Below are 56,469 nucleotides of genomic sequence, written 5' to 3'. Positions count from 1 at the left end.
CACGCCGGCCTCGGTTGCCCCGACTGGCCGGGTTGCTATGGCTTTATCAGTGTGCCCAAGAGCGAAGCGCAACTGGCCCATGCCGAGCTGCATTTCCCTGAGCACCCGGTGGAAGTAGCCAAGGGCTGGGCCGAGATGGTTCATCGCTACTTCGCCGGCACCCTGGCCTTGGTGATCGCGCTGCTCGCTTTCCAGGCTGTGCGCCGGCATGCCCGCGATGGCCAGCCTTATCGCCTGCCCGTGCTGTTGCTGGGCGTGGTATTGGCCCAGGCAGCTTTCGGCATGTGGACAGTTACCCTGAAGCTGTGGCCGCAAGTGGTCACGGCGCATTTGCTGGGAGGCTTCACGACGTTGAGCTTGCTGTTCCTGCTATCCCTGCGTTTATCCCGGGCGTTTGCGCCGTTACCCAAACTGCCGCTCAGTCTGCGTCGGATCGCTGCGTTGGCCCTGTTGGTGGTGATCGGCCAGATCGCATTGGGCGGTTGGGTCAGCGCCAACTACGCAGCGGTCGCCTGTATCGACCTACCGACCTGCCATGGCCAGTGGTGGCCGGCAGCGGACTTCAGTAATGGCTTTCACCTGACCCAGCACGTCGGCCCTAATTACCTGGGCGGCCAACTGGACAGTGATGCACGTACGGCCATCCACATCAGCCACCGGCTGGGCGCGTTACTGGTGACCTGCGTGCTGCTGATGCTCAGCTGGAAGCTGCACCGCTGCAGCCTCCCCGGCCTGGCACGGCTGGTGCTGCTGGCGCTGGCCCTGCAAGTGGGCCTGGGCATCAGCAACGTGGTGTTCCACCTGCCGCTGGCGGTGGCTGTTGCGCACAATGCCGGCGGGGCGATGTTGCTGCTGAGCATGGTGCTGGTGAACTACCGCATTCGCGTGGTCGACAAGGTTCGCGTGGGTGTCGGCCAGGGCTGGCGGCTGCGGCCAGTGGCCGGCGTGGGCATTTCCCATCACATGAGGAACGACTCGTGGCGACGCTTCTGAGCGCACGGCGGGCCAGCTGGCGCGATTACCTGGAGCTGACCAAGCCCAAGGTGGTGGTACTGATGCTGATCACTTCGCTGGCAGGCATGTTCCTGGCCACACGGGCGGGTGTCGGCTGGAGTGTGCTGCTGTTCGGCAACCTGGGGATCGCCCTGTGCGCTGGCGCTGCGGCGGTGGTCAACCATGTTGTGGACCGGCGGATCGATGCGCTGATGGCCCGCACCCAAAAACGGCCCCTGGCCCAGGGCCGGGTCGAGCCACTGCCGGCGCTGTTGTTCGCCCTGGCCCTGGCGCTGTTGGGCATGGCCATGCTGCTGGTGTTCACCAATGCCCTCACCGCCTGGCTGACGCTGGCCTCCCTGCTCGGTTATGCGGTGCTCTACACTGGCTTTCTCAAGCGCGCCACGCCACAGAACATCGTTATAGGGGGCTTGGCCGGCGCGGCCCCGCCGCTGCTCGGCTGGGTGGCGGTCAGCGGCCATGTCAGCGCCGAGCCCTTGCTGCTGGTGCTGATCATCTTCGCCTGGACCCCGCCGCATTTCTGGGCCCTGGCCATCCACCGCAAGGAAGAATATGCCAAGGCCGATATCCCGATGCTGCCGGTGACCCACGGCGAGCGCTACACCAAGCTGCATATCCTGCTGTACACCCTGATTCTGCTGGCGGTGAGCCTGCTGCCGTATGCCATCCACATGAGCGGCCCGCTGTACCTGGCCTGCGCCCTGGCGTTGGGCCTGCGCTTCCTGCATTGGGCTTGGGTGTTGTACCGTGGCAGCCGGCCGCACGCGGCGATCGGCACCTTCAAGTACTCTATCGGCTACCTGTTTGCGCTGTTCATCGCGTTGCTAATTGACCACTACCTGTTGCTGAACCTATGACCCGAACCCAGAAAACCGTCTTCATCCTCGTTGCCCTGGTCGCGCTGATCATGGGCCTGACCGTCAACAAGGTGCTCAATGGCCGCGACCAGCCCAACCCTACCGAGCTGATTGATGCGGGCATCATCCTGCTGCCGCAAAGCCGCACCGTGGCCGATGTGACCATGACCAACCAGGACGGCCAGCCCGTGCAGCTGGATGACCTGAAAGGCAAGTGGTCGCTGTTGTTCTTCGGCTACACCTATTGCCCGGACATCTGCCCGACCACCCTGGCCCAGCTGCGTCAGGTCAAGAGCGAGTTGCCCAAGGAAGCCGTCGACCGGCTGCAGGTGGTGCTGGTGAGCGTGGACCCGAACCGCGACACGCCGAACCAGCTGAAGCAGTACCTGGGCTATTTCGACAAGGATTTTGTGGGGGTGGCGGGGTCGATCGAAGATACCCAGAAGCTGGCCAATGCCTTGAGCATTCCGTTCATTCCGGCGGATACCAGCAAGCCGGGGTATACCGTGGATCACAGCGGCAACCTGGCGGTTGTGGGGCCGGACGGGCGTCAGCGCGGGTTTATTCGTGCGCCGTTCAATAACCAGAAGCTGGTGGCGCAGTTGCCCGGGCTTGTGAAGCGGGATTGATGGGGCTTTAAAAGCTTCGCGGGGCAAGCCCGCTCCCACAGGATTACCGTTAGCCTCGGGCTTGGCGATATCCCTGTGGGAGCGGGCTTGCCCCGCGAAGAATCCAGCGCGATATTCGGCTTAGAACGCCGGAACTACAGCGCCTTTGTACTTCTCGATGATGAACTGCTTCACCTCTGGCGAGTGCAGTGCAGCCGCCAGTTTTTTCATGTCTTCCGAGTCCTTGTTGTCCGGGCGGGCAACCAGGATGTTCACGTAAGGCGAGTCGCTGCCTTCGATCGCCAGCGCGTCTTTCTCAGGGTTCAGCTTGGCTTCCAGCGCGTAGTTGGTGTTGATCAGGGCAGCATCGACCTGGGTCAGCACGCGCGGGATGGTGGCTGCTTCCAGCTCACGGAACTTCAGGCTTTTCGGGTTTTCGGCAACATCCTTCACGGTGGACAGGATGTTCTTGTTGTCCTTGAGCTTGATCACGCCTGCCTTGTCCAGCAGCAACAGGGCACGGCCGCCGTTGGTGGCGTCGTTGGGGATAACCACGGTGGCGCCGGAGGACAGCTCGTCGAGCTTCTTGATCTTGGTCGAGTACACGCCCAGCGGCTCGATGTGCACGCCGGCTACGCTCACCAGGTGGGTGCCCTTGGCCTTGTTGAACTCATCCAGGTACGGCTGGTGCTGGAAGAAGTTGGCGTCCAGGCGCTTTTCGGCGACCTGTACGTTTGGCTGGATGTAGTCGGTGAATTCCTTGACCTTCAGCTCCACGCCCTCTTTCGCCAGTTGCGGTTTGACGAAGTTGAGGATTTCGGCGTGCGGCACCGGGGTGGCGGCAACGGTCAGGGTATCGGCGTGGGCCGAGAAGGCCGCGACAGCGGCAGCAACAGCAAGCAGCTTCTTCATCAATCACTCCTTGTGAGGGCCGCGACGGCCCCCGAACGGGTCGGCCGGGCCGACCCCATTGGGGTTACTTACGGGAAAAATGCACGACCAGTTTGTCGCCCACGCTCTGCAGTACTTGAACCAGTACCAGCAGTAGCACCACGGTCACTACCATCACATCGGTCTGGAACCGCTGGTAGCCGAAGCGGATCGCCAGGTCGCCCAGGCCCCCGGCGCCGACCACACCGGCCATGGCGGTGTACGACACCAGGGTGATGGCGGTGACGGTAATGGCCGCGAAGATACCCGGGCGGGCCTCCGGCAGCAGGGCGCTGGTGATGATCTGGCGAGTGGTGGCGCCCATCGACTGGGTGGCTTCGATGATGCCGCGGTCCACCTCACGCAGGGCGGTTTCCACCAGGCGAGCGAAGAACGGCGTGGCACCCACGACCAGCGGCGGGATGGCACCGGCAACGCCCAGCGAGGTGCCGGTGATCAGCACGGTGAACGGGATCATCACGATCAACAGGATGATGAACGGCAGCGAGCGCAGAATGTTCACCACCAGCGACAGCAGCGCATACACGCCCTTCTGTTCGAACATCTGCTTAGGCCCGCAGAGGAACAGCAGCACGCCCAGCGGCAGGCCCAGCAGCACGGTGAAGAACAGCGAGCCGAACAGCATGATCATGGTGTCGATGGTGGCCAGCCAGATTTCGGCCCAGTCGACGTTGGCAAAGAAATTCAGGGCGTCCATCAACGCAGTACCTCCATATGAACATCAGCTGCCTTGAAGCGGGCGAACGCCGCTTCCATGTCCCCGCCGATCAGGGCGAGTGTGAGCTGGCCATAGGGGACATCCTTGATGCGGTCGATACGCCCGGCGAGGATGCTGTAGTCCACGCCGGTTTCGCGGGCCACGGTGCCCAGCAGCGGCGCGTAGGTAGCGTCGCCCTGGAAAGTCAGGCGCACGATGCGGCCCGGCACGTGGGCAAAGTCGTCGCGCTGCTCGCCTTCGTCGACTTGCTCGTCTTCCTGGACGAAGCGTTTGGTGGTGGGGTGCTGCGGATGCAGGAACACATCGGCCACCGAGCCTTGCTCGACGATCACGCCGGCGTCCATCACTGCCACGCGGTCGCAGACACGGCGGATCACATCCATTTCATGGGTGATCAGCACGATGGTCAGCTTCAGCTCACGGTTGATCTCGGCCAGCAGTTGCAGGACCGAGGCCGTGGTTTGCGGGTCGAGGGCACTGGTGGCCTCGTCGCACAGCAGGATCTTCGGGTTGGTAGACAGCGCACGGGCGATGCCGACGCGCTGCTTCTGGCCACCGGACAGCTGCGCCGGGTACTTCTTGGCGTGGTCCGAAAGGCCCACGCGGGCCAGCAGCTCGGTGACACGCTTGTCGATCTGGCTGCGCGACAGCTCGCCGGCCAGGGTCAGTGGCAGGGCAACGTTGTCGGCGACGGTCTTGGAGGCCAGCAGGTTGAAGTGCTGGAAAATCATCCCGACCTGCTGGCGGAAGCCGCGCAGCTGGCTGGCGTTGAACGCGGTGACGTCTTCGCCGTCGACGATGATCTTGCCACCGGAAGGCTCTTCCAGGCGGTTGATCAGGCGCAGCATGGTGCTTTTTCCGGCGCCGGAATGGCCGATCAGGCCGAACACCTGGCCATCTTCGATGGTCAGGCTGGTCGGATTCAGTGCGGGGATTTCCCTACCGGCAACGCGGTAGGTTTTATGTACCTGTTGGAACTCGATCACGTAGCGAACCTTGTGGGGCGCATGAAATTTGGGTCAGCGGTTAGCTGGGGTCGCGCATTTTAGCCTTTTCCCTTAGCTGTTCTTAGCATTTATTTCGTAATGCACCAATCCATAGGGCATATCGCGACAACCGGTAATTCTGATTGAACGCTCGCCAAAGGCCTCCAGTCACTAGTTGAACAAGCCCGAAACGGGCACGCCTGAAGACTGATGAGGAGAGCCGACCATGCCCAGCAAGAAAACGGACGCGCCCAAGCACAGCGAGGCCGCCGGCACCCAGACCCCCGACAGGGCCAATACCAATGCCAAGTTGCAGAGCCTGGAGACCTTCCGCAGCGATGCCACGGGCCAGGCCCTGCGCACCAACCAGGGTGTGAAGGTGGCCGACAACCAGAACAGCCTCAAGGCCGGTGCACGGGGGCCATCGCTGCTCGAAGACTTCATCATGCGCGAGAAGATCACCCACTTCGACCATGAGCGCATCCCCGAGCGCATCGTGCATGCCCGCGGGACCGGCGCGCACGGTTACTTCCAGAGCTACGGTTGCCATGCCGAATTGACCAAGGCCGGCTTCCTGCAGGACCCGGAAAAGATCACCCCGGTGTTTGTGCGCTTTTCCACCGTACAGGGGCCTCGCGGGTCGGGTGACACCGTGCGTGATGTGCGTGGTTTTGCCGTCAAGTTCTATACCGATGAAGGTAATTTCGACCTGGTTGGCAACAACATGCCGGTGTTCTTCATCCAGGATGCCATCAAGTTTCCGGACTTTGTGCATGCCGTGAAGCCCGAGCCACAGAATGAAATGCCCACCGGTGGTTCGGCCCACGATACTTTCTGGGACTTCGTGTCGCTGGTGCCAGAGTCGGCACACATGGTCATCTGGGCCATGTCCGACCGCGCCATTCCGCGCAGCCTGCGCATGATGGAAGGCTTTGGCGTGCACACTTTCCGCCTGATCAATGCACAGGGTGTGGCCAGTTTCGTCAAGTTCCACTGGAAGCCGCGCCAAGGCGTGCATTCGGTGCTGTGGGACGAAGCGCAGAAGCTGGCGGGCAAGGACGCTGACTACCACCGGCGTGACCTGTGGGGTGCCATCGAGACCGGTGACTACCCGGAATGGGAGCTGGGCGTGCAAATCGTGCCCGAGGCCGATGAACACAAGTTCGACTTCGACCTGCTTGACCCGACCAAGCTGATCCCCGAGGAACTGGTGCCGGTGACGCTGCTGGGCAAGATGGTGCTCAACCGCAACCCGGACAACTTTTTCGCCGAAACCGAACAGGTGGCCTTCTGCCCTGGGCATATCGTGCCGGGTATCGACTTCACCAACGACCCGCTGTTGCAGGGGCGGTTGTTCTCGTACACCGATACCCAGATCAGCCGGCTGGGCGGGCCGAACTTCCATGAAATCCCGATCAACCGGCCGGTAGCGCCCAACCACAGCAGCCAGCGCGATGCCATGCACCGCATGACCATCGACAAGGGCCGCGCTGCCTACGAACCCAACTCCATCGACGGCGGCTGGCCGAAGGAAACACCGCCTGCGGCGCAGGATGGCGGCTTTGAGAGTTATCAGGAGCGCATCGATGCGCACAAGATTCGCCAGCGCAGCGAGTCGTTCGGCGATCATTTCTCGCAGGCGCGGCTGTTCTTCCAGAGCATGAGCCCGACCGAGCAGCAGCACATCATCAAGGCCTACAGCTTTGAACTGGGCAAGGTGGAGCGGGAGAGCATCCGCCAGCGGGAGGTGAACGAGATTCTCGCCAACATCGACCTGAAGCTGGCCGCAGCTGTAGCCGGGAATCTGGGGCTGCCTGCCCCCAAACAGGCAACGATCAAGGTTAAAGGCAGCAAACCTGCGCAATCCAAGGCGTTGAGCCAGATGAACCACCCCGGCGATGTGGGCATCAAGGGGCGCAAGATTGCGCTGCTGGTGGCCGATGGCGTGGATGCTGCAAGTGTCGACCGACTGGTGAAAGCGCTGGAGGCGCACAGCGCTCGGCCGATGCTGTTGGGGCCAACTTCGGCGCCGGTGAAGGCGGCGGATGGCAAGCAGTTACCGGTGGATGCGTCGATGGAGGGGATGCCATCGATCATGTTCGACGGGATTGTCGTGCCTGGTGGCAAGGCTTCAACGGATGCCCTTGCGGCCAGCGGGTTGGCCAAGCATTTCTTGCTGGAAGGCTACAAGCACCTGAAGGCGCTGGTGTTGACCAAGGACTTGGTCAAAGCGCTGGGGCTCAAGGAGGACAAGGGGTTGTTGCTGGGGGATGAGCAGAAGACTGTGGATGCTTTTGTCAAAGCGGTAGAGGGGCATCGGGTGTGGGAGCGGGAGGCTGCCGCGGAATCAATTCCCGCCTGATAAGGCCCTTTCGCGGGTAAACCCGCCCCCACAAGAGTCAGCCAGAATGCGGTCATTGTGGGAGCGGGCGTGCCCGCGAACACGGGCGAAGCCCGTGCCATCCACCGCGTTGCCTTCTTCGCGGGCACGCCCGCTCCCACAGGTACTGCGCAGGTTTCGGGTCAGCGCTGATGCGGTACCAGAACCACCTGCGCCGGCAGCGAGCGCTGGATTTCGTGCTTCTGCTTCAAATCGAACCCGCTGTCGATCTTGCGCACGCGCTTTTCCAGCAAGGTCTTGAGCCAAGGCGCATCCTCGGTGCGTGGCACCTGGAACACCACTTCGCAGTCATAGCTCACCACATCGGCAGCAATGTCATCGAGCTGGCGACGCATGGCGCGGCTGTCAGTGGTCTTCAAGGCCACTACAGTGCTTGGTGCGGTCGGGTCGATGATGCGTGCCTTGGGCTTGGCTTCGGCGGCTTTCAAGGCAGCTTCTGCCTTTTCGAGCTCGGCCTTGCGTGCCTGGGACAGGGGATCGCCACCGGTCACTGCCGGGGCTTGCGGCATCAGTGCGCGGGCACGGGCCAGGGCCGTCGCTGCAGCATTCACATCACCCTTTTGCAGGACGATCTGGCTGCGTTGCAGGTAGGCCTCGGCCAACTGACGCTGGTATTGCTCCAGGCGCGCGTCATCCGGCGACTGGGCCTGCAGGGCTGCCAGCTGGTCTTCAGCGGTAGCCAGCTCGTTGCTGGCAATGTTTTGTTGCAACTGCTGCCAGGCATCAGCTTGGACAGGCGCGGTGGCCTGTTCGACCGGCGCGCTTGAGCAGGCAGCCAGGAACAGGGAAAACACGGCAACAAGCAGATAACGGGAGGCGAACGGCTTCATTCCTGCGACTCTCTATTTGCGCAAAAAGCGAGCAAGTCTACACCCAGGTGCGCACGCTCGAAAACAGGTCTTACAGACCCTTTACCCGGCAAAAGGTTGCAAGGCGTGCCAGCACACGCCCTGTTTATCAGCGTTTTGGCAGGGCCAGGCTCAGCAAGAATAGCACCGCGGCGCAGACCACGATCGACGGCCCGGCGGGCGTATCCTTGAACCACGACATGGCCAGGCCGCCGCACACGGCGGTCACACCCAGCAGGCTGGCGCCCAAGGCCATCTGCTCGGGTGAGCGGGCGTGACGCTGCGCCGCAGCGGCGGGGATGATCAGCAGCGAGGTGATCAGCAGCACGCCGACAATCTTCATCGCCACGGCAATCACTACGGCAATCAGCAACATCAGCGCCATGCGCAGGCCCGCCACCGGCAGGCCTTCGACTGTGGCCAGTTCTTCATGCACGGTCACCGCCAGCAACGGCCGCCACAGCGCGGCCAGCAGCAGCAGGACCAACGCGCTGCCACCGAGGATCCAGGCCAGGTCGGTGGTGCTGATGGCCAGCAGGTCACCGAACAGGTAGGCCATCAGGTCGATGCGCACGTCGTGCATGAAACTCAGCACCACCAGGCCCAGCGACAGGGTGCTGGGGGCGAGGATGCCGAGCAGGGTGTCGGAGGCCAGTGGCTGGCGTTGCTGCAAGGTCACCAGCAAGATTGCCAGCAACAGGCAGCCCACGGTAACCGCCAAGGCCGGGCTCACATCGAGCACGAAACCCATTGCCACGCCCAGCAGCGCGGCATGGGACAGGGTGTCGCCGAAGTACGCCATGCGCCGCCACACCACGAACGAGCCGAGCGGGCCCGCTACCACTGCCAGGGAAAGACCCGCAAGCAAGGCGTAAAGAAGAAAATCAGCCATGCTTGCAGTGCTCTCCGTGAACATGTGCGTCGGGGGCGACGACCGAGCCGTGCAGGTCGTGGCTGTGGTCGTGATGGTGGTGGTAAACGGCCAGGCTTGGTGCGTTCTGGCCGAACAGCTCGACGAAAGCCGGGTCGTTGCTGACTTGCTCCGGGTGGCCCGAGCAGCAGACGTGGCGGTTCAGGCACACCACCTGGTCAGTGGCGCTCATGACCAGGTGCAGGTCGTGGGACACCATCAGCACCCCGCAACCGTGGCGGTCGCGCAGGCGGGTGATGAGGTTGTACAGCTCGGTCTGGCCGACCACATCCACGCCTTGTACCGGCTCGTCGAGCACCAGCAACTGGGGCTCGCGCAGCAATGCGCGGGCCAGCAGCACACGCTGCATCTCCCCACCGGAAATGGTCTGGATCGGGCTGTCGATGACCTGCTCCGCGCCCACTTCTTGCAGCGCCGACACGGCTGCCGCACGGTCTACGCCGGGTACCAGGCGCAGGAAACGCAGCACCGAGAGCGGCAGCGTGGCATCTACCTGGATCTTTTGCGGCATGTAGCCAATGCGCAGCTTCGGCTTGCGCCATACCTTGCCGCGGTGCGGCTTGAGCAGCCCGAGCACGGCGCGCACCAAGGTAGTCTTGCCCGCCCCGTTGGGGCCGATCAGGGTGACGATCTGGCCGGGTGCGACCGACAGGTCGATGCTGTCGAGCACTGCCTCACCGCCAAAGGTGACGCCGACCTGCTCCAGGCGGATCAGCGCGTCGCTCATGCTGCGCTCCGGCAGCTGCCGCACAGGCCGACCACTTCCACGGTCTGGGTTTCGACGGTGAAGCCTACGCCTTTGGCGCTGTTGATGATGGCTTCGCTGATGCTGCTCTGTTCCAGTTCGATGGCCACGTGGCATTCGCGGCAGATCAGGAACTGGCCCTGGTGCACGTGCTCGGGATGGCTGCAGCCGATGAAGGCGTTGAGCGACGCGATACGGTGCACCAGGCCGTTTTCCAGCAAGAAGTCGAGCGCACGGTACACCGTAGGGGGCGCGGCGCGGCGGCCATCCTGCTCGCTGAGCACGGCGAGGATGTCGTAGGCGCCCAGCGGCTTGTGGCTTTGCCATACCAGCTCCAGCACCCTGCGGCGCAGCGCAGTAAGGCGCAGACCCTGGCGGGTGCACAAGGCGTCGGCTTCAGCCAGTGCGCTGTGTACGCAATGGGAATGATCGTGAGGACGGTTGGCCAGCGGCGTGATGGACATGGGCAGCGACGGTTCTGGATGGAGACGTTATTATGTTACCTGTTTCTGACGACTCGAGTATCCACCGTGTCCCGATTCCTAGCTCTGTTTGTCGCTTTCATCGCATTTTCCGCCCAGGCCGATGTGCATGTGCTTACCAGTATCAAGCCCCTGCAGCAGATTGCCGCCGCCGTGCAGGATGGCGTTGGTAGCCCTGACGTGTTGCTGCCGCCAGGCGCCTCGCCGCACCACTATGCATTGCGCCCCTCCGATGTGCGCCGGGTAGGTGATGCCGACCTGCTGTACTGGATCGGCCCGGACATGGAGAACTTCCTGCCGCGGGTACTGGGCAGCCGCAGCAAGCCCACGGTGGCCGTGCAGTCGCTGACTGGCATGAAGCTGCGTCATTTTGGCGAGGACAGCCATTCCCATGAGGAAGCAGACCACGACGATCATGACCACGATCACCGTCCAGGCAGCCTGGATGCTCATTTGTGGTTATCGTCGGTCAACGCACGGGTAATCGCGGCAAAAATGGCGGCTGACCTGGCTCAGGTCGACCCGGCCAATGCGGCCCGCTACCAGAGCAACCTGAAGGCCTTCGACGAGCGCCTGGACGCACTGGATGCGCGGATCAAGGCACGGGTGGCTGGTATTGCCGACAAACCGTACTTCGTGTTCCACGAGGCGTTCGACTACTTCGAGGCGGAGTATGGCCTGAAGCACACGGGTGTGTTCAGCGTGGCATCCGAGGTACAGCCGGGGGCGCAGCATGTGGCGGCCATGCGTAAGCGCCTGCAGGAAGTTGGGAAGACCTGCGTATTCAGCGAACCGCCACTGCGACCGCGCCTGGCCGAGACCCTGACGGCCGGCCTGCCAGTGACCCTGGCTGAGCTGGATGCCCTGGGCGGTACCGACCCGGTGGATGGCAAGGGCTATGAGCGCTTGCTGGAGAAGCTGGGTGGTGATCTGGCTGGGTGCCTGGAGCAGTTGTAAGCCTGTACCGGCCTCTTCGCGGGCACGCCCGCTCCCACAGGTACATCGACAACCTTGAGGTTTGTGTGATCCCTGTGGGAGCGGGCGTGCCCGCGAAGAAGCAGACGCGGTCTAGAGAGCGAACGGCAAGTGCAAAGCCACCTGCTGGCGCTGCGCCAGGCGCACTTCGAACTCGCCCGGGTCATGGATCATCACATCCATGCCGGCAAACGATTCCGCCGCAATCAGGCGCGACAGCCAGAAGCGCACACACCCTACCCGCAGCATTTCCGGCCATAGCTCGGCCTCGGCCGCAGTGAACGGCCGCAGTGCCGCATAGGCTGCCAGAAGTGCCTGGGCACGCGGTACATCCACTGCGCCCTGCTCATCCAGGCACCAGTCGTTCACGGTGATGGCGATGTCATACAGCATCGGCCCCGAGCAGGCGTTGTAGAAGTCGATCACACCGGTCAGGTGGGTGCCTTCGAACATCACGTTGTCGCGGAACAGGTCGGCATGCAGGTTGGCCCGCGGCAATGCCAGGATCTGCGCTTTGTGTGCGCCGATTTCGTCCAGCGCCGGCTGCAGCAGCGCTGCTTGCTCGGCGCTCAGGCGCGGCAGCAGATCTGCACCCGAGGCCAGCATCCAGTCCAGACCTCGGTCGGTCTTGCGCTCGATAATGTGCTCGCGGGTGGCCAGGTGAATGTGGGCCAGCAGCTCGCCAACCTGGGCGCAGTGCTGGTTGTTCGGCGCCTTGATGTGCTTGCCCGACAACCGCGGCTGCAGCAGCGCCGGCTTGCCGCACAACTCGCGCAGGCCGTTGCCGTCGCGGTCACGAATGGCATAGGGCACCGGCATGTCGGCCGCGTGCAGGGTGTCGAGCAGTTCGATGAAGAACGGCATGTCCTCGCTGGGCCCACGCTCGATCAGCGTCAGGACGAACTCCCCCTGTTCGAGGCTGACGAAAAAGTTGCTGTTCTCGGTGCCGGCGGCAATGCCCTGGAAGTCGAGCAGACGGCCCAGCTCGTACGGCGCCAGAAAGGTTTCCAGCTCAGGCCGGGTCACGGGGGTGAAGACTGACATGATGAAAAATTGCCCATACGGGCACTTCCGCCGGGAAGTGCCGGGTTGATGTGAACGGTGCGCGTCAGATTACCACTCAAAGATCTTCCAGGACGGAATCAGCATGTCCGGCTGGTCGGATCGAATGAAATTGGCATCAGTACCATCGGCGCGTACCAGGAAATAAGGCTTGCCGTTTTTCGGCGTGATCTTGATCGCATACAGGAACCCGTTCTGCCGGTACTCCTGGATGGTTTTGTCGCCTTCCGTGCGAATGGTCACCTCGGGATCGGCCGAGGGGGCGTCGTCCGCCGCCAGGGTGACGACTGGCGTGGTTGCCAACAGGCCGAGCAGTAACAGGCGATTGAGTGTACGCATGATAACCTAGTCCCTTTGTCGTCAATGATTCTGGCTATTCTAGCGCCGGACCCGTCGAAAAGGTTGATTCTGCTCATGAGCCAAGCCCCCCTCGTCCTGGTGGACGGTTCCTCCTACCTGTACCGCGCCTTCCACGCGCTGCCGCCGCTGACCACGTCCAAGGGCATGCCGACCGGTGCGGTGAAGGGTGTGTTGAACATGCTCAAGAGCTTGCGCAAGCAGTACCCCGACAGCCTGTTCGCGGTGGTGTTCGACGCCAAGGGCGGTACCTTCCGCGATGCCATGTTCGCCGAGTACAAGGCCAACCGCCCGAGCATGCCTGACGACCTGCGGGTGCAGGTCGAGCCGTTGCATGCCAGCGTGAGGGCACTGGGCTACCCGCTGCTGTGCGTCGAGGGTGTCGAGGCCGACGACGTCATCGGTACCCTGGCGCGCAGCGCCGCCGCCAAAGGCCGCCCGGTGATCATCTCGACCGGTGACAAGGACATGGCGCAGCTGGTAGACGGGCACATTACCTTGGTCAATACCATGACCGGAAGCGTACTGGACGTGGCTGGCGTGCATGAGAAATTTGGCGTCGGCCCGGAGCACATCATCGATTTCCTGGCCCTGATGGGCGACAAGGTCGACAACATCCCCGGCGTGCCGGGCGTGGGCGAAAAAACCGCCGTGGGCCTGCTGACCGGTATTGGCGGCGGCCTTAGCGACCTGTATGAAAACCTGGACAAGGTCCCGGCACTGGCCATCCGTGGCGCCAAGACCTTGCCAGCCAAGCTTGAGGAGCACCGGGACGCGGCGTTCCTGTCCTACGAGCTGGCCACCATCAAGGTCGATGTACCGCTGGATGTCGAAGTGGATGCGCTGGTGTGTGGTGAACCAGACCGCGAAGCGCTGCAGGCGCTGTACACCGAGATGGAGTTCAAGAGCTGGGTTGCCGATGTGCAGCGTGATGCCGCCAGGGCGGGTCATGAGGTTGCGCCCGTCGAGGAGCCCGCGGCCAAGGTCGAGCCGAAGTACGAAACCATCCTCGACCAGGCCCGTTTCGATGCCTGGCTGGAAAAGCTGCGCCAGGCGCCGCTGTTCGCCTTCGATACCGAGACCACCGGCCTGGACGCCCAGAAGGCGCAGCTGGTGGGCCTGTCTTTCGCGGTCGCGGCCCATGAGGCAGCCTATGTGCCGTTGGCCCACGACTACGAAGGTGCACCGGACCAGCTGGACCGCGAGGCCGTATTGCTGGCACTGAAGCCGCTGCTGGAAGACCCGGCCAAGGCCAAGGTCGGGCAGAACGCCAAGTACGACATCAACATCCTCGCCAATGGCTCGCCCGCCATCGAAATGCGCGGCGTGGCCTACGACACGATGCTTGAATCGTACGTGTTGAACTCCACCGCCACCCGTCACGACATGGATAGCCTGGCGCAGAAGTACCTCGACCACACCACCGTCACGTTCGAGCAGATTGCCGGAAAGGGCACGAAACAGCTGACCTTCAACCAGATCAACCTGGACAAGGCCGGCCCTTACGCAGCTGAAGACGCCGACATCACCCTGCGCCTGCACCAGGCGCTGCAGGCCCGCCTGGCGCAAACGCCGAGCCTGCAGCCGGTGCTGATGGACATCGAGATGCCGCTGGTGCCGGTGCTGGCCAAGATCGAACGCCAGGGCGCACTGGTCGATGCCGCACTGCTGCACGTACAGAGCGGTGAACTGGGCGTGAAGATGGCTGAACTGGAGCAGCGTGCCTACGCGCTGGCCGGTGAGGAATTCAACCTTGGCTCGCCCAAGCAGCTGGGTTCGATCCTTTACGACAAGCTGGGTATGCCGGTGCTGAGCAAGACCGCCAAGGGCCAGCCATCCACCGCCGAGGCTGTGCTCGACGAACTGGCCGAGCAAGGTTACCCGCTGCCTGAGGTACTGATGCAGTACCGTAGCCTGAGCAAGCTAAAGAGCACCTACACCGACAAGTTGCCGGGGCAGATCAATCCACGCACCGGGCGTATCCACACGTCGTACCAGCAGGCTGTAGCCGCCACTGGACGGCTGTCGTCGAGCGACCCGAACCTGCAGAACATTCCGATCCGTACCGCCGAAGGCCGGCGTATCCGCCAGGCGTTCATCGCCAGCCCAGGCTATAAGCTGCTGGCGGCGGACTACTCGCAGATCGAGCTGCGCATCATGGCCCACCTGGCCAAGGACGAAGGCCTGCTGCACGCCTTCCGTAACGACCTCGACGTGCACCGGGCCACGGCAGCGGAAGTGTTCAGTGTTGCCCTGGAGAACGTCACCACCGACCAGCGCCGTAAGGCCAAGGCCATCAACTTCGGCCTGATCTACGGCATGAGCGCCTTTGGCCTGGCCAAGCAGATCGGCGTTGATCGCAAGCAGTCGCAGGACTACATCGACCGCTACTTCGCCCGCTACCCGGGCGTGCTGGCCTACATGGAGCGCACCCGCGCCCAGGCCGCCGAGCAGGGCTTTGTCGAAACCCTGTTTGGCCGCCGGCTGTATCTGCCAGACATCAACGCCAAGAACCCGGCCTTGCGCAAGGGCGCCGAGCGTACTGCGATCAACGCGCCGATGCAGGGCACGGCCGCCGACATCATCAAGCGGGCCATGGTCAATGTGGATAACTGGCTGAGCGAGAGCGGGCTGGATGCCCGGGTGATCCTGCAGGTACACGACGAACTGGTACTTGAGGTGCGCGAGGACCTGGTGCAGCAGGTGAAAGATGAAATTCGCCAGCACATGAGCCGAGCTGCGGAACTGGATGTGCCGCTGTTGGTGGAAGCAGGAATTGGTGCGAATTGGGACGAAGCTCACTGATTGAGCCGGGAAAGCTGTGTAGGATCGGCGGCGTAGTGACGCGGATCCTGGCACCGCTCAGTGCCATTGGTGCTGAAGTTTCATGAAACTATCGCAAATAGTTTTCAGGGCTTCGGAACTAAACCGGTGAAGCGGAACTCAGAGTTACTGAATGGCTGGTGAAGCCCTTCGATGCTCCTATGTTGTGTTAAGTGTTGGCAGATATCTGGACCCCGCCCTAGCGGTCCGGACTTGGACCCCGAACTTCCCCCTCCCCATACGAAGTCCGGGGTTTTTTTTGCCCGGAATTTGACCCGCAGGCGTTGTAGTTCCTCTTGTGGGAGCGGGCTTGTCCCGCGAACACCGGCAACGCCGGTGCCATCCACCGCGTCGCCTGCTTCGCGGGACAAGCCCGCTCCCACAAAAGCGGGGTGTGGCAGGCATTAGGCCACTGGCTTGTCTTCCAGCTCCATCCAGCCCGCCAGCACCCGGTAGGCATCTTCCACGCCCTGGCGCTTGGGTGCCGAGAACAGCTGGATGGTCGCAGCATCGCCCCAGCCTTTGCGGATTTCGGCCTGTACTTTAAGCAAGGTGTTCTTGCCCGCGCCGTGGGTGAGCTTGTCGGCTTTGGTCAGCAGGATGTGCATCGGCATGCGGCTGGCCTTGGCCCAGTCGAGCATCATCTTGTCAAAGTCGGTCATCGGGTGGCGCACGTCCATCATCAGGATGATGCCGCGCAGGCACTCACGGCTACCCAGGTAGGCTTCCAGGTGTTTCTGCCAGTGCTGTTTGAGCGGAATCGGCACTTTTGCATAACCGTAGCCCGGCAGGTCGACCAAACGCCGTTCATCGTCCAGACTGAAGAAATTCAACAGCTGGGTGCGCCCCGGAGTTTTCGAGGTACGCGCCAGGCTGGCATGAGTCAGGGTGTTGAGGGCGCTGGATTTGCCGGCGTTTGAGCGGCCGGCAAAAGCCACCTCGTAACCCTGGTCGTCCGGGCATTGTTCGACCTTGGCTGCGCTGAGGGCGAATGTGGCTTTCTGGCAGAGGCCGAGGATGGGGTTCTTGACTTGCATGGGATATCCGATGTGGGTGTTGCCAAAGCCTAGGCTGGCAAGCGGTGTCGTTTCCGTTTGGCTGACAGAAGTATATAATGCCCCAGTTTTTGTGTGCCCATTCTCCCAGCGAAGGAGAGCGGGCATGGGGTGCCGAACTATAGCTTGCGCATTAGAACGCAGCGCGTCCCCCAACCCTGTCAGGTCGTTTCGCTGGGCGAAATGGCTGCTAGCTGTCGGTATGTTCCTGCCGTATTTCAGCGCACAGGCTACACAGGATCCCAAGGCGTTGTACAACCGCACGTGTGCGGCCTGTCACGCCGGGCAGTTGCCACAGGCGCCCAGACAGGGTGACCGGGCAACGTGGGAGCCAAGGCTGGCGCAAGGCATGGACGTACTGGTGAAGCACGTGACCCAGGGTTTCAAGGCTATGCCGCCGCGTGGATTGTGCATGGACTGCAGTGCCGAGGACTACCGTTTGGTCATCCTTTGGATGAGCGGCAGTCCCGATACATAACATTTCACCCTTAGCCGTGTTGGATTAGCTGATGAACAAACTAGTCGTGAGTCTGCTGTTGACCCTGGGTGTCGCAGGTGCGGCCACTGCTGCGCAACCTGTCAAAGGCGATGCCGCCGCCGGTCAGGCCAAGACAGCCGTCTGTGGTGCCTGTCACAACCCCGACGGCAATAGCCTGGCGCCGAACTTCCCGAAACTGGCCGGCCAGGGCCAGCGCTACCTGGAAAAACAACTGCACGACATCAAGTCGGGCAACCGAACGGTGCTGGAGATGACCGGCATGCTGGCTGCGTTCAGCGACCAGGACCTGGCCGATATTGCCGCCTACTTCGCCAGCCAGAAAGGCAGCGTGGGTGCCGCTGATCCCAAGCTGGTCGACCGTGGCCGTGCGCTGTTCAACGGTGGCGACCTGGAAAAAGGCATGCCTGCCTGCACCGGCTGCCATTCGCCGAACGGCGGGGGCATCGCTTTGGCCGGCTTCCCGCACCTGAGCGGGCAGCACTCGCAATACGTAACCAAGCAGTTGACCGAGTTCCGCGAGGGCGTACGGACCAACGATGGCGACGCGATGACCATGCGCACCATCGCCGGCAAGCTGAGCAACCACGATATCGAAGCGTTGGCCAGCTACATCCAGGGCCTGCATTAACTTTCAGTTAATGTTGTAGGCCAATGATGAAAGGGCGGCTGGGCTGCCCTTTTTTCCGTGCGCAGCCGTTACACTACAGAACTCGAGCCCTTCCCGGCCTGTCTCAGTACAGGGCGCGTCGTGGCGACCCATGAATGCTCAGGAGTAAAGCATGCGTAAACTGATTCTCAGCGCTGCGCTGGTCGCCGCCAGCGTATTTGGTATGACTGCCGTTCAGGCCGCCGAGCCTGTTGCCGGCAAGGAATACATTGAGCTGAGCAACCCTGTTCCGGTTTCCGTGCCTGGCAAGGTCGAAGTGGTCGAGCTGTTCTGGTACGGCTGCCCACATTGCTACCACTTCGAGCCGGTCATCAACCCATGGGTCGAAAAACTGCCCCAGGATGTCAACTTCAAGCGCATACCGGCCATGTTCGGTGGCCCATGGGACGCACACGGCCAGATGTTCCTGACCCTCGAAGCCATGGGCGTCGAGCACAAGGTGCACGCCGCGGTGTTCGACGCCATCCAGAACCAGCACAAACGCCTGACTGACCCGAAGGACATGGCTGACTTCCTCGCCACCCAAGGTGTGGACAAGGACAAGTTCCTCGCCACGTTCAACTCTTTCGCCATCAAGGGCCAGGTCAACCAGGCCAAGGAACTGGCGAAGAAGTATGAAATCACCGGCGTACCGAGCATGGTCGTCAATGGCAAGTACCGCTTCGACCTGGGCACCGCAGGCGGGCCGGAAGGGGTGCTGAACGTCGCCGACCAGCTGATCGACAAGGAGCGCGCCGCCAAGTAGGCGGCGTAACCCATGCCCCGCTTTAGAACCACGCGTGGCATTGGCCTGCACCAGCCGCAGGTCAACGAGCATCACCTGCAGGCCTCTGGCCTGCCCGAGGATGGTCGCCTGCGGCTGCTCAGCTTCAATATCCAGGTGGGCATCAGCACCGAGCGCTACCGGCATTACCTGACCCGCAGCTGGCAGCACCTGCTGCCGCACAACGGGCGTGCCGGCAACCTGCAGAAAATCGGTGAGTTGCTGAGCGACTTCGACCTGGTGGCCTTGCAAGAAGCCGACGGTGGCAGCCTGCGTTCAGGTTATGTCAACCAGGTCGAGCACCTGGCTCATCTTGGCGCCTTCCCCTACTGGTACCAGCAACTCAACCGCAATCTCGGGCGTTTCGCCCAGCACAGCAATGGCGTGCTTAGCCGCCTGAAGCCGCAATTGCTCGAAGATCACCCGTTGCCCGGCCCGGCCGGCCGCGGGGCGATCCTGGTGCGTTTCGGTGAAGGCGAAGATGCGCTGATCGTGGTGATGATGCACTTGGCGCTAGGCGCCAAGACCCGCGCCCTGCAATTGGGCTACATCCGCGAGCTGATTGGCGGTTACCGCCATCAAGTGCTGATGGGCGACATGAATACCCATGCCACCGACCTGCTGGAGCACTCGCCACTGCGCGATCTGGGCCTGGTCGCCCCGCAAGTCGAAGCGACCTTCCCTAGCTGGCGACCGCAGCGTTGCCTGGACCATATCCTGCTCAGCTCAAGCCTTACGCTGGAGCGTGTCGAGGTGTTGGCGCGGCCAATTTCCGACCACCTTCCCGTTGCTGTCGAGATTCGATTGCCTGATGCATTGACTGTGGATACGCTGCCGGTCTTGAGCTAATTGCCATCACCGTTTGCGGACCCGGGCATGACTGAAGACGCTGAGCGCTGGAAAGAAAAATACCTTAAAAGCATCGAGCAGCAAGAAAAGCTCGAACGCCGCTGGAACGCCCGTCTCGACCTGCTGCGTCGCGGTCTGGTGCGCAGCACCCTGGCTGCCGAAGGCAGTGACAAGGTGGTGGACGAGTGCATGAAGGAAATGCGCGAGGTCATCCGCAGCGACAACATGGACGCTGGCCTCGCCGGGTTGATTCCGCGCCTGGAGAAGGCGGTGCTCGACTCCGAACAGCGCCGTGAAACCCGCATGAACCAGGTCAGCGATGCGTTGACCGCGCTGGTCGGCCAGCTGCAAGGCCTGCCGCTGCCCAGCGATATCTCGCGGCCGTTGAAAAAACTGGCGAAAAAACTCGAGGGTGGTGTTGCCCAGTCCCGCGAGCTGCCGCCGCTGTTAGGCGAGTTGAGCGGTTTGCAGGGCCTTGCGCTGTCAGCCCTTGGCAAGCCAGAGGACGAAGCCCGGCCCGGCTTTTTGCAACGCCTGTTTGGCAGCCGTGAGGATGACCCACAAGGCGAGCCGACGCCGGTGCCTGTTGCTGAGTCGCCCCAGGCTGAAAAGGGCAGTATCGAAGCCCCGCAGCCTGACGATGTGGATGCGCTGCAACCGCTTTCAGCCCCTCGCGCCGAACCGACCGCAGTGCCCGAACCTGAGCCGGCGATGTCTGGCCCGGCGCTGATCGAAACAATTGAACCACCCGCCGCCCAGCTGCCGCTGCAGGATGAAGCGCCCGAACCGGAGGCGGCCGCAAGCGAGCCGCTGGCAGAAGCACAACCGGCACCCACGCTTGAAGAAACCTTCGGCGAAGACGGACCCTACGCCCTGCCCTACGCGGTAGAGCCGCCCTACAGCCAGGTTGCTGCGCACATCGAAAAGACCCTGATCGGCCTGCTCGATGACCTGAGCCTGCCCGAGCGGCACAAGGCCCAGGCGCTGGAAATGCGCGAGCGAGTCGCCCGTGGCCTGAACTGGTATGAGCTGATCCCGGTGCTGGATGACCTCGCCGTGCTCATGCTGGCGATCACCGACAGTGGCCAGCACGAATTCGAAACCTACCTGCAGCAACTCAATGAGCGCCTGGAAGGCTTCCAGAGCCACCTGCACGAGGCTAGCGCCGGTCACGCCGACAACAGCTCCGCCGCCCGCGAGCTGGATAACCAGTTGCGCGAGCATGTCGATGGGTTGCAAAGCAGTGTGCAGGGCGCCGCCGACGTCGACAGCCTCAAGCACATCCTGGAAAACCGCCTGGAAGGCTTGCTGATCACCATGGACGAGCACAAACACGAGCGCGATCGCCGCGAGCAAGAGCTGGCGGGGCGCTTGCACGGGCTGTCCGAACGGGTGGCGAGCATGGAGCACGAGGCGCTCGGTTACCGCGAGCACCTTGAAGAACAGCGCCAGAAAGCCCTGCTCGACCCCCTCACCGGCCTGCCTAACCGTGCGGCCTGGAGCGAGCGGGTCGAGCGCGAAATAGTCGAATGGCAAGAGAACGGCGGCCATCTGGCCATGGCGATTCTCGACCTGGATCACTTCAAGCGCATCAATGACAGTTACGGGCACCTGGCCGGGGACAAAGTACTGAAGATTGTCGCCGACCAGCTGCGCAAGCGCCTGCGCGGCCGTGACTTCATCGCCCGTTTCGGCGGTGAAGAGTTCGTGTTGCTGCTGCCACAGACACCCCCAGCGGCGGCGGCCCAGGTGGCGGAAGTGCTACGGGCCGCGGTGGAAGCCTGCCCGTTCCACTTCAAGGGCGAGCGGGTGGTGATCACCACCTCCATCGGTCTGGGTGCGTTCCGTTCCGGTGAGCGCGGCGATCAGGTGCTCAAGCGCGCCGATGCGGCGCTGTACCGCGCCAAGGAGCAGGGGCGCAACCGGGTCGAGCAGAGCTAACTGCAAAAACTGACTCACGGTAAGCGCGGCCGTGGGGAGCACGTTATACTGTAGCGCTCATTCGCTGAGGCCACTGACGTGCTTTCCACGCTGAAAAAAACCCTGATTTGCTTTTTGCTGTTGTCTGTCGCCGGTTGTTCGACGGGCCTGCGCATCGACCGTAGCCACCCTTCGGCCAACCAGGACAACCGCATCCAGTTCGTTGTGCTGCACTACACCAATGCTTCGCTGGAGCGCTCCCTGGCGCTGCTTACCCACGGTGAAGTCAGCAGCCATTACCTGATCGGCGACGGCCCGGCGACGGTGTATCAACTGGTGGATGAAAACCGCCGCGCCTGGCATGCCGGTGACAGCCAGTGGCAGGGGCGCACCTGGCTGAACTCCTCGTCCATTGGTATCGAGATCGTCAACCCGGGGTTCACCGACACACCAAATGGCCGAATCTGGCACCCTTACAGCGAAGCGCAGGTGCAGTCACTGATTGCGCTGCTGAAGGACATCGTCAAACGCAACAACATCGAGCCGCGGCACATTATTGGCCACAGCGATATCGCCCCGTCGCGCAAGCTGGACCCGGGGCCGCTGTTCCCGTGGAAGCGCCTGGCTGATGCAGGGCTGGGTATCTGGCCCGATGCCAATGCCGTGGCACGCCAGCAAGCCTACTTCAACGTCAACCCGCCAAGCGTGGGCTGGTACCAGCAGGAACTGGCACGGTTTGGCTATCAAATCGAGCAAACCGGGGTGCTGGATGTTGCCACTCGCCATGTGATCACTGCATTCCAGATGCGCTTCCGCCCGCAGCGCTTCGACGGCATGCCGGATGCGCAGACGGCAGCGATGCTGCAGGTGCTCAACCGCATGCGTTAAGGCTCCACTGGCAGCGTTCTTGTAGCAGCAGCCTGCGTAAACTGCTGCGAAGCGCTAAACGGTGAGGGTGATTCTCGATTCAGTTGCTATACCTTTGTTATCAACTGGATGCCTTTGATGTCAGCCATCATCACCTTGCTGCGCCAAATTTTTTACCGCCCCTGGATGCTGGCCACTTTGGCAGCGTTGGCCAGCGCCGCCCTGCTGCTCTCTGCCAGCATCGGCATTGCCTTGCAACAGATGAAGCAAAGCGAGAGCGAACAGATGAATGCCCAGGGCGAGCGTTTTCTCGACCGCCTTGAGCAGGTGTTTGGCCAGTTGCGTGAAGGGGTAGACCTGTTGCAGGCGCAGCCCTTGCGTGGCTGTAGCCCGGCAATGTTGGCAGCATTGCAGCAGGTTGGCCTGAGTTCGCGGTTCATTTATGAAGCGGCTTATGTGGATGGTGATGTCGCCTGCTCCAACCGTGGTGATGAGCGGGCGTTCGAGCCATTGCGGGCACCCGACATCCAGGGGCCGACCTACAGCTACTGGTTGAACACCACCACCGAACCAAACGAAAACCTGGCTGCGCTGATGTTAGGCCGGGGCAAGTTCGTGGTCTCGACCTCGCGCGGGCACCTGACCGACGTGGTCGACCTGCCCCCGGGCGGCAGCCTGGTGGTCGTGCTGGATAACGGCGCCCGGGCCATCCCGGTGCTGGGCCCGCCACAGGTGTGGCCGCCGCCCTCGGCCTGGTCGACGAGCCACAAGTCGCTGCTCGAACTCAGCGATCGCCTGATCTACCGCATGCCGACCAAGTCGCCGGATTACCAACTGGTGCTGATCGCCCCGCGGGCCAGCCTGCCATTGAGGATGAACGGCATGCTCTGGCTGCTGTTCCCCGGCAGCGTATTGGCAGCGTGCTGCATTGGTTGGCTGGTGCTGCAGTTGATCCTGCAACGGCGGTCGATGAGCTCGGAGTTGCAGAACGCATTGCGCCGGGGGGAGCTACAGGTGCTTTACCAGCCGATCTTCGAACTCGACAGCCGGCGCTGCGTGGGGGCCGAAGCGCTGGTGCGCTGGCGACGCCCGGATGGCACCCTGACCAGCCCGGATCTTTTCATACCGCTGGCGGAAAACACCGGGCAGATTCGCCAGATCACCGACTTTGTCCTGCAGCGCGTGCTCGAACAGCTGGGGCAGCTGCTGCGCTCGCACCCCAAACTGTACATATCGGTGAACCTGGCCGCCTGCGATGTGATGGTGCCGCGTATCGGCCGGGTGGCGGCGCGGCTGCTGGCCTTGCATCGGGTGTCGCCCAGCCAGATTGCGTTCGAGGTGACCGAGCGCGGCCTGGTCGATGTGGTGGTGGCCCGTGACAACCTGCAGGCGTTGCGCGCAGTGGGGCATCAGGTGCTCATCGACGACTTTGGCACAGGCTATTGCAGCCTGGCCTACCTGCAGACCCTGCCGGTGGATTGCCTGAAGATCGACAAGGCGTTCATCGATGCGCTGGGCCACGATGCCGCCAGCAGTGGCGTTGCCCCGCATATCATTCGCATGGCCCATGACCTGCACCTACGGGTGATAGCTGAAGGTATCGAGTGTGAAGACCAGGCGGTGCTGCTGAACAGTGAAGGGGTCAACTATGGCCAAGGCTGGCTGTTTGCCCGGCCGCTGAACGCCAGGCAGTTTGCCGAGCTGGTCACCCGCGGGCAGTTGCCGCGACGGGTTGACCAGTAGGCGCGGGTGCACAGCATCAAACCGGTAGCGCCATGTAGAACTGGGTGCCCTGCCCCGGCCGGGAAAACACACCCATGCGCCCGCCATGCAGCTGCACGATCTCCTTGCACAACGCCAGCCCCAACCCAGCGCCGCCTTTCTTGCGCCCTACCTGTACGAATGGCTCGAAGATGCGCCCCTGCTGCCCGTAGGCAATGCCTTCGCCATTGTCCTCGACACTGATGATCACCCGTTCCGCATGCCGCCGGGCATGCAAGCGGATTCGCCCGCCGTTGGCGGTATGGCGGATGGCGTTGTGCAGCAGGTTGTCGAGTACCCGGTCCAGCTGGGCAGCATCAGCTTGCAGGCGCGGTAATGGTGGTTCCAGTTCCCTGATCAACTCGATCTGCTTGTCTGCTGCCTGCTCGGCGAAGCGCAGTTGCGCCCGCTCCAGCAGTTCGTCGAGGGCGCAGGGGGCCAGGTCGAGCTTCTGCAGCCCGCTCTGGTAGCGAGAGAAATTCAGCAGGTCATTGATCAGCTGGGTCAGGCGCTGCATTTCTTCGCCAATGGTCTCCAGCAGGTCGTTCTCGCGCGCTTCGGCAGGGAACTTGACCCGCTCGCGCAACAGGCCGAAGGCCATGTGCATGCCGGTAACAGGGGTACGCAGCTCGTGGGAGGCACGCAGCACGAACTCGCTGCGCACGCGCTCGAATGCCCGCTGCTCGGTCACATCGTGCAGCACCATCACCGCACCCAGGATCGGCCCCTGCGGGTGGCTGACCGGGGTCAGGCTATAGGTGAGCAGGCGCGCTTCTTCATCGACCTCCATCGTCAAGTCGTCCGGCGGCCGGTCCAGGCTGCCCCCGCGTAGCACCTGGCGCAGCTGCTGCTCAAGCTCGGGGCGTTGCAGGGCCTCGGCCAGGCTGCTGCCCACACGGCCTTCGTTCCAGCCCAGTTGGCGCTGCGCCACCGGGTTGAGGTGTTCCAGGCGGCCATGGTGGTCGATGATCAGCAGGCCGTCGTCGATGCTGTCGAGCACGGCTTGCAGGCGCTGTTGGCCGGCCAGTAGCTCGTCGACGTTGGTGGCCTGGTGCTTGCGCAAGGCATCGGCCATGAGGCCGAAGCGGCGGGTCAGCTGGTTCAGTTCTGTGGCTTGGGTGACCGGTAGGGTAACGTCGAAATTGCCCTTGCCGAGTTGATCGGCCGCCTTGGCCAGGGCCTCGATCGGCTGGCCGAAGCGCCGGGCGATATTGTGCGCAGTGATGAAACCCAGCACCAACACCACCAGGCCCATCAGGCCAAGCACGCCGCTGACCAGCAACGCGCGGTCACGGCTGTGCTCTTCGCTGCGGGTGATCAGTTCCAGGGCCTGCTTGTGGGCGTCGATCAGGTCGGTACGAACCTGATTGAACGCCGCCCCCAATGGCTGATCGGCGCCCATGCTGCGGGCCGGCGCGGCGCTGTCGCGGTAGGCCTGGAGAAAGGCCTGGTAGTTGCTGCTGGCCTTGCTGAAGCCGGTGCGCTCACCGCCCTGCTCCAGCCCTTGGTTGAGCAGGGTCTGAAAATTGTCCTGCAGTAGCCTCAGGCTTTCCGGGGCAGTGCCTTCATCGAGAATCAGCGTCAATTGCTCGCCCAGGTTCTGCCGCAATTTAAGCCCTACTTCCAGGGCGTGGGTGGTATCGCGGACCAGCTGCTGTTGCACCGTGGCCATCTGCAGCACGCTGATCAGGCCAAGCAGAAGCCCGAGCAGGGCCACGGTGACCAACGCCGAAATGCTGAGGAAAAGCCGCGTGCGCAGCTTCATGGGTGGCCACTTCATAGGTTGTACTGCTTGCGCTTGCGGTACAGGGTGGAAGCGTCGATGCCCAAGGTCTTGGCGGCTTGGTCAAGGGTGTCGCTGGCCGCCAGCACGGCCCCGATATGGGCGCGTTCCAGTTGATCCAGGCTTAGCGCCGCACCTACGCGCGGGGCATTGCCTGCGGGTTGCTCGCCCATGCCCAGGTGACTGATTTCCACCCGTTCCTGTGGGCAGATGATACTGGCCCGCTCTACTACGTTACGCAGTTCGCGAATGTTGCCGGGCCAGCGGTAGTTGAGCAGGGCCGAGCGTGCTTCGTCGCTGAAGCCCCGGCCGGGGCGGGAGTATTCCTTGACGAAGCGGGCGAGGAAGCGGTCGGCCAAGGTCAGGATGTCTTCGCTGCGCTCACGCAGGGGCGGCAAGTGCAAGGTGATGACATTGAGGCGGTACAGCAGGTCTTCGCGGAAGCGGCTTTCGCGCACCATTTCTTCGAGGTTGAGGTTGGTGGCGGCCAGAATGCGTACATCGGCACGCCGGGTCACCGGGTCGCCGACGCGCTCGTATTCCTTGTCCTGAATGAACCGCAGCAACTTGGGCTGCAAGGTCAGCGGAAAATCGCCGATCTCGTCGAGAAACAGCGTGCCCCCATCGGCCTGACTGACCCGTCCCAGGGTACTTTCACTGGCGCCGGTGAAAGCGCCGCGGGTGTGCCCGAACAGTTCGCTTTCCATCAGCTCGGCACTCAGCGACGGGCAGTTGATGGTCACGCAGGATTTGCGTGCACGCTTGCTCCAGCCATGGATGGCCCGGGCCAGCTCACCCTTACCGGTGCCAGACTCGCCAAGAATGAGGATGTTGGCGTCGGTGGTCGCGACCTGGCGGGCGGTTTCCAGCACCGCCATCATGGCCGGGCTGTGCGAGTCGAGGCCGTCCTTGGGTTTGCGCACTTCACCTTCCAGGGCCTCCAGGCGTGCTGAAAGCTGGCGCACTTCCAGCTGCTTGGCGGTGGCCAGGCGCAGCTGATCGGGGCTGCATGGCTTGACCAGGTAGTCGGCGGCGCCGGCCTGGATGGCGTCCACCGCTGTGTCGATCGCCGAGTGCGCGGTGACGATCACCACGCGCATCCACGGAGCCTGTATGCGCATCTGCGCCAGAACATCGAGGCCGTTGTCCTCGCCCAGGCGTAAATCGAGGAAGCACAAGTCGAATACCTGACGCTGCAACAGCGCTTCGGCCTGGGCAGCGCTGTTGGCCGTGGCGACGCTATAGCCTTCGTCTTCCAGGCAGTAGCGGAAGGTGCGCAGGATCGCGGACTCGTCATCCACCAGCAGAATGCGGCCTTGGTTGTCCTGGGCTGATTCCATTTCCTGCGCTCCTTAGGGATAGATCTTTATTTAGTGTGGGAAAAATCGGGCAAGTTGCATGGTCAATTCTGAAGGATTCTGTCCTTTGCATGCTAGCCAATGGCCAAACGAAGTCTGCAGACCGCGATATTCCAATGATTTGCTTAGAGGTACGCGATGGCACATTGGTTGCGACGATTTTCACCTTTTGCCCAAAAAGGAGCCACTGCCATGCCCTTTTCCCTGCGTACAGCCGTGTTGGCAGCCACATTGTTGCCCGTATTCACCCCGGCAATCGCCGACCCCATACAGGACGCACGCCTGGAAGGCGCCCTGCAAACCGCCCTGTCACTGAACCGCATGCTCGACCCGTTCCGTATCAAAGTTGAAGTGGACGGCAACCACGCGCGGCTTTCCGGTGAGGTGGAGAACGACGTCGAACGGCAGTTGGCCGAAGATGTGGCCCGGGCCACGCGGGGCATCGAACAGGTGGAGAACCAGTTGCAGGTCAATGCCCAACTGGTGGACCGCCCGCTGGAGCTGCGTGCCTACGCCCAGCGCCTGGAGGACGCCACCCTGGCGGCGGTGATCCGTGCCCGGCTGTTGTGGAGCCGCACCACCGAAAAGGCGGCCATAGAAGTACAAAGCAGTGAAGGCGTGGTGACGTTGCGCGGCAAGGTCGACAGTGCCGAAGCCAAGGAGCTTGCCGGCGTGGTGGCGCGCACCACCGACGGCGTGCACCTGGTCAATAACCTGGTCAGCCTTGATAGCGCCGCGATGGCCAAGGCCCGCGAAACCCCGGTAGGGGCGCCAACCGGTCCGCAGCCAACCGACAGCTGGATCATCGACAAGATCCAGAACAGTTACCGCTATAGCCGCAACCTCGATGGGCTGAACCTTAAGGTAGCCAGCGAGGCGGGCATGGTGCGGCTGTCGGGCGAGGTGGTCAGCGCGGAGCAGAGAACCATCGCCGTGGAGATCGCTCGGCAGATCATCGGCGTGCGCGGGGTGGATGCCGACTTGCTCAAGGTGGCGACCAAGGTCGAAGGCTGATCGTGCAATTCGCACGACCGCGACGACGGCATCGTGCAGGATACGTCCTGATCGCCGTATTCGAATGTTCTTAACTATATGATTTTAAAAGATTTTATCTAAATCTAAAGTCTGGCATGCAGGCTGCAATTACCTGTTCAGGTTTGAACAAAAATTACAGCAGGAGGAGCCGGCATGAACCGCCAATCCGTCAACCGCTCGCAGAACGCTGCACTGCCCCTGCGCCAGATGCTGTCACTTGGCATGGCGCTGCTGCTGACCTTGGCCGCCGGCCTCTTCTATTACAGCTGGCAGACCGCACGCCTGGCGGAGCAAGTGGCAGCGCAGACTGCACTGTTGACGCAGATTCAGGCCACCCGTGCCAACACCCTGGTCCAGGCGGCTGACCGGCTGCCTGCTGGCCAGGCTACTGCCTCACCGGCCACTTTGGAAAATGTCGTACCACAGGACCGTTGGGTCTTCTGACCTGCCGTCCGGATCGATTCTGAAAAAGAAAGGAGAACCACCATGCTGAGTTGGGCTATCACTTTCCTCATCATCGCCATTGTCGCTGCCGTACTGGGCTTCGGTGGTATCGCCGGCGCTGCGACGGGTATTGCGAAGATCCTGTTCATTGTCTTCCTGGTGCTGTTCGTAGCCTCCTTCTTCTTTGGACGTGGACGAGGTTAAAGATGGGCAGGAAGCTTTCTACAGCCCTGGCTGCCGCCCTGTTACTGGGTGGCAGTGCGGCGGCAATGGCGGCCAATGACGGCCAGGTCCGGGTCGATCAGCTGCTCGGCTCGGACCCGGAGTACCGGGAAACCTGGCAGGACACGATCAAGGGCGAGGAACGCCTGCCCGATTGGGTGGTCAATCTGAGCGGCAGTGCCCAGCAGCAGATGTCTGCCGTTACCGAAGATGGCGACAAGTACCTGGTCGGCCCACTGTGCGAGGCGCAGGACAACTGCACCTACAAGCGGCTGATCGTGGCGTTCAGCTGGGACAAGGATGATGCCTACGGGATGCTCGTGGAGGTACCCGAAGGTTTGCCGAGCGACAAGTCGCCCACCCGTCATGCGCAGTACCGATGGCTGGGCGAACCCGACGCCGGCATGAAGGCGATGCTGCAAGAGCAGCTCAAGCGTGACCCGAACTGGTACTGAGCATTTTTTGCAGGTACGGACGAAAGGTCACCGACTGTCACGTAATAGAAGCTGAACCTTTCTATATTTCAGCCTTCTATGATGCGCCGCCCCGAGGAGGGGCGGCACATGACCAAGGGGTCGGGCTGTTCTGATTGTTGCAGGATCGGAGTGGCCTAGGGGTACAGGGAGTACCTCCAGCAATGGGCCGGGTCAGGAAAGGCGGAATCGGAAGTTTCAGGTCGGCGGTGTCATAGGGATACCTGAGCCGACCTGACTTCCGAGGAGCCCTGCAGGAAACACCTCTTCCCTTGCGCGATTTTTACCTCGAGACACATTTTCTCTCGACCGCACGTCAATTTTTTTCGAGCTCAATGGCGCTTCTTCAAGTGTCATTTCCGCCATTCGGATTGTCGAACAAGCCATCTTCCGCGCCCTTTCCATACCGCTAAATCTGCCGAAATATGGCGGTTTGGTCTTGTTCGGGATTCCGAACGTTATAAATCAAGCACTTGCGAACGCCCTGTTTTCGTGCAAATCGATATGCATAAACGGTATGGGGTATGCGTTTCCGGCATTAGATTTCCCCCCTTGCCATCGCAATAGTTGCCGCCTTTTTCGCTGGCCAGAGCGCCCTGCCGCTCGCCTGCGCTGTCCTTACATGAAGTCGCCGGATGCAAAGATTTACCGCCCGTGACCTAGCCAATGGCTCTGTCACGGGCGTTTTCGTCCGGTGCCATGACCACTAGAACAAAGGGTAAAGACATGAAGAAGGCAAAACTGAGCCTCGCCTGGCAGATCGTCATCGGTCTGGTCCTGGGCGTTGCAATCGGCGCGCTGCTGAACCACTTCAGCGCGGAAAAGGCCTGGTGGATCAGCAACGTCCTCCAGCCGGCCGGTGACATCTTCATTCGCCTGATCAAGATGATCGTCGTCCCGATCGTGATTTCGTCGCTGATCGTGGGTATCGCCGGGGTTGGCGATGCGAAGAAACTGGGCAGCATCGGCCTGAAGACCATCATCTACTTCGAAGTGGTGACCACCATCGCCATCGTCGTGGGCCTGGTGCTGGCCAACCTGTTCCACCCGGGCGCTGGCATCGACATGAGCACCCTGGGTACCGTGGACATCTCCAAGTACCAGGCCACTGCGGCCGAGGTGCAGCATGAGCATGCGTTCATTGAAACCCTGCTGAACCTGATCCCGTCGAACATCTTCGCAGCGCTGATGCGTGGCGAAATGCTGCCGATCATCTTCTTCTCGGTATTGTTCGGCCTGGGCTTGTCGAGCCTGCAGGCCGACCTGCGCGACCCGCTGGTACGCACCTTCCAGGGCGTATCGGAAACCATGTTCAAGGTCACCCACATGATCATGAACTACGCCCCGATCGGCGTGTTCGCCCTGATCGCCGTGACCGTGGCCAACTTCGGCTTCAGCTCGCTGCTGCCGCTGGCCAAGCTGGTGCTGCTGGTGTACTTCGCCATCGCCTTCTTCGCCTTCATGGTGCTGGGCCTGGTCGCCCGCCTGTTTGGCTTCTCGGTGATCAAGATCATGCGCATCATGAAAGATGAGCTGATCCTGGCTTACTCCACCTCCAGCTCCGAAACCGTGCTGCCGCGCGTGATCGAGAAGATGGAGAAGTACGGCGCGCCGAAGTCGATCTGCTCGTTCGTGGTACCGACTGGCTACTCCTTCAACCTTGACGGTTCGACCCTGTACCAGAGCATCGCGGCAATCTTCATTGCCCAGCTGTACGGTATCGACCTGTCGTGGAGCCAGCAGCTGCTGCTGGTGCTGACCCTGATGGTCACCTCCAAGGGTATCGCTGGCGTACCGGGCGTATCGTTCGTGGTCCTGCTGGCCACCTTGGGCAGCGTGGGCATCCCGCTGGAAGGCCTGGCCTTCATCGCCGGTGTCGACCGCATCATGGACATGGCCCGTACCGCGCTGAACGTGGTGGGCAACGCCCTGGCTGCATTGGTCATCGCGCGCTGGGAAGGCATGTACGACGCGGCCAAGGGCGAGCAATACTACGCCTCGCTGATGGCCGGCAAGCAGGAAGCTGTGGTGGTTGGCGAGACTGCCAAGCGCTGAGTCTGACAGCTGTTTGACCAAGAGCCCCGACTTGTCGGGGCTTTTTGTTGTCTGTAGTGATCACGGGAGCCTGCACCGGCCCTATCGCCGGCAAGCCAGCTCCCACAGGGATATCACAAGGCCCGAGGCCAGCGCATCACCTGTGGGAGCTGGCTTGCCGGCGATGAGGCCGATACAGACAACTTCCGCTATCATTCGGGCATTTTTCAGGGGGTATACGCGGATGCTCAACGGCCTTTGGCTTGGCTTTTTCCTGGTGGCGGCGGTGTCTGCCCTGGCGCAATGGCTGATAGGCGGCAACGCTGGCATCTTCGCGGCAATGGTCGAAAGCATCTTCGCCATGGCCAAGCTGTCGGTCGAGGTGATGGTGCTGCTGTTCGGCACGTTGACCCTGTGGCTGGGTTTTTTGAAGATCGCCGAGAAGGCCGGTATCGTCGAATGGCTGGCCAAGGTGCTGGGCCCGCTGTTTGCCCGTCTGATGCCCGAGGTCCCGCCTGGCCACCCGGCCCTGGGCCTGATCACCATGAACTTTGCCGCCAACGGCCTGGGCCTGGACAACGCCGCCACGCCGATTGGCCTGAAGGCCATGCGCGCGCTGCAGGAGCTGAATCCCAGCAGCACCACCGCGAGCAACGCGCAGATTCTGTTTCTGGTGCTCAACGCCTCGTCGCTTACGCTGCTGCCGGTCACCATCTTCATGTACCGGGCCCAGCAGGGCGCACCAGACCCGACCATGGTATTTCTGCCTATCCTGCTGGCTACCAGCGTGTCGACCCTGGTCGGCCTGGTGTCGGTGGCAGTGATGCAGCGTTTGCGCCTGTGGGACCCGGTGGTGCTTGCCTATTTCATCCCCGGCGCTTTGCTGCTGGGCGGTTTCATGGCCTTCCTCGGCACCCTTTCGGCCGCCGCGCTGGCCAGCCTGTCGTCGATCCTGGGCAACCTCACACTGTTTGGCGTGATCATGCTCTTTCTGGTGATTGGCGCCCTGAGGCGGGTTAAGGTGTATGAAGCCTTTGTTGAAGGCGCCAAGGAAGGCTTCGATGTGGCCAAGAACCTGTTGCCCTACCTGGTGGCGATGCTGGTGGCGGTCGGTGTGCTGCGCGCTTCTGGCGCCCTGGAACTGGCCCTGGACGGTATCCGCCATGCAGTGAACTGGATGGGCCTGGACACCCGCTTCGTCGAGGGTTTGCCCACTGCGCTGGTCAAGCCGTTCTCCGGCAGCGCAGCGCGGGCCATGCTGATCGAGACCATGCAGACCCAAGGCGTGGACAGCTTCCCCGCCCTGGTGGCGGCGACGATTCAGGGCAGCACCGAAACCACCTTCTACGTGCTGGCCGTGTACTTTGGCGCCGTGGGCATCCAGCGCGTGCGCCATGCGGTCGGTTGCGCACTGCTGGCCGAGTTCTCTGGTGTGGTTGCGGCGATCTTCGTCTGCTACTGGTTCTTCGCCTGAACCTTAAGCTGTGCCTGGTTGGCCTGGCCAATGGTCCAGCTCACCACCTGGCCCACCAGTTGGTCGCTGGCCTGACCAAAGCCGGCGACCACCGCTGACACGTGCTTGTCGGCAAGCGGCTGGCGGATTTCGAAGCGCTTGCTTGCCAGGATGCGCTGGGTGCGGCCCTGAACCAGGCGCGCGTCGTAGCGGATCACCACTTCCACTGCGTCGCCCGTGCGGTATTCACTCTGAAACGCCTGCAGCTCGCCAGCCAGCTCGTAATCGGCCTGCAGGTTGCTGTCGTCGGCGCTAAGACGCTGCACTTGGCCGTCACGCTGGAAACCATCAAGCAAGCGGTTGCGCAGCAGCACCGGGGCCGCATCGCTCCAGCGTGCGCCCTTGTAACTGCTGACCACATCGCCTTGAGGAATGACGGCAATGCGCGGCCCGGCCAGCACTTCGCTGGCCAGCGGCTTGTTCAGGCGCAATGACCAGTCCAGCGGTGGCGCCGTGCGGCTAGGTTGGTTCACCGGCAGGCGGTAGAGGTCGACGGGTTCGCTCTGAGGCAGGATCGAGCAGGCACTGGCCAGGCTCAGCGAGGCCGCCAGGGCCAGCAGACGCAACGACGGTTTCATGGCTGGAACTCCTTGTTGTTGTCGCGGCCAAGCAAGTAGCCGCTCGGGTCGGCCTCCAGTTGCCGGGAAATGCCTTTGAGCGCGTTGAGGGTTTCGCGCAGCTCGCGAATGGCTGGGGTCAGCTGGTTCAGGCCTTGGGCGCCGTCGCCGATGGCCTCACTGTTGTTCTTGAGCAGGTTGTTGATGGTTGCCGTACTTTCGGCCAAAGACTGCATGGCCTGCTCGGCGCTGCCGATCGCCTGTTTGCCTTCGCTGCCCAGCAGGCCATTGGCGTTGTGCATCAGCGCCTGGGTTTCGGCCAGGGTAGCGCTGGCCTGTTTGCCCACCTGCACCAGCTGTGCGATGGCCTCGGCGATGCTGCCGTGCTGGCCGGCAAAGGCGCCGGTGGTCTTGTCGAGGTTGGCCAGGGTGTTGCTGAGGTGGCCGATGTTGTCCTCGGAGAACATCTGGTTGGCGTTGTGCAGCAGCAGGTTGATGTTGGTGACGAGGTCGCTGCTGTCGTTAAGCAGGCGCGAGATGGGCGACGGCGAGGCGATGATCACCGGCAGCTTGCCATCCTTGCCCTTGAGTTCGGGGCTTTGCGGGGTGCCCCCGCTGAGCTGGATGAACGAGTTGCCTGTCACGCCGGCCAGGGTCAGCTTGGCCTGGGTGTCTTCTTTTACCGGGGTGTCACCGCTCAGGCGCACCCGGGCCAGTACACGGCGGGGATCTTTAGGGTCCAGGCGCAGGGTGGACACATCGCCCACCTTGATGCCGTTGTACTGCACCGGGCTGCCCCGCGATAGGCCGGAGACAGCTTCGTTGAACACTACTTCGTAGTCCTTGAAGGCGTCATCGACACTGGACTTGGTCAGCCACAGGCCGAACAGCATGGCACCCGCCGCCACCAGGACGGTGACCAGGCCGATAAGAACGTGATGGGCTCGGGTTTCCATTGCTCAGCGCTCCTGCCCGGCACGAGTGGCGGCCTGTTCGGCTGCGCGCCCGCGGGGGCCGTGAAAGTATTCTTGAATCCAGGCGTCGTTGGTCTGCTCGACCTCGGCCAGGGGGCCGGCTACCAGGACCTTTTTCTGTGACAGCACCGCGATGCGGTCGGTAATGGTGTACAGGGTGTCGAGGTCGTGCGTGATGAGGAACACCGACAGGCCCAGGGCATCGCGCAGGGTCAGGATCAACTGGTCGAACGCGGCGGCGCCGATCGGGTCCAGGCCGGCGGTAGGTTCGTCGAGGAACAGGATGTCCGGGTCCAGTGCCAGGGCTCGGGCCAGCGCTGCACGCTTGATCATGCCCCCTGACAGCGAGGACGGATACTTGTCGGCGGCCGAGATGGGCAACCCGGCCAAGGCCAGCTTCACGCCGGCCAGGTGCTCGGCATCGGCGCGGGACAGCCCGGCATGCTCGATCAACGGCAAAGCCACGTTCTCGGTGACGGTCAGCGACGAGAACAGCGCGCCCTTCTGGAACAGCACGCCGAAGCGCCGTTCGACCAGCGAACGCTGTTCTTCGCGCAGGCCCGCAAGGTCTTGGCCGAACACCTTGATCAGCCCTTCATTGGGCCGGCGCAGGCCGATGATGCTGCGCAGCAGTACCGACTTGCCGCTGCCCGAACCACCGACCACAGCCAGGATTTCGCCACGGTACAGGTCCAGGTCCAGGTTTTCATGCACCACCTGGCGGCCGAAGCGGTTGCAGATGCCGCGGGCTTCGATCACTTTTTCCCGATCAGTCACCAACCCATCTCCATGAAGAACAGCGCGGCCACGGCGTCCAGCACGATGACCACGAAAATCGACTGCACCACCGCCGAGGTGGTGTGTGCGCCCACCGATTCGGCGCTGCCGCTGACCTTGAAGCCTTCGAGGCAGCCGATGGCGGCAATCAGGAAGGCGAAGAACGGCGCCTTGGCCAGGCCCACCAGAAAGTGCTGCACGCCGATGTCGCTTTGCAGCAACGACAGGAACATGGCCGGCGAGATGCCCAGCGACAAGGCGCACACCACAGCGCCGCCGACGATGCCGCAGATCATCGCGATGAAGGTGAGCAGGGGCAGCGAAATCAACAGGGCCAATACCCGTGGCACCACCAGCAACTCCATCGGGTTCAGGCCCAGGGTGCGGATGGCGTCGATTTCCTCATTGGCCTTCATCGAGCCTATCTGCGCGGTGAACGCGCTGGCAGTGCGGCCGGCCATGAGAATGGCAGTCAGCAATACGGCGAACTCGCGCAGGAACGAGAACGCCACCAGATCGACGGTGAAAATGGTCGCGCCGAACGCGGCCAGCACTGTGGCACCGAGGAACGCCACCACCGCGCCTACCAGGAAGGTCAGCAAGGCGACAATGGGTGCGGCATCAAGGCCGGTTTGTTCGATGTGTGCCACGACCGGGGTGATGCGCCAGCGGTGTGGTGTCAGGGCGCGGCGTAGCAGGGTTTCGAGGATGACACCGATGAAGCCGAGCAACTGCATGGAGTCTTGCCACAGTGTGCCGACGGCGCGGCCGATGCGTTCCAGCAGCATCAGCAGTACGTTGCGCTCGGGCTCCTTGACCGGGATGCAGTAGTCCTGGACCGAGCAGTAGACGTTCTTGAGCAGTGCGCGGCTGGCTTCGGGCAAGTCCTCGGTACAGTGTGAGAGGCGCTCGGAGCCGAGCAGCTCGGCCAGCAGCGACGCCCCGGCGGTGTCCAGGCGGCCCAGCTGGCTGAGGTCGGCGACGGTATCGGCAGTGCATTGCGCGCGCAGAGGTTCGCTCTCGCGCTTGAGGCTGGCGTAGTGCGCCAGGGTCCAGTCACCGGTTATGCGCAGGCAGGCCGGTTGGCTACTGGCGTCCAGGGTGGCGCTGGGGGTGGTCACAGGCTCCATGCATTTGACTCGGCGCTAAGGCTTAGGGCCTGATCATAGCGCAGCGGGCATGGGCTGTTTGGTGATTATGTGCTGTGTGTGGGGGGCTTGGGGCGCAAGGCGCCCCCTTTCAATCACGGCCCCGGGGTATCGTCGGTCACCTTGAAGCGCAGTACGCCAATCACTTGGCCATCCTCTGTCAGCACCCTCACCTGCCATTTGCCGACCGGGTTCGGCGGGAAATTCTGCTTGTGGGTCCAGGCCCGGTAGCCTTCCTTGCGCCCGCCGTGGATGTCCAGGGCGATGCGGTCGACTTCTTTACCGTCCTTTTGCCACACATGGTAGATCCGCTCGTTCAGGCCGCGTGGTGCGTTGATGGCGGTGTAGGCGTACAGGCCGCTGCTGCGTATGCGGCTGGCGGCAATTTCGTCCAGCGACTCGCCTGGCTGGCGGTTGATGACTTCGGTGCTTACTGCCACGTCGGTCATCCACAGGGTTGCCGGTGGCACCCAGGAACGCAACAGCCAGCCACCGGCACCGACCGACAAGGTAACCAGCACCAGTGCCACGCCGCGGCGCCAGGTGTTGATCGGGAAGCTGCTGGCCAGGCTGGGAAACGACAGCACCATGGCCGCAATCAGGGCCAGCTTGAAGCTTTGCGCGGTGGTCAGGTGCAGGATGATCGGCAGCGCGGTCAACAGCGCGGCGAACAGCGTCAGGGTATGCAGCGCCAGGAACAACCAGCGCCGCGGTGCCAGCCATTTGTAGTACAGCGGATCGATGATCGAAATCAGGCCCGCGGCACCGAGCAAACCGGTGAACACCAACTGGCCGCTGTTCCAGGTAGTGGTGATGAAGAAGAACGGCAGCACGAAGAACAGCGTTTCCTGGTGGATCATCTGCGTCGCGTAGCGCAACAGAGGCTGCGGGATTTCACGGTTGAAGGTGCGCGCAAACAGGCCGGTGAGGGTGTTTTCCAGCATCAGCCAGACCCAGCTGACCAGCATGAGCACCGCGACCCAGCTGGCCAGGCCGGCCTGGCGGTCGACCAGGATGAAACTGCCGATACCGGAGAGGAAACCGCCGAGCGCGATGATACCGGGGTAGCGTTTGAGCAGTTCGATGATGCGCAGGACGATATGGGGGATTTGGGGCATTAGGGGCTACAACAGAGAGAATGAGGTGGCTGTGCCGGCCTCTTCGCGGGTAAACCCGCTCCCACAGGATCACCACAGATTCAGATACTGTGAAGTCCCTGTGGGAGCGGGTTTACCCGCGAAAGGGCCGGTACTGGCAAAAGGATACCGCCGATTCACCGCTGCCGTGTAGCACCACTCGGCCGTTCAGGCCCATGCCGGCGCCAGCGCAGTAACCCCGCCGCCAGAATCAGCCCCGCCAACAAAGCCATCAGCCCGTACAGTTCGTCATATCCAAGTAGCGGCTTTTCGATCCGTACATACCCGTCTTCCTTGAGCAGCTCCTTCAACGCCTGGTTGGCCTGCTCCAGGCTCACCTGGCGCAGCTTGCGCACCGGGTTGGCAAAGCGCCCGTCGGTATAGTCGTTCAACGCACCCCAGTAATAGTCTGCCAGGGCGCTGTTACCTTGGGTGCTCCAGCTCTCCTTGGCTACGCTGGCGTCCTTGATACGGGCGAAGGTGTCCGGGTCGAGGCCTTCTTTGCGCAGGTGGTCGAACAGCGCCTGCATTACCTCCACGGCCTTGTCGATGTCATCGCGCTCCAGGTCGGCGTTGAGGCTGATCAGGCCGGTATCACCGAAGCTTTCACGTTGTACCGAGGGGCCGTAGGACAGCCCGTTGCGCAGGCGTAGCTGGTCGTACAGCGTCCAGTCCAGGTAACGCGACAGCAGGTCGAGCGTGGCCTGATGGTCGTTGTCCAGCACCGGCTCGATGAACAGCCAGTGCAGTTTGACGCTATCGCCCAGCCAGCCGCGGGTCAGGTTGCGGCGCTGCTCGGCCTGTCGCGTGATGCTTTCGAGGTTGCGGCGCTCTTCCGGTTCGGTGGCTGGCAGCTCGCCAAAGGTGCGTTCCAGGTAGGCAGGCAGCAGACGGTCGAGGCCGCCTACCATGATCAGGGTCATGTTGTTGGCGGCGTACCAGTGGTCACGCAGGGCCTGTACCTGCTCCAGGGTCATGTCGTCGAGGTTGGAGCGCTCCGGGCATTTGAGGCCCAGTTCGGTCGCCAATTGGCCGCTGGCGGGGTGGCCGATATCCTGGCGGTCGAGCCAGCGCTGCAGGTGGCCGTAATGGCCGCCATCCTCGCGTTCGATGATGCGCTTGGCGGTGGTAAGGGCCTTGGCATCGATCTGAGTGTCGCGGATAACCGCCAGCAGCAGGTCGAGTACTTTGCGCTGGTTGCGCGCCGGGGCTTCGATAACGAAGGTGGTGTCGGCGCTGCTGGTGTAAGCGTTCCACTCGCCTCCAAGCGCTTGCAGGCGTTCTTCCAGGCCGCCCTCGCCTGTTTCGTCGATGCCGCTGAACAGCAGGTGCTCAAGCAGGTGGGGCAGCTCTTTCTGCTCGCAGTCGAAGTCGTCCAGGCCTACCCCGACCACCAGGCGGATCGCCACATGATCGCGCTCGTAGCCGTTTTTCAGGATCACCTGCAGGCCATTGGGCAGCAGGTAGCCTTCGACCCGCGAGCGGTCGAGGGCGACGGTGGGCAGGCTGCAGATCAGCAGGCAAACGAACATCAGGCAACGCATGAGCGAGCGAAGGTCCTCTGGTGGGTGAAATCAGGGCAGACGGGCTTCGTCCGGCACGCTGTCGAGCATCAGGCCGCCGGTGTCCGAGCCGCCCAGTACCACATAGGCACTGCTGCAGAACAAAGAGTTCAACCGCTTCATGTCGGCGATCAGCTCCAAGTGTAGCGAACTGGTCTCGATACTTTGCACCACCTTACGCTGAAGGCGGCTGACATGGGCGTGCGCCAGGCGCCGTTCCTGGGCGCGAAAACGGCGTTTTTCCCTTAGCAGCAAGCGGGCGCTTTCCGGGTCGGCACTGAGAAACACCGACAGGCCCAGGCGCAAGTTGGCCAGTAACTGCTCTTGCAGGCCAGTCAGTTCCTCAAGGCCTGTCTGGGAAAACTCCCGACGCTGGCTGGTTTTCTGCTGCTGGACCTTGCGCAGCATGCGCTCGATCAGGTCGCAGGCCAGCTTGAGGTTGATCGCCAGTTCGATGATTTCGGCCCAGCGGCGGTTGTCGTGCTCGCTGAGGTCTTCGCGCGACATCTGCGCCAGGTACAGCTTGATCGCGCTGTACAGGGCTTCGGCGTCTTCGCCCAGGGTGCGAACCTGCTGTGGCAGAGCGGTCTGGGTGCCGCGCAGGGCTCCGAGCATGGCCTCTAGCAGGCTGTCGACGATATCGCCCAGCCGCAGGGTTTCACGGCATGCATTGGCCAAGGCCAGGCTGGGTGTTTCCAGTGCCGAGGCGTCGAGGTGCCGTGGTCGCACTTGGCCGTTGCCGTTTTCGCGCTCGGGCAGCAGGGTATTGCACAGCCGGCCCATGAGTTTGACCGTAGGCAGCATGAGCAGGCAGCGCAGCGTGTTGTAGAGCAAGTGGAAGCCGATGACCAGCTCTTGCGGGCTGAAGCTCAGCGAGTCCATCCACTCCACCAACGGGTGCAGCACCGGGATGATGAGGATCAGGCCGAGCAGCTTGTACAGCAGGCTGCCCAAGGCCACCCGGCGCCCGGCGGTGTTCTGCATGCTGGTGCTGATGAACGCCAGCAGGCCACTGCCGATGTTGGCGCCGACCACGAGGCCGATGGCAACCGGCAGGCTGATGACTTCGGCGCCAGCCAATGTCGCAGTGAGCAGTACGGCGGCCAGGCTGGAATAGGAAATCATGGCGAACAGGGCGCCGACCAGGGCGTCCAGCATGATGTCACCGGTCAGGGAAGCAAACAGCACCTTCACGCCCTGGGCATGGGTGATCGGCGCAGCTGCCTGCACGATCAGCTCAAGTGCCAGAATGATCAGGCCAAGCCCGATACCTACCCGGCCCAGTTGGCCAGCCCGTGTCTGCTTGCGCGAGAGGAAGAAAATCACGCCCAGAAAGATCAGCAGCGGTGACAGCCACGACAGGTCGAAGGTGAGCACCCGGGCCATCAGTGCAGTACCCACATCGGCACCCAGCATGATCGCCAAGGCTGGGGTCATGGCCATCAGGCCCTGGCCAACGAATGACGTAACCAACATGGCCGTGGCGTTGCTGCTTTGCACCATGGCGGTAACCAGAATGCCGGCGATGAACGCCAGCGGGCGCTTGTCCATGTTCTGGCTAATGATGCGCCGCAGGTTCGAGCCGAAGACCCGGAGAATGCCGGTACGCACGATATGGGTGCCCCAGACCAGAAGCGTCACGGCCGAGAGCAGGTTGAGCAGGGTCAGCATGGCGAAGGCCCCCTGTTGCGCTGGCCCAGCGGGCCAAGAAAAGAAACGTGAGCGTTTGAAGAATTTTCAGTGCTCACTCAAAGCTTTAGTTGTTTTGCGTAGTTGTCGCTAGCTTCGCATGGTGCTCATTTATTTGAAACACATGGGAAATGAATGTTTGCCTGTGCCGGCCTCTTCGCGGGCTCGCCCGCTCCCTCAAGGGCGTGCACAGGCATGCAGCCATGAAAAAGGGCCCGAAGGGCCCTTTGTGTGCATCACTCCGAGGTCTTACTGACCCGGGATGTCCTTGCGCAGCTTCACCGGGTCATGCTCTTTGCCATCCTTGCGGGCGGCAGCCGTGCGCATGCGGATGTTGATGGCTTCCACCGCCAGCGAGAAGGCCATGGCGAAGTAAACGTAGCCCTTCGGCACGTGCACATCGAAAGCCTCGGCGATCAGCACGGTACCGACGACGATCAGGAACGAAAGTGCGAGCATCTTCAGTGACGGGTGTTTGTCGATGAAGTTGCTGATGGCACCGGCACACAGCATCATCACCAGCACGGCTACAACGATGGCGGCGATCATCACCGGCACGTGGGAGACCATGCCCACGGCGGTGATTACCGAGTCCAGCGAGAACACGATGTCGATGATGGCGATCTGGATGATGGTGTAGAAGAACTTGCCACCTGCGCCTTTCGGCCCATCCGGGTTTTCGTCTTCGCCTTCCAGGCCGTGGTAGATCTCTTGCGAGCTTTTCCACAGCAGGAACAGGCCACCGAAGAACAGGATCAGGTCACGGCCGGAGATGCCTTGGCCGAACACCACGAACAGGTCGGCGGTAAGGCGCATGACCCAGGTAATCGACAGCAGCAGCAGGATGCGGGTGACCATGGCCAGGGCCAGGCCGAAGATCCGGGTGCGCGGCTGCATGTGCTTGGGCATGCGGCTGACCAGGATCGAGATCATGATGATGTTGTCGATCCCTAGGACGATCTCAAGCGCGGTAAGGGTAAAAAAGGCAACCCAGATTTCCGGGCTGGTCAGCCATTCCATGTAATTTCCTTCGAGCGGTAATGGCAACATGCCCCGTTCAGGGCACGTCGCGTAGGTGATACGTAAGTATTAAAGACTACTGAACAGCGGGAAAATCCCCATCAGCAGCGCGGCGAACATTATGCACAGGCATACCAGCACTGCCCACTTGAGCGTGAAGCGCTGATGATCGCCGAACTCGATACCGGCCAGGGCCACCAGCAGGTAGGTGGAGGGTACCAGCGGGCTGAGCAGGTGTACCGGCTGCCCAACGATCGAGGCACGGGCCATTTCCACCGGGGTGATGCCGTAGTGGCTGGCGGCTTCGGCCAGCACAGGCAGTACGCCGTAGTAGAAGGCATCGTTGGACATGAAGAAGGTGAACGGCATGCTCACGATCGCGGTGATTACCGCCAGGTACGGGCCCAGCGCTTCGGGGATGACCGCCAGCAGGCTCTTGGACATGGCGTCGACCATGCCGGTACCCGACAGGATGCCGGTGAAGATGCCAGCGGCGAAAATCAGCCCGGTCACGGCCAGCACGCTACCGGCGTGAGCGGCGATGCGGTCCTTCTGCTGTTGCAGGCACGGGTAGTTGACGATCATGGCGATGCTGAAGGCGATCATGAACAGCACCGGCAGCGGCAGCAGGCCCATGATCAGCGCGACCATCAGGGCCGCAGTGAGCGCGCCGTTGAAGTACAGCAGCTTGGGCCGGCGCGCTTCCGGGTATTGCGAGACGGTGATCTCGCTGTGGTCGATGTCGTCGGTAGGCAGGTGCAGCTCGCCCAGGCGGGCACGCTCACGTTTGCCGTACATATAGGCAATGCCCAGGATCGCCAACACGCCGAACAGCATGGCCGGGATCATCGGCACGAAGATGTCCGACGGGTCTACGTGCAGGGCACTGGCGGCACGTGCAGTCGGGCCACCCCAAGGGGTCATGTTCATCACCCCGCCGGCGAGAATGATCAGGCCGGCCATGATCCGCGGGCTCATGCCCAGGCGGCTGTACATCGGCAGCATCGCGGCGCAGCAGATCATGTAGGTGGTGGCGCCGTCACCGTCGAGCGAGACCACCAGGGCCAGCACGGCAGTGCCGACAGAGACTTTAAGCGGGTCGCCCTTGACCAGCTTGAGGATCTTGCGCACGGCCGGGTCGAACAGGCCGGAGTCGATCATCAGGGCGAAGTAGAGGATGGCGAACATCAGCATCACGCCGGTAGGTGCGAGCTTGCTGATGCCTTCGAGCATCATGGGGCCGATCTTGGCGGAGAAACCGCCGAACAGGGCGAACAGGATCGGTACCAGGATCAGTGCGATCAAGGCCGACAGGCGCTTGGTCATGATCAGGTACATGAAGGTGATGACCATGGCAAAGCCGAGGAAGGTCAGCATGGCAATACTCCAGGCGTGGCGCGGCGAAAGGAAAGTCGATTCGGGCGGATCAGCGCGTCAGGCGCTGCGCAGGGAGCATGCGGAGGGGGACTGCAGGAAGGCGGGCACAGGAACACATCAGAATCACCATTGTTGTTGTTGATTGGGCCGGGCGCGGTGTTTACCGGGTGCCCTGGCTGACCGGTCTTGTGCCGGTAGTGGGGGCTATCCTATGAGCACAAGCTTTCAGCCAGCTTTCGCTGAGGCAAAGGCGACGAGAGGTAGGTGATGCAGAATGTGACCGAAGGTGGCTGCCATTGCGGCGCTTTGCGTTACCGGGTGGAGGGTGAACTGACAGACATCGCCCACTGCCACTGTACGATCTGTCGCCGGGTCAGCGGCGGGCTGGTGGTAACCTGGCTCACCTTGCCCCGTTCGGGGTTTCAGTGGTTGGCGGGTGAGCCGAACTGCTATGAGGCGCCGGCCAGTTGCAGCCGGTACTTCTGTGGGCATTGCGGAGCGCATGTGGCGCTGGTGACTACCCATAGCCCGGAAACGGTCGATGTAACGGTGGCGACGCTGGATCACCCGGAGCGGGTCAGGGCCAACCGGCATATCTGGGTGGGTAGCCGGTTGGCCTGGCTACATCTGGATGAGGATCTGCCTTCCGAGGCTGAGGAGAGCCTGTAGGCTTTGTACCGCCTGTGCCGGCCTCTTCGCGGGTGAACGCGCTCCCACAGGGATAACACAGGTCTCGAGATTGTGATGATCCTGTGGGAGCGGGTTCACCCGCGAAGAGGCCGGCACAGGCAACATCACAACTGCAAGCCACCCGCAGCCTTGTGCAGCGCCCGCAAGTGCTCGCCGATCTGTTTCACATTGGCCTCGACCGCGGCAATTTCCTTGGCGCGTGATGGCTCCAGCAGCGCCCTCACCTCTTTGTCCAGGCTGGTGCTCAGGCGCAACAGTTGCGCCTGGCGCTCGCTGCTCACCTGCTCAAGGTGCTTACGCTCTTCAGGTTGCGGCAGCCCGTAGCCCTTGGCATCGAGCAACTCTGCCGGGCGGCTGAGGAAACCGCTGTTGGCGAGCATCTGCTTGAGGGTGGCGTCAGCTTTGTTGATGCTGCCATCTTTCAGCGCTGCGGCATTCAGGTAGCGCTGCTTGACCTCGTCCTGGGCCAGCAGGAGTTGCCGGCGCAAGCTGGCCTGTTCAAGCAGCAGCAAGGCAGCGCTGGTGCGCAGGTCGGCTTGAGCGAACCACGGGCGCCGTTGTTCGGCATCCTGGGCCAGCCAGTCTTCCACTTGCGCCTGCTTGATTGGCAGTTGCTTCCTCAGCACGTCGAACATGGCCTGGTAGCGGTCGCGGTAAGAGTCGAAACGGTAGCCCAGGCGCAGTGCCTCGCGCGGGTCATCAAGCACGCTGGTGTCGGCCAGCCCCCTGCCCTTGAGCACGGCCAGCAAACCGTTGGGCATGATGCTGTCGAGGTCATTCAGGCGTGGGTTGGCGGTGCCACTGCGCAGCAGTTTCAACGACTCCACCGCACAGTTGTTGGACAGGAACCAGTAGTTGCCGTCATACCCCCAGTGCATCTCTGCGGCCTGGCGGACCAGGTTCTCGACTTCACCGCGGTTGAGCTTCAAGGGTACCGAGGCCAGGCTGCGTAGCTCGGTCTTGGTGTACTCGTCGATCACCTGGCCCAGTGGCAGCACGAACAACCGCGATGGGTATACGCCCACTAAACCGTCCCAACTGGACAGCTGCACATCGTTGACGAAGGCGCGGTAAGACAGCACCAGGCTCTGGTCGAGGTCCAGGCGGCAGTCCGGCCCGCGCGGGCGGCCGGGCTTGCAGATCACCAGGCGCAGCATGCTGTGGCCCCAGCGGCTGACCAGGTTCTGGTTGGCTTCGGCCAGCAGGTAGTCCACTTCATAGACCCGCTCGGGGTCGATTTCTCCCAGCGGCTGGCGGGCGAAGTCGCTGCCTGCGTTGATGAACGGCAGGCCCTTGGCGCAGCTATCTTGTTGCGGTGCCCAGCCGAAGTGCTCGCGCAGGTATTGGTTCAGTGCCGGGCGGCGGCAGCCGTAGCTCGGGTCGAGGAGGAAATACTCCATGTTGACCGCGATGTATTCCTTGGGGCTGCTCAGCTCATAACTGTCGGGGCTGCGCACGAACTGGCCATTGTGCTGCTCGCGCTCGCCACGTCGGCCCACATACTGCTGCCAGCCGGCCAGGTCGAGCAGGCGTGGGTCGTCGCTGAGGGTGAAGCGGCGCTCGGCCTGGCCGCGGCATTCTTCGGGCAAGCCGACTTTGCCCAACGTGCCTTGCTGGCGCTTGCAGCGGGCAATCAGCGAACTTTCGGCACCGGGCCACAGGCGGGCACGGTCGTAGATATGGGTGAGCTCGTGCAGCACAGTGGCCAGCAGCTCTTCACGCACCGTGCCGTGTGGGCGGTTGGTGCGCTCGGTGGCGGCGCTGCCATCGGTGAGGCCGGGCAGCAGGCGACGGTTGAGCTCAAGGGTGGACACCAGCGATGCCTGGCCATAGGCATCGGCCGGCATGGTGTCGCTCCAGCTCACCTGCACGCGGCGGTCCAGCTGCTGCCTGAAGCGAGGGGGCAGCTTGGCCATGGCCTCGTCGAGCAGAGCCTGGGTGGCTTGGGTTTGTTGTAAGTCGAGGCCGGTTGCCTGCAGCTGTAGCTGCAGGTCGGCCAGCACGGGCGTGCCGAGCAGCGTCAGGGCGCAGCCGAGCAGCCAGGCATGCATGCGCTTCACAGTGCAAGAATGGCTTCGGCCAGTACCTGGTCGCTGGCGCCGCGCGCTTCTGGTACTCGCTCGCGCAAGGTGCTGAAGGCGGCCTCAAGCTGGGCGCCGCGAATGTCGCCATTGCTGGCCACGAAGCTGGCGGCGTCGTCGTGCGCTTCGCGCACCACTTTGGAGTCGCGAATCGAGGTGGTGGTGTCTGAGGTGAAGTCGATCGAGCGGCCAAAGGCACGCACGATGATGTTGCTGGTGGCCACCAGAGTATGTGCCTGGGCCAGGTCGGCCAGTAGCAGCATGCCGAGGGTAGCGGCAATCAGCGGTTTACGCATGGAGCATCTCCGAAAAATACAGGGAGTCAGAAGTAGTTATTGGACGAGAATTGCCTGCGCCAGTTCCAGGTCGCCGACGGCGTGCCGTGAACAATTGTGGCGTAATGATTCCAGCGCGGCTTCCAGGCGTACGCCGCGGATCTGACCGTCGCTGGCGACAAAGGCAGCAGCATCGTCGCGCGCCTGGCGGACCAGTTTGCGGTCAAACGGTGCGGTGGTGACTTGGCTGGTGACATAGCCAGTGATGACCAGGCCTTGCGTAGTGGTATCCATGGCATGGGCACTGGCCATGCCTGCAACGGAGAACAGCAGCGGCAACAGATAACGCATGGGCTCTACAACAGCTGGGAACGTGGGCGGAAAAGGTGGGTGCGGCTGTGCGGGTGGTGACCTGCACAGCCGAACGGCTCAGCCGGGATCAGAGCGCCAGGATGGCCTGGGCCAGCTGCGCGTCGCTGGCCTGCAGGGCCGGCATTTGCGAGCGGATGTGCAGGAAAGCGCTTTCCAGCTTGGCACCGCGGATGTCGCCCTGGCTGCCAACGAAGCTGGCGGCGTCGTCACGAGCGGCCTGCACGATCTTGTCGTCTTTGAACGAAGAGGAGATATCGGAAGTGGCGTCGGTGGACGCGGCCACTGCGCCTACCACGGCGTCAGTGGTGACAACGAAGCTGGTGGCGTTAGCGGTGCCGGCCAGGCTCAGCATCAGGGCGGCGCCAATCAGGTATTTACGGGACATGATGGTGGACTCCTGGACTAGGGTCGGGTGGTTCTGTTTATCGGACGCTCGCACAGCTCGTCACGGTACTTTTCAACAGTGTGTTTACCAGACTGCTAAGCCAAGCGTATCACGCGCCGGTGTTTGTAGATGTTAATGAACAGCGCACCAGTAAACTGTGATGGTGTGTTTTAATATTTTTAAAACTGTACCGCTATCGTCTTGGAAGGCTCTAGCATGCGATCTGGAAACAAAAAACCCGCTGCAGTCGCCTGCAACGGGTTTTGAGAATTCGCGGTGCCGGCCGAAGCCGGCAAGCCGGTGCTTAGCGCCAGAAAGGCTTGCTCAGCTCTTCGTAGCGTTGCGACTCGCTGATGCCCGCGTCGGCCAGCAGGCGCGCGTCCAGGCGAGCCAGTTGACGGCGGCTGGCCATGCGACGCTGCCACAGCAGCAGAGTGGACAATGCGCGCAGTGGCATCGAAGAGTTGGATTGCTGGGCGTTGCTTTCAAAGACCAGACCGGAACTGAGGGTACGTTCCATGATGCTTCATCCTTCCGCTTATGGCGGGATTAGGTAGTGGTTTAACTGATGCCAATGATCCTCCTCTCTTGTCCATAACAGTAGATACAGTTCTGGTCAAAGAGAATGGCTCAGTTAACTGTGTAACCCTACTGTTGCACTCGAAAATGGCGTAACTGTACTGGTCTGCACTTTGTTGGTGCGTTTTGATTGCTGCGTGGAGTTTGTGAAGGCGGCATGAGGCAAAATGACCAGTACAGTAGTACAGTTTTTATTGGTCATTTGATGTGAGGTGTTCTAGTAGAAGGATTTAACTGTTATGGCGCGTTTCGCGGGCAAGCCCGCGAAGAGGCCGGAACAGCAGAAGCAGGGCTGCTGTTCCTTACCACGGCTGGATCAGCCAGCCAGCATGCGTCCGGTTTCTTCCAGGTTTTCGTGCCAGCTCAGCGCTTCACGGAGGATGTGCGGAGTGTGGCCGCCACGCTGGCAGGCGCGATCGAAGTAATCGTTCAGCGCAGCGCGGTAATCCGGGTGCACACAGTTGTCGATGATCGCCCGTGCGCGCTCGCGCGGTGCCAGGCCACGCAGGTCGGCCAGGCCTTGTTCGGTCACCAGAATGTCCACGTCATGCTCGGTGTGATCGACATGGCTGACCATCGGTACCACGCTGGAAATGGCGCCGCCCTTGGCAATCGATTTGGTGACGAATACGGCCAGGTGGGCGTTGCGGGCGAAGTCACCCGAGCCACCGATGCCGTTCATCATCCTGGTGCCGCACACGTGGGTGGAGTTGACGTTGCCGTAGATATCGAACTCCAGTGCGGTGTTGATACCAATTATCCCTAAGCGACGTACCACTTCCGGGTGGTTGGAGATTTCTTGCGGGCGCAGCACCAGTTTGTCTTTGTACCGCTCCAGGTTGCCGAACACGTCGGCGTTGCGGCGGCTGGACAAGGTGATCGAGCTGCCCGACGCGAAGCTCAGCTTGCCGGCGTCGATCAGGTCGAAGGTGGAATCCTGCAGTACTTCAGAGTACATGGTCAGGTCTTCAAACGGTGATTCGATCAGGCCGCACATCACCGCGTTGGCGATGCTGCCGATACCGGCTTGCAGCGGGCCGAGCTTGTTGGTCATGCGCCCAGCTTCAACTTCAGCCTTGAGGAAGTTGATCAGGTGGTCGGCGATGCCCTGGGTTTCGTCATCCGGCGGCAGCACGGTAGACGGCGAGTCTGGCTGGTTGCTGATGACGATGCCGACAATCTTGGCCGGGTCGATCGGGATGGCGGTGCTGCCGATGCGGTCGTCGACCTTGACCAGCGGAATTGGCGTGCGGGTCGGGCGGTAGGTTGGGATATAGATGTCGTGCAGGCCTTCGAGGTTGGGGTTGTGCGAGAGGTTGATCTCGACAATCACCTGTTTGGCGAAAATCGCGAAGCTGGCCGAGTTGCCCACAGAAGTGGTTGGCACGATGTGGCCTTGCTCGGTGATGGCCACGGCTTCGATGACTGCGATGTCCGGCAGCTTCAGCTGCTGGTTGCGCAGTTGTTCGACGGTTTCCGACAGGTGCTGGTCGATGAACATCACCTGGCCGTCGTTGATGGCCTTGCGCAGGGTGCTGTCGACCTGGAACGGCATGCGGCGAGCCAGCACGCCGGCCTCGGTCAGTTGCTTGTCCAGGTCGTTGCCCAGGCTGGCGCCGGTCATCAGGCTGATTTTCAGTGGCGACTGCTTGGCACGTTCGGCCAGTGCATGCGGTACGGCCTTGGCTTCGCCGGCGCGGGTGAAACCGCTCATGCCGACGGTCATGCCGTCCTCGATCAGACCAGCGGCATCAGCCGCACTCATTACCTTGCTGTGCAGGGAGGACAAGCGGATACGATCACGGTACATGGATTGTTATCTCGGGCTACTGAAACTACTGCAGCGCAGTCTAGAGATTTCGCCCAGTGCCGTCCCACGACCATGGTCGTATGAGAAGCCAGGAAGTAGAGCCGTTGATCTGGATCAGCAAAATGCAAAAGCCCCGGGAGAATTCTCGCCGGGGCCTTCTATATAACGCAGTGTTTGTAGCGAAAGGGATTACTCGACCGCTTTGACCATGTCTTCGATGACCTTCTTGGCGTCACCGAATACCATCATGGTCTTGTCCAGGTAGAACAGTTCGTTGTCCAGGCCGGCATAGCCGCTGGCCATCGAGCGCTTGTTGACGATGATGGTCTTGGCCTTGAAGGCTTCAAGGATCGGCATGCCGGCGATTGGCGATTTGGGGTCGTTCTTCGCCGCCGGGTTGACCACGTCGTTGGCACCCAGCACCAGCACCACGTCAGCCTGGCCGAACTCGGCGTTGATGTCGTCCATCTCGAACACCTGGTCGTACGGTACTTCGGCTTCGGCCAGCAGTACGTTCATGTGCCCAGGCATACGGCCCGCCACCGGGTGAATCGCGTACTTCACAGTCACGCCATTGTGCGTCAGCTTCTCGGTCAGCTCCTTCAGCGCGTGCTGGGCACGCGCCACCGCCAGGCCGTAACCCGGGACGATGATCACGCTGTCGGCGTTGCTCAGCAGGAAGGTGGCATCGTCAGCCGAACCGGCCTTCACCGGGCGCTGCTCTTTCGAGCCCTGCGCCGCCCCGACGTCGGTATCGCCGCCAAAGCCACCGAGGATGACGTTGAAGAAGGACCGGTTCATCGCCTTGCACATGATGTACGAGAGGATGGCACCGGACGAGCCCACCAAAGAGCCCGCGATGATCAGCATCGAGTTGTTGAGGGAGAAGCCGATACCGGCCGCCGCCCAGCCCGAATAGCTGTTGAGCATCGACACCACCACCGGCATGTCAGCGCCGCCGATCGGGATGATGATCAGCACGCCCATGACGAAGGCCAGGGCCAGCATCAGGGTAAAGGCGCTGTAATGACCGGTGAAGGTGAACAGCAGGCCCAGGGCGAGGGTGGTCAGGCCGAGAATCAGGTTCAGCTTGTGCTGGCCGGGGAACTGTACCGGTGCGCCCTGGAACAGGCGGAACTTGTACTTGCCCGACAGCTTGCCGAAGGCGATCACCGAACCTGAGAAGGTAATGGCACCGATAGCAGCGCCAAGGAACAGCTCCAGGCGGTTTCCGGTGGGGATCGGGTCGCTGATCGCGGCAACGATGCCCATCGACTGCGGTTCCAGTACGGCGGCGATAGCAATGAACACCGCAGCCAGGCCGATCATGCTGTGCATGAAGGCGACCAGTTCGGGCATCTTGGTCATCTCGACGCGCTTGGCCATGATCGAACCGGCAGTACCACCGACCAACAGGCCGACGAGTACGTAACCGATGCCGGCTGTTGCAAGCTCGGCGCCCAGTTTGTAAATCAGGCCGACCGTGGTCAGCATGGCGATGCCCATGCCGATCATGCCGAACAGGTTGCCGCGCCGCGACGTGGTCGGGTGCGACAGGCCCTTGAGCGCCTGGATGAAGCACACCGAAGCGACCAGGTACAGAAGTGTTACCAGATTCATGCTCATGCTTACTTCTGCCCCTCGTTCTTGGCTTTCTTCTTGAACATCTCAAGCATGCGACGGGTGACCAGGAAGCCACCGAACACATTGACCGCAGCCAGGGCAACGGCGAGGGTGCCCATCAGCTTGCCGGCAGGGGTCACGGTAAGGGCGGCGGCCAGCATGGCGCCGACGATAACGATCGCAGAAATGGCATTGGTCACGGCCATCAGCGGCGTGTGCAGCGCCGGGGTGACATTCCACACCACGTGGTAGCCCACATAGATGGCCAGCACGAAGATGATCAGGTTGTAGATGCCATGGGAAATCAGCATGTCTTCCATTGTCGTGCTCCTTAGCCGTTCTTGCGGACGACTTGACCATCACGGCACATGAGGCAGGCCGCGACGATGTCGTCTTCGAGGTTGATGACCAGCGCGCCGTCTTTGTCGAACAGCAGCTTCATGAAGTCCAGCAGGTTACGTGCGTACAGCGCCGAGGCATCGGCACCCAACTGGGCCGGCAGGTTGGTCGGGCCGACGATGGTCACGCCGTTCTCCCTTACCACCTGGTCAGCAACGGTGAGCGGACAGTTGCCACCCTGGGCTGCAGCAAGGTCGATGACCACCGAACCGGGCTTCATCTGCGCAACGGTTTCGGCACTGAGCAGGGTCGGTGCCTTGCGACCGGGGATCAGTGCGGTGGTGATGACGATATCGGCCAGCTTGGCGCGCTCGTGCACGGCCTGGGCCTGGCGTTGCATCCAACTGGCTGGCATGGGGCGAGCGTAACCGCCGACGCCTTCGGCGCACTCGCGTTCCTCATCGGTCTCGTAAGGCACGTCGATGAACTTGGCACCCAGCGACTCGATCTGCTCCTTCACCGCCGGGCGTACATCGGACGCCTCAATCACCGCGCCCAGGCGCTTTGCCGTGGCAATCGCCTGCAGGCCAGCAACGCCTGCACCCAGGATCAACACGCGCGCGGCCTTAACGGTACCGGCGGCGGTCATCAACATGGGCATGAAGCGTGGGTAGTGATGGGCAGCCAGCAACACGGCCTTGTAACCGGCGATGTTGGCCTGCGACGACAGCACGTCGAGGCTCTGCGCCCGGGAGGTGCGTGGTGCGGCTTCCAGGGCGAAAGCGGTGATGCCGCGTTCGGCCATCTTGCCGATCAGCTCGCTGTTGAAAGGGTTGAGCATGCCCGCCAGGAGGCTGCCACTGTTGATCAGCGCCAGCTCCTGGTCGTTGGGGGCGACCACCTTGAGTACCAACTGGGCGCCGTAGGTATCGGCTGCGCTCCCGAGGGAAGCGCCCACGGCCTCATAGGCACTGTCCGGAATGCTGGCATTGAGCCCTGCCCCCCGTTGGACGGTGACCTGATGGCCTTGGCCAATCAGTTTCTTGATGGTTTCCGGGGTCGCAGCGACCCTCGTCTCACCGGTCTGCGTCTCGAGAGGAACACCAATGTGCACGACTATTTCTCCTGCGGTGACCTTTTGTCTTTGTAAGAACCAGCACACTTCGGATGGTGCACTGGGGCGGCTATTGAGCGCCGACCCGCCAGATCCCGGGCGGGCGAAGCATTTTGCAGACGAACCCAAGGGCCTTCAACCGGTTCTGGAGCGAAACCAGGTTAAAACTACAAGTCACCCTGTGACCGCTTGTCGCAGCACCAAGGCTCCAGCCCGTCAAACATGGGCTATTGGCAGATTAGGAGATAAAATCAAAAATATTTTGCTGAATACGCTTACGGCACTTTATATGTCGCAAAATACCCCGCAAAGCCGCGTGGTTAGCAGGGTTAAAGGGTATTTTCAGGCCGGCATAACAGTTTATGCAGACGCGACAAATACATACATCTGTAGGTGTTTAAAATAATTGACTACAGAGTCAACTTGTCGCACTTGGTAAGGTTGTTGCGGTGTACGTCTGGGCTTGGCTCACCAGCCAATCGCGGAATGCGCGCAGCGAGGCCGACTCAACCTTGCGCTCCGGAATCATCAGATAGTAGGCCTTGTCGCTGATGAGAGCATGCCTGTTAGCGACCACCAGCCTACCCTCGCCTAACTCGCGCTGGATCAGGAACGGCGGAATCAGGGCGATCCCCATTTCATGTATGGCCGCCTGGGCGAGCATCGAGAATAGTTCATAACGCGGGCCTGTCATGTCGCGTGCCACATTCATCCCCAAGCTGCCGAACCACTGCCGCCAGGCGTAGGGGCGCGTGCTTTGCTGCAGCAGTGGTAGCTGGGCGATGCGCTGTGCTTCGAGCATGCCCTGCCCGGCCAGCAATGCCGGGCTGCAGACGGGGACCGGATTCTCCCCCATCAGCCGGTGCGACTGGGTGCCGGACCAGTCGGCATCCCCGAAATAGATAGCGGCATCGAAGGGGGTGTCGGCGAACAGGAACGGCCGGGTACGGTTGGTGAGGTTGACCGTAACCTCGGGGTGGCGTTGCTGGAAGTCCTTCAGGCGTGGAAGCAACCATTGGGTGCCGAAGGTTGGCACCACGGCCAGTTCGATCACACTGGCGCCTTGTTGGCCCATGACCGACAGGGTATCGCGCTCTACGGCGTCCAGTTGCGCGGCAACCTGGCGGCTGTAGGACAGGCCGGCCTCGGTCAGCTTCACGCCGCGGCGCGAACGGCGGAACAGTTCCACATTGAGAAAAGCCTCAAGGCCGCCGATCTGCCGACAAACGGCACCCTGGGTCAGGGCGAGTTCCTGGGCGGCCTTGGTAAAGCTCTCGTTGCGCGCCGCCGCCTCGAAGCAAACCAGAGCGGCGGTACTGGGGATCTTGCGGCGCATGTACGTCAACCTCACTCGTAAGGCTGTCTATATGGTGTTTTGCTGATTCACGAAGTGACAAATTATCACTAATTGGTGCGCAATCCTCGTTTGTCCCGGCAGCCGATCAGGCCTAGGCTCAAAGGCACAAGAAACTGCCCCCTATTTCGAGGATTTCGCTCATGGCCGGTAAAGCAAGCTTCAACTGGATCGACCCGTTGCTGCTGGATCAGCAACTCACTGAAGAAGAGCGCATGGTGCGTGACAGCGCTTGTCAGTTCGCCCAGGACAAGCTGGCCCCGCGTGTGCTGGAGGCCTTCCGCCACGAACAGACCGACCCGGCGATCTTTCGCGAGATGGGTGAAGTTGGACTGCTGGGGGCAAGTATTCCCGAGCAATACGGTGGCAGCGGGCTGAACTACGTGTGCTATGGCCTGATCGCCCGTGAGGTCGAGCGTATCGACTCGGGTTACCGCTCGATGATGAGCGTGCAGTCGTCGCTGGTAATGGTGCCGATCAACGAGTTCGGTACCGAAGCACAAAAGCAGAAGTACCTGCCCAAGCTGGCCAGTGGCGAGTGGATCGGTTGTTTTGGCCTGACCGAGCCTAACCATGGCTCCGACCCCGGCTCGATGATCACCCGTGCCAGGAAGGTCGACGGCGGCTACCGCCTGACCGGCAGCAAGATGTGGATTACCAACAGCCCGATCGCTGATGTGTTTGTGGTCTGGGCCAAGGACGAAGCGGGGGATATTCGCGGCTTTGTTCTGGAAAAGGGCTGGCAGGGCCTCAGTGCGCCGGCAATCCATGGCAAGGTCGGCCTGCGCGCTTCGATCACAGGCGAAGTCGTCATGGACAATGTGTTTGTGCCAGAAGAGAACATCTTCCCGGATGTGCGCGGCCTCAAAGGCCCGTTTACCTGTCTCAACTCAGCCCGTTATGGCATCTCGTGGGGGGCGCTGGGTGCCGCCGAGGCCTGCTGGCACACCGCGCGTCAGTACACCCTGGACCGTCAGCAGTTCGGCCGCCCCTTGGCTGCCAACCAATTGATCCAGAAGAAGCTGGCCGACATGCAGACCGAAATCACCTTGGCACTGCAAGGCTGCCTGCGCTTGGGGCGCATGAAGGATGAAGGCACCGCTGCAGTCGAAATCACCTCGATCATGAAGCGCAACTCCTGTGGCAAGGCGCTGGATATTGCGCGCATGGCGCGCGACATGCTGGGCGGCAATGGCATCTCCGATGAGTTTGGCGTGGCCCGTCACCTGGTGAACCTGGAGGTGGTGAACACCTATGAAGGTACTCACGACGTGCATGCGCTGATCCTGGGGCGTGCGCAAACCGGTATCCAGGCCTTCTATTAATAAGGAGCCAGCCGATGGGCGCGCTATCACATCTGCGGGTGCTGGACCTTTCGCGCGTGTTGGCCGGCCCATGGGCTGGTCAGATTCTCGCTGACCTGGGCGCTGACGTGATCAAGGTCGAGCGCCCGGGCAGTGGTGACGATACCCGCGCGTGGGGGCCGCCCTTCCTCAGGGATGCCGAGGGTGAGAACACCAGCGAGGCGGCGTACTACCTGGCGGCCAACCGTAACAAGCGCTCGGTGACCATCGACTTCACCCAGCCTGAAGGGCAGCAACTGGTGCGTGAGTTGGCGGCCAAGTCCGATATTGTCATCGAGAACTTCAAGGTGGGTGGTTTGGCTGCTTATGGGCTGGACTACCAAAGCTTGAAGGCATTAAACCCGCAGCTTATCTATTGCTCCATTACCGGTTTCGGCCAGACCGGCCCTTATGCCAAGCGCGCGGGTTATGACTTCATGATCCAGGGGTTGGGTGGGCTGATGAGCCTGACCGGCCGCCCGGAGGGCGAGGAAGGCGCAGGCCCGGTCAAGGTGGGTGTGGCGCTTACCGACATTCTTACCGGCCTGTACTCCACAGTGGCCATGCTGGCCGCCCTTGCCCACCGGGAACAGACCGGGGTGGGCCAGCATGTCGACATGGCTTTGCTTGATGTACAGGTAGCCTGCCTGGCGAACCAGGCCATGAATTACCTGACCACGGGGAACCCGCCTCGCCGCCTGGGTAATGCGCACCCTAATATAGTGCCTTACCAGGATTTCCCGACGGCGGATGGTGACTTCATCCTTACCGTGGGCAACGACAGCCAGTTCCGCAAGTTCGCAGAGGTGGCCGGGCAGCCGCAATGGGCAGACGATCCACGCTTCCTTACTAATAAGCAGCGGGTGGCAAACCGGGCCGAGCTGATTCCACTGATTCGCCAGGCCACAGTGTTCAAGACGACCGCCGAGTGGGTGGGCCAGCTGGAGGCTGCAGGGGTGCCCTGCGGGCCTATCAATGATCTGGCACAGATGTTCGAGGACCCTCAGGTTCTTGCGCGTGGGTTGGCGGTGAGCATTCCGCATCCGTTGGCGGGTAGCGTTCCGCAGGTGGCCAGCCCTATACGATTATCTGAGACGCCGGTGGAGTATCGACGGGCGCCGCCGTTGCTGGGGGAGCACACTGAGGTGGTTCTGGGGGAAGTGTTGGGGCTTGAGGCAGGTGAGGTGCAGCGCTTGCGTGATGCGGGCGTGCTTTAGACGAGCCTGGTTCTATTTAAGAGCGGGGAGGCCGCCAGGCCTCCCC

At 62.1% G+C, this 56,469-nt stretch carries 53 protein-coding genes (1 of these 53 running past the window's edge); 22 read left to right on the top strand and 31 right to left on the bottom strand.

Going from position 1 to position 56,469, the window contains the following annotated elements:
- The 3 genes in view from P0Y58_01850 to P0Y58_01840 are tightly spaced (each overlapping or abutting the next) and all read left to right on the top strand, a layout consistent with a single transcriptional unit that may run on beyond the window.
- Positions 1 to 993, top strand: partial view of a COX15/CtaA family protein gene (locus tag P0Y58_01850; protein WEK30953.1) — the 3' portion only. It extends 87 nt beyond the left edge of the window; only the last 993 of its 1,080 coding nucleotides appear in the window; its start codon lies beyond the left edge, outside the window; the stop codon is at positions 991 to 993.
- A complete protein-coding gene (gene cyoE, locus P0Y58_01845) occupies positions 978 to 1,871 on the top strand; it encodes a heme o synthase (GenBank protein ID WEK30952.1) in 894 nt (297 codons plus the stop codon). Before P0Y58_01850 ends, cyoE begins: the two co-directional genes overlap by 16 nt.
- Positions 1,868 to 2,500 (top strand): SCO family protein, encoded by a 633-nt coding sequence (locus tag P0Y58_01840; GenBank protein ID WEK30951.1) that lies wholly within the window; start codon positions 1,868 to 1,870, stop codon positions 2,498 to 2,500. The genes cyoE and P0Y58_01840 overlap by 4 nt, the downstream gene beginning before the upstream one ends.
- Positions 2,501 to 2,620: 120 nt before the next feature.
- Here the strand turns inward: P0Y58_01840 and P0Y58_01835 are convergent, their stop codons facing one another.
- From P0Y58_01835 to P0Y58_01825, 3 genes are all read right to left on the bottom strand, one after another.
- Positions 2,621 to 3,391, bottom strand: a complete 771-nt coding sequence (locus tag P0Y58_01835) for a MetQ/NlpA family ABC transporter substrate-binding protein (protein ID WEK30950.1) — start codon at positions 3,389 to 3,391, stop codon at positions 2,621 to 2,623.
- A gap of 64 nt (positions 3,392 to 3,455) precedes the next feature.
- Positions 3,456 to 4,127 (bottom strand): ABC transporter permease, encoded by a 672-nt coding sequence (locus tag P0Y58_01830; protein ID WEK30949.1) that lies wholly within the window; start codon positions 4,125 to 4,127, stop codon positions 3,456 to 3,458.
- Positions 4,127 to 5,134 (bottom strand): methionine ABC transporter ATP-binding protein, encoded by a 1,008-nt coding sequence (locus P0Y58_01825; GenBank protein ID WEK30948.1) that lies wholly within the window; start codon positions 5,132 to 5,134, stop codon positions 4,127 to 4,129. The genes P0Y58_01830 and P0Y58_01825 overlap by 1 nt, the downstream gene beginning before the upstream one ends.
- Before the next feature lie 226 nt (positions 5,135 to 5,360).
- On the opposite strand from P0Y58_01825, the gene katE reads away from it, so the two are divergent.
- On the top strand, positions 5,361 to 7,496 hold the full coding sequence (katE, locus tag P0Y58_01820) for a catalase HPII (protein ID WEK30947.1): 2,136 nt from the start codon (positions 5,361 to 5,363) through the stop codon (positions 7,494 to 7,496).
- Between the two features lie 161 nt (positions 7,497 to 7,657).
- On the opposite strand, the gene P0Y58_01815 is transcribed toward katE, so the two are convergent.
- The 4 genes from P0Y58_01815 to zur form a co-directional block, all read right to left on the bottom strand.
- Positions 7,658 to 8,365 (bottom strand): hypothetical protein, encoded by a 708-nt coding sequence (locus tag P0Y58_01815; GenBank protein WEK30946.1) that lies wholly within the window; start codon positions 8,363 to 8,365, stop codon positions 7,658 to 7,660.
- A 127-nt stretch (positions 8,366 to 8,492) separates the two neighbouring features.
- On the bottom strand, positions 8,493 to 9,275 hold the full coding sequence (gene znuB / locus P0Y58_01810) for a zinc ABC transporter permease subunit ZnuB (GenBank protein ID WEK30945.1): 783 nt from the start codon (positions 9,273 to 9,275) through the stop codon (positions 8,493 to 8,495).
- The gene (gene znuC / locus P0Y58_01805) at positions 9,268 to 10,041 is read right to left on the bottom strand and encodes a zinc ABC transporter ATP-binding protein ZnuC (protein WEK30944.1); all 774 of its coding nucleotides are present in this window, start codon (positions 10,039 to 10,041) and stop codon (positions 9,268 to 9,270) included. Before znuC ends, znuB begins: the two co-directional genes overlap by 8 nt.
- On the bottom strand, positions 10,038 to 10,523 hold the full coding sequence (gene zur / locus P0Y58_01800) for a zinc uptake transcriptional repressor Zur (protein WEK30943.1): 486 nt from the start codon (positions 10,521 to 10,523) through the stop codon (positions 10,038 to 10,040). The genes znuC and zur overlap by 4 nt, the downstream gene beginning before the upstream one ends.
- Positions 10,524 to 10,541: 18 nt before the next feature.
- Between zur and P0Y58_01795 the strand changes: the two genes are divergently transcribed.
- Complete coding sequence (locus tag P0Y58_01795) at positions 10,542 to 11,498, top strand: zinc ABC transporter substrate-binding protein (GenBank protein WEK30942.1); 957 nt, start codon at positions 10,542 to 10,544, stop codon at positions 11,496 to 11,498.
- A 111-nt stretch (positions 11,499 to 11,609) separates the two neighbouring features.
- Here the strand turns inward: P0Y58_01795 and P0Y58_01790 are convergent, their stop codons facing one another.
- Both P0Y58_01790 and P0Y58_01785 read right to left on the bottom strand, forming a co-directional pair.
- Positions 11,610 to 12,560 (bottom strand): homoserine kinase, encoded by a 951-nt coding sequence (locus P0Y58_01790; GenBank protein ID WEK30941.1) that lies wholly within the window; start codon positions 12,558 to 12,560, stop codon positions 11,610 to 11,612.
- Between the two features lie 69 nt (positions 12,561 to 12,629).
- A complete protein-coding gene (locus P0Y58_01785; GenBank protein ID WEK30940.1) occupies positions 12,630 to 12,917 on the bottom strand; it encodes a DUF2782 domain-containing protein in 288 nt (95 codons plus the stop codon).
- Between the two features lie 75 nt (positions 12,918 to 12,992).
- Between P0Y58_01785 and polA the strand changes: the two genes are divergently transcribed.
- Positions 12,993 to 15,740 carry a DNA polymerase I gene (polA, locus tag P0Y58_01780; protein WEK30939.1) on the top strand — a complete coding sequence of 916 codons (2,748 nt, stop codon included), beginning with the start codon at positions 12,993 to 12,995 and terminating at the stop codon, positions 15,738 to 15,740.
- A gap of 422 nt (positions 15,741 to 16,162) precedes the next feature.
- On the opposite strand, the gene yihA is transcribed toward polA, so the two are convergent.
- The gene (gene yihA / locus P0Y58_01775; GenBank protein WEK30938.1) at positions 16,163 to 16,795 is read right to left on the bottom strand and encodes a ribosome biogenesis GTP-binding protein YihA/YsxC; all 633 of its coding nucleotides are present in this window, start codon (positions 16,793 to 16,795) and stop codon (positions 16,163 to 16,165) included.
- A 220-nt stretch (positions 16,796 to 17,015) separates the two neighbouring features.
- On the opposite strand from yihA, the gene P0Y58_01770 reads away from it, so the two are divergent.
- From P0Y58_01770 to P0Y58_01740, 7 genes are all read left to right on the top strand, one after another.
- Entirely contained in the window at positions 17,016 to 17,291 is a 276-nt protein-coding gene (locus tag P0Y58_01770; GenBank protein WEK30937.1) for a c-type cytochrome, read from the top strand.
- Between the two features lie 31 nt (positions 17,292 to 17,322).
- Positions 17,323 to 17,940 (top strand): c-type cytochrome, encoded by a 618-nt coding sequence (locus tag P0Y58_01765; GenBank protein ID WEK30936.1) that lies wholly within the window; start codon positions 17,323 to 17,325, stop codon positions 17,938 to 17,940.
- 151 nt (positions 17,941 to 18,091) lie between these two features.
- A complete protein-coding gene (gene dsbA / locus P0Y58_01760) occupies positions 18,092 to 18,724 on the top strand; it encodes a thiol:disulfide interchange protein DsbA (GenBank protein ID WEK30935.1) in 633 nt (210 codons plus the stop codon).
- 12 nt (positions 18,725 to 18,736) lie between these two features.
- Entirely contained in the window at positions 18,737 to 19,591 is an 855-nt protein-coding gene (locus tag P0Y58_01755) for an endonuclease/exonuclease/phosphatase family protein (protein WEK30934.1), read from the top strand.
- Positions 19,592 to 19,618: 27 nt separating this feature from the next.
- Positions 19,619 to 21,532: a diguanylate cyclase gene (locus P0Y58_01750; protein WEK30933.1), complete on the top strand. Its 1,914-nt coding sequence runs from the start codon at positions 19,619 to 19,621 to the stop codon at positions 21,530 to 21,532.
- 78 nt (positions 21,533 to 21,610) lie between these two features.
- The gene (locus P0Y58_01745) at positions 21,611 to 22,399 is read left to right on the top strand and encodes an N-acetylmuramoyl-L-alanine amidase (protein WEK30932.1); all 789 of its coding nucleotides are present in this window, start codon (positions 21,611 to 21,613) and stop codon (positions 22,397 to 22,399) included.
- Between the two features lie 117 nt (positions 22,400 to 22,516).
- Entirely contained in the window at positions 22,517 to 24,121 is a 1,605-nt protein-coding gene (locus P0Y58_01740) for an EAL domain-containing protein (GenBank protein WEK30931.1), read from the top strand.
- A 16-nt stretch (positions 24,122 to 24,137) separates the two neighbouring features.
- On the opposite strand, the gene P0Y58_01735 is transcribed toward P0Y58_01740, so the two are convergent.
- Positions 24,138 to 25,919, bottom strand: coding sequence for a KinB sensor domain-containing domain (locus P0Y58_01735; GenBank protein WEK30930.1), 1,782 nt, complete (start codon positions 25,917 to 25,919; stop codon positions 24,138 to 24,140).
- Positions 25,916 to 27,262, bottom strand: coding sequence for a sigma-54-dependent response regulator transcription factor AlgB (gene algB / locus P0Y58_01730; GenBank protein ID WEK30929.1), 1,347 nt, complete (start codon positions 27,260 to 27,262; stop codon positions 25,916 to 25,918). The genes P0Y58_01735 and algB overlap by 4 nt, the downstream gene beginning before the upstream one ends.
- A gap of 210 nt (positions 27,263 to 27,472) precedes the next feature.
- Here algB and P0Y58_01725 point away from each other — a divergent pair, with 210 nt between their 5' ends.
- The 6 genes from P0Y58_01725 to P0Y58_01700 all read left to right on the top strand — a co-directional run bounded on the left by P0Y58_01725 (position 27,473) and on the right by P0Y58_01700 (position 32,962).
- On the top strand, positions 27,473 to 28,294 hold the full coding sequence (locus P0Y58_01725) for a BON domain-containing protein (GenBank protein ID WEK30928.1): 822 nt from the start codon (positions 27,473 to 27,475) through the stop codon (positions 28,292 to 28,294).
- A 174-nt stretch (positions 28,295 to 28,468) separates the two neighbouring features.
- Entirely contained in the window at positions 28,469 to 28,759 is a 291-nt protein-coding gene (locus P0Y58_01720; protein ID WEK30927.1) for a hypothetical protein, read from the top strand.
- Positions 28,760 to 28,801: 42 nt separating this feature from the next.
- Positions 28,802 to 28,963 (top strand): DUF1328 domain-containing protein, encoded by a 162-nt coding sequence (locus P0Y58_01715; protein ID WEK30926.1) that lies wholly within the window; start codon positions 28,802 to 28,804, stop codon positions 28,961 to 28,963.
- 2 nt (positions 28,964 to 28,965) lie between these two features.
- A complete protein-coding gene (locus P0Y58_01710) occupies positions 28,966 to 29,436 on the top strand; it encodes an inhibitor of vertebrate lysozyme family protein (protein WEK30925.1) in 471 nt (156 codons plus the stop codon).
- Between the two features lie 744 nt (positions 29,437 to 30,180).
- The gene (gene gltP / locus P0Y58_01705; GenBank protein WEK30924.1) at positions 30,181 to 31,509 is read left to right on the top strand and encodes a glutamate/aspartate:proton symporter GltP; all 1,329 of its coding nucleotides are present in this window, start codon (positions 30,181 to 30,183) and stop codon (positions 31,507 to 31,509) included.
- Positions 31,510 to 31,732: 223 nt separating this feature from the next.
- On the top strand, positions 31,733 to 32,962 hold the full coding sequence (locus P0Y58_01700) for a nucleoside recognition domain-containing protein (GenBank protein WEK30923.1): 1,230 nt from the start codon (positions 31,733 to 31,735) through the stop codon (positions 32,960 to 32,962).
- Here P0Y58_01700 and P0Y58_01695 read toward each other — a convergent pair.
- The 9 genes from P0Y58_01695 to P0Y58_01655 form a co-directional block, all read right to left on the bottom strand.
- Positions 32,944 to 33,579, bottom strand: coding sequence for an ABC-type transport auxiliary lipoprotein family protein (locus tag P0Y58_01695; GenBank protein WEK30922.1), 636 nt, complete (start codon positions 33,577 to 33,579; stop codon positions 32,944 to 32,946). The genes P0Y58_01700 and P0Y58_01695 overlap by 19 nt on opposite strands.
- The gene (locus tag P0Y58_01690; protein WEK30921.1) at positions 33,576 to 34,514 is read right to left on the bottom strand and encodes an MlaD family protein; all 939 of its coding nucleotides are present in this window, start codon (positions 34,512 to 34,514) and stop codon (positions 33,576 to 33,578) included. The genes P0Y58_01695 and P0Y58_01690 overlap by 4 nt, the downstream gene beginning before the upstream one ends.
- Before the next feature lie 3 nt (positions 34,515 to 34,517).
- Complete coding sequence (locus P0Y58_01685) at positions 34,518 to 35,309, bottom strand: ATP-binding cassette domain-containing protein (GenBank protein ID WEK30920.1); 792 nt, start codon at positions 35,307 to 35,309, stop codon at positions 34,518 to 34,520.
- Positions 35,306 to 36,439, bottom strand: coding sequence for an MlaE family lipid ABC transporter permease subunit (locus P0Y58_01680; protein WEK30919.1), 1,134 nt, complete (start codon positions 36,437 to 36,439; stop codon positions 35,306 to 35,308). The genes P0Y58_01685 and P0Y58_01680 overlap by 4 nt, the downstream gene beginning before the upstream one ends.
- Before the next feature lie 113 nt (positions 36,440 to 36,552).
- Positions 36,553 to 37,575: a DUF5924 family protein gene (locus P0Y58_01675; protein WEK30918.1), complete on the bottom strand. Its 1,023-nt coding sequence runs from the start codon at positions 37,573 to 37,575 to the stop codon at positions 36,553 to 36,555.
- Between the two features lie 155 nt (positions 37,576 to 37,730).
- Entirely contained in the window at positions 37,731 to 39,137 is a 1,407-nt protein-coding gene (locus P0Y58_01670; protein ID WEK30917.1) for a pitrilysin family protein, read from the bottom strand.
- Between the two features lie 30 nt (positions 39,138 to 39,167).
- Complete coding sequence (locus tag P0Y58_01665; protein WEK30916.1) at positions 39,168 to 40,826, bottom strand: Na/Pi cotransporter family protein; 1,659 nt, start codon at positions 40,824 to 40,826, stop codon at positions 39,168 to 39,170.
- A 267-nt stretch (positions 40,827 to 41,093) separates the two neighbouring features.
- Positions 41,094 to 41,864: a TerC family protein gene (locus tag P0Y58_01660; GenBank protein WEK30915.1), complete on the bottom strand. Its 771-nt coding sequence runs from the start codon at positions 41,862 to 41,864 to the stop codon at positions 41,094 to 41,096.
- A 69-nt stretch (positions 41,865 to 41,933) separates the two neighbouring features.
- Positions 41,934 to 43,241 carry a CitMHS family transporter gene (locus P0Y58_01655; GenBank protein ID WEK30914.1) on the bottom strand — a complete coding sequence of 436 codons (1,308 nt, stop codon included), beginning with the start codon at positions 43,239 to 43,241 and terminating at the stop codon, positions 41,934 to 41,936.
- 267 nt (positions 43,242 to 43,508) lie between these two features.
- Between P0Y58_01655 and P0Y58_01650 the strand changes: the two genes are divergently transcribed.
- Positions 43,509 to 43,910: a GFA family protein gene (locus P0Y58_01650; protein ID WEK30913.1), complete on the top strand. Its 402-nt coding sequence runs from the start codon at positions 43,509 to 43,511 to the stop codon at positions 43,908 to 43,910.
- Between the two features lie 125 nt (positions 43,911 to 44,035).
- Here P0Y58_01650 and P0Y58_01645 read toward each other — a convergent pair whose 3' ends face one another.
- From P0Y58_01645 to P0Y58_01600, 10 genes are all read right to left on the bottom strand, one after another.
- Positions 44,036 to 45,991, bottom strand: a complete 1,956-nt coding sequence (locus P0Y58_01645; protein ID WEK30912.1) for a DUF4105 domain-containing protein — start codon at positions 45,989 to 45,991, stop codon at positions 44,036 to 44,038.
- Positions 45,988 to 46,308, bottom strand: coding sequence for a DUF2388 domain-containing protein (locus tag P0Y58_01640; protein ID WEK30911.1), 321 nt, complete (start codon positions 46,306 to 46,308; stop codon positions 45,988 to 45,990). The genes P0Y58_01645 and P0Y58_01640 overlap by 4 nt, the downstream gene beginning before the upstream one ends.
- A 36-nt stretch (positions 46,309 to 46,344) precedes the next feature.
- Positions 46,345 to 46,638: a DUF2388 domain-containing protein gene (locus P0Y58_01635; GenBank protein WEK30910.1), complete on the bottom strand. Its 294-nt coding sequence runs from the start codon at positions 46,636 to 46,638 to the stop codon at positions 46,345 to 46,347.
- Between the two features lie 88 nt (positions 46,639 to 46,726).
- On the bottom strand, positions 46,727 to 47,044 hold the full coding sequence (locus P0Y58_01630) for a DUF2388 domain-containing protein (protein ID WEK30909.1): 318 nt from the start codon (positions 47,042 to 47,044) through the stop codon (positions 46,727 to 46,729).
- A gap of 304 nt (positions 47,045 to 47,348) precedes the next feature.
- Positions 47,349 to 47,564, bottom strand: a complete 216-nt coding sequence (locus P0Y58_01625; protein WEK30908.1) for a DUF1127 domain-containing protein — start codon at positions 47,562 to 47,564, stop codon at positions 47,349 to 47,351.
- A gap of 375 nt (positions 47,565 to 47,939) precedes the next feature.
- The gene (locus tag P0Y58_01620) at positions 47,940 to 49,433 is read right to left on the bottom strand and encodes an acetyl-CoA hydrolase/transferase family protein (protein WEK30907.1); all 1,494 of its coding nucleotides are present in this window, start codon (positions 49,431 to 49,433) and stop codon (positions 47,940 to 47,942) included.
- A 189-nt stretch (positions 49,434 to 49,622) separates the two neighbouring features.
- Positions 49,623 to 51,059 (bottom strand): NAD(P)(+) transhydrogenase (Re/Si-specific) subunit beta, encoded by a 1,437-nt coding sequence (locus P0Y58_01615; protein ID WEK30906.1) that lies wholly within the window; start codon positions 51,057 to 51,059, stop codon positions 49,623 to 49,625.
- A 2-nt stretch (positions 51,060 to 51,061) separates the two neighbouring features.
- Positions 51,062 to 51,376: an NAD(P) transhydrogenase subunit alpha gene (locus tag P0Y58_01610; protein WEK30905.1), complete on the bottom strand. Its 315-nt coding sequence runs from the start codon at positions 51,374 to 51,376 to the stop codon at positions 51,062 to 51,064.
- Between the two features lie 11 nt (positions 51,377 to 51,387).
- A complete protein-coding gene (locus P0Y58_01605) occupies positions 51,388 to 52,509 on the bottom strand; it encodes a Re/Si-specific NAD(P)(+) transhydrogenase subunit alpha (GenBank protein ID WEK30904.1) in 1,122 nt (373 codons plus the stop codon).
- Positions 52,510 to 52,927: 418 nt separating this feature from the next.
- A complete protein-coding gene (locus tag P0Y58_01600) occupies positions 52,928 to 53,845 on the bottom strand; it encodes a LysR family transcriptional regulator (protein WEK30903.1) in 918 nt (305 codons plus the stop codon).
- Between the two features lie 161 nt (positions 53,846 to 54,006).
- Here P0Y58_01600 and P0Y58_01595 point away from each other — a divergent pair, with 161 nt between their 5' ends.
- Positions 54,007 to 55,188, top strand: a complete 1,182-nt coding sequence (locus P0Y58_01595) for an acyl-CoA dehydrogenase (GenBank protein WEK30902.1) — start codon at positions 54,007 to 54,009, stop codon at positions 55,186 to 55,188.
- A 14-nt stretch (positions 55,189 to 55,202) separates the two neighbouring features.
- Entirely contained in the window at positions 55,203 to 56,423 is a 1,221-nt protein-coding gene (locus tag P0Y58_01590) for a CaiB/BaiF CoA-transferase family protein (protein WEK30901.1), read from the top strand.
- Positions 56,424 to 56,469 lie beyond the last annotated feature (46 nt).

It is taken from the genome of Candidatus Pseudomonas phytovorans (genome assembly GCA_029202525.1).
GTDB lineage: Bacteria > Pseudomonadota > Gammaproteobacteria > Pseudomonadales > Pseudomonadaceae > Aquipseudomonas > Aquipseudomonas phytovorans.
This window is presented reverse-complemented; position numbering and strand designations above follow the sequence as displayed.

Coding starts and splice junctions, on each gene's coding strand:
- P0Y58_01620 (WEK30907.1), bottom strand. CDS start 49,433: ATGTACCGTGATCGTATCCGCTTGTCCTCCCTGCACAGCAAGGTAATG.
- P0Y58_01715 (WEK30926.1), top strand. CDS start 28,802: ATGCTGAGTTGGGCTATCACTTTCCTCATCATCGCCATTGTCGCTGCC.
- P0Y58_01735 (WEK30930.1), bottom strand. CDS start 25,919: ATGAAGTGGCCACCCATGAAGCTGCGCACGCGGCTTTTCCTCAGCATT.
- dsbA (WEK30935.1), top strand. CDS start 18,092: ATGCGTAAACTGATTCTCAGCGCTGCGCTGGTCGCCGCCAGCGTATTT.
- P0Y58_01615 (WEK30906.1), bottom strand. CDS start 51,059: ATGAGCATGAATCTGGTAACACTTCTGTACCTGGTCGCTTCGGTGTGC.
- znuB (WEK30945.1), bottom strand. CDS start 9,275: ATGGCTGATTTTCTTCTTTACGCCTTGCTTGCGGGTCTTTCCCTGGCA.
- P0Y58_01655 (WEK30914.1), bottom strand. CDS start 43,241: ATGCTGACCTTCCTCGGCTTTGCCATGGTCATCACCTTCATGTACCTG.
- zur (WEK30943.1), bottom strand. CDS start 10,523: ATGTCCATCACGCCGCTGGCCAACCGTCCTCACGATCATTCCCATTGC.
- P0Y58_01630 (WEK30909.1), bottom strand. CDS start 47,044: ATGTCCCGTAAATACCTGATTGGCGCCGCCCTGATGCTGAGCCTGGCC.
- P0Y58_01815 (WEK30946.1), bottom strand. CDS start 8,365: ATGAAGCCGTTCGCCTCCCGTTATCTGCTTGTTGCCGTGTTTTCCCTG.
- znuC (WEK30944.1), bottom strand. CDS start 10,041: ATGAGCGACGCGCTGATCCGCCTGGAGCAGGTCGGCGTCACCTTTGGC.
- gltP (WEK30924.1), top strand. CDS start 30,181: ATGAAGAAGGCAAAACTGAGCCTCGCCTGGCAGATCGTCATCGGTCTG.
- P0Y58_01680 (WEK30919.1), bottom strand. CDS start 36,439: ATGGAGCCTGTGACCACCCCCAGCGCCACCCTGGACGCCAGTAGCCAA.
- P0Y58_01835 (WEK30950.1), bottom strand. CDS start 3,391: ATGAAGAAGCTGCTTGCTGTTGCTGCCGCTGTCGCGGCCTTCTCGGCC.
- P0Y58_01720 (WEK30927.1), top strand. CDS start 28,469: ATGAACCGCCAATCCGTCAACCGCTCGCAGAACGCTGCACTGCCCCTG.
- P0Y58_01830 (WEK30949.1), bottom strand. CDS start 4,127: ATGGACGCCCTGAATTTCTTTGCCAACGTCGACTGGGCCGAAATCTGG.
- P0Y58_01700 (WEK30923.1), top strand. CDS start 31,733: ATGCTCAACGGCCTTTGGCTTGGCTTTTTCCTGGTGGCGGCGGTGTCT.
- P0Y58_01640 (WEK30911.1), bottom strand. CDS start 46,308: ATGCGTAAACCGCTGATTGCCGCTACCCTCGGCATGCTGCTACTGGCC.
- P0Y58_01840 (WEK30951.1), top strand. CDS start 1,868: ATGACCCGAACCCAGAAAACCGTCTTCATCCTCGTTGCCCTGGTCGCG.
- P0Y58_01750 (WEK30933.1), top strand. CDS start 19,619: ATGACTGAAGACGCTGAGCGCTGGAAAGAAAAATACCTTAAAAGCATC.
- polA (WEK30939.1), top strand. CDS start 12,993: ATGAGCCAAGCCCCCCTCGTCCTGGTGGACGGTTCCTCCTACCTGTAC.
- P0Y58_01595 (WEK30902.1), top strand. CDS start 54,007: ATGGCCGGTAAAGCAAGCTTCAACTGGATCGACCCGTTGCTGCTGGAT.
- P0Y58_01635 (WEK30910.1), bottom strand. CDS start 46,638: ATGCGTTATCTGTTGCCGCTGCTGTTCTCCGTTGCAGGCATGGCCAGT.
- P0Y58_01610 (WEK30905.1), bottom strand. CDS start 51,376: ATGGAAGACATGCTGATTTCCCATGGCATCTACAACCTGATCATCTTC.
- P0Y58_01790 (WEK30941.1), bottom strand. CDS start 12,560: ATGTCAGTCTTCACCCCCGTGACCCGGCCTGAGCTGGAAACCTTTCTG.
- P0Y58_01650 (WEK30913.1), top strand. CDS start 43,509: ATGCAGAATGTGACCGAAGGTGGCTGCCATTGCGGCGCTTTGCGTTAC.
- katE (WEK30947.1), top strand. CDS start 5,361: ATGCCCAGCAAGAAAACGGACGCGCCCAAGCACAGCGAGGCCGCCGGC.
- P0Y58_01660 (WEK30915.1), bottom strand. CDS start 41,864: ATGGAATGGCTGACCAGCCCGGAAATCTGGGTTGCCTTTTTTACCCTT.
- yihA (WEK30938.1), bottom strand. CDS start 16,795: ATGCAAGTCAAGAACCCCATCCTCGGCCTCTGCCAGAAAGCCACATTC.
- P0Y58_01795 (WEK30942.1), top strand. CDS start 10,542: ATGGAGACGTTATTATGTTACCTGTTTCTGACGACTCGAGTATCCACC.
- P0Y58_01740 (WEK30931.1), top strand. CDS start 22,517: ATGTCAGCCATCATCACCTTGCTGCGCCAAATTTTTTACCGCCCCTGG.
- P0Y58_01590 (WEK30901.1), top strand. CDS start 55,203: ATGGGCGCGCTATCACATCTGCGGGTGCTGGACCTTTCGCGCGTGTTG.
- P0Y58_01725 (WEK30928.1), top strand. CDS start 27,473: ATGCCCTTTTCCCTGCGTACAGCCGTGTTGGCAGCCACATTGTTGCCC.
- P0Y58_01755 (WEK30934.1), top strand. CDS start 18,737: ATGCCCCGCTTTAGAACCACGCGTGGCATTGGCCTGCACCAGCCGCAG.
- P0Y58_01690 (WEK30921.1), bottom strand. CDS start 34,514: ATGGAAACCCGAGCCCATCACGTTCTTATCGGCCTGGTCACCGTCCTG.
- P0Y58_01675 (WEK30918.1), bottom strand. CDS start 37,575: ATGCCCCAAATCCCCCATATCGTCCTGCGCATCATCGAACTGCTCAAA.
- P0Y58_01625 (WEK30908.1), bottom strand. CDS start 47,564: ATGGAACGTACCCTCAGTTCCGGTCTGGTCTTTGAAAGCAACGCCCAG.
- P0Y58_01710 (WEK30925.1), top strand. CDS start 28,966: ATGGGCAGGAAGCTTTCTACAGCCCTGGCTGCCGCCCTGTTACTGGGT.
- P0Y58_01695 (WEK30922.1), bottom strand. CDS start 33,579: ATGAAACCGTCGTTGCGTCTGCTGGCCCTGGCGGCCTCGCTGAGCCTG.
- P0Y58_01785 (WEK30940.1), bottom strand. CDS start 12,917: ATGCGTACACTCAATCGCCTGTTACTGCTCGGCCTGTTGGCAACCACG.
- P0Y58_01665 (WEK30916.1), bottom strand. CDS start 40,826: ATGCTGACCCTGCTCAACCTGCTCTCGGCCGTGACGCTTCTGGTCTGG.
- P0Y58_01765 (WEK30936.1), top strand. CDS start 17,323: ATGAACAAACTAGTCGTGAGTCTGCTGTTGACCCTGGGTGTCGCAGGT.
- P0Y58_01600 (WEK30903.1), bottom strand. CDS start 53,845: ATGCGCCGCAAGATCCCCAGTACCGCCGCTCTGGTTTGCTTCGAGGCG.
- algB (WEK30929.1), bottom strand. CDS start 27,262: ATGGAATCAGCCCAGGACAACCAAGGCCGCATTCTGCTGGTGGATGAC.
- P0Y58_01770 (WEK30937.1), top strand. CDS start 17,016: ATGTTCCTGCCGTATTTCAGCGCACAGGCTACACAGGATCCCAAGGCG.
- P0Y58_01670 (WEK30917.1), bottom strand. CDS start 39,137: ATGCGTTGCCTGATGTTCGTTTGCCTGCTGATCTGCAGCCTGCCCACC.